Here is a 57671-nt window from a genome sequence, read left to right as displayed (position 1 = left end):
GGCCAGCAAAGCGCTGCGCAAGCCCTGGCGCAGTGGCATGAGCCAGGCCAGTGGCTGCACCGGCGTGGCCCCGTCGGCGGCGCTGTCGGCTTGTTTCTTGAGGTGTTGTTTGAGGGCTTGCGCAAAGCGTTTTTCAAGCAGCTTGGACACTTTGCCCAGCAAAACCGCTTCGCGCTCACTCAGGATGTTTTCAAAAGCCGCGTCCAGCGTGGCCAGTTGCTGCAAGGCGCTGGAACTTTTGCTCAACTGCCCCCGCACTTGCGAGCGCAAGCTGCGGATGGCGCTTTCCATCTGCCTTTGGTGCGCCGCATAAAAGCGGCGATAGGGTTCATAAGCCGTTTTGGGGTCCAAGGGCTCGTCCAGTTCGGCCGGGGGCATGTCAATGCGCGTGAGGCCCGAGCCTGTGGGGGCGCCTTGAGAGATGGATTGCACCAGCTGCAAGCGGACTTTGTCCACATGCCGCGTCAGCGCATCTGCACTCAATACCGCCATGCCTTGTGTGTGGGCCGCTTGTTCGGCGGGCGCTTGCGGGTTGAGCACGCCGTGCAAGCTGATGGCTTGACGAAAGTCCAGCCAGTCGCCCAGCTTGGGGCCGACATCACCCATGGCCACGGACGTGTCCAGCATGCCTTGCTCGGCGAGAAAGCGCATGAGTGAGGAGCGGTGCAGGTGGGCACCCACAGGGGCTGGCGTCATGGATGGGGGCGGAGCATTCCCCTCAGGAGATTGAGGGGCCGGGCTTCTTGGGGTCGATCAAGTGGGCAGGGAGGGGGTGCGAGAAGAGGTTCGGGAAGAAGTTCGGAATGGGACGGAGAATAAAAAAAGCTGCCCAAGGCAGCACCGTCGTGGAGCATTTTAACTGCTCATCTGGGGCGGTCCGTGCCATGATGGCGGGCCTGAATGGAGATGAGACATGAGTGAAAAAGACAAGGAAGCGATACCTGCAAAGCATGAGGTTCCACGGTTCAACGGACGTTTGGGGGCGCTGCTGCTGGCCCTGTCGGCCGGTCTGTGCGGCACACCTGCCCTGGCTGAACCCGACGAAGAAGCACTGGGTAAATCGCTGGGCTATCCCATCGGGCCGCGCTGGTCATCCATGGAAAACCGGGTAGGCGCCTGGTCAGCACTTGACCAAGTGCCAGGCGTTTTGACTGAAAGCGTGGCCCGAGGCCCCAGCGTCTTGCCCTTGCCACAGGCCAGCGTGCCTGCCCTGATCAAATACCGCTACCGCAACCTGGGCTATACCCTGGACGAGTACCTGGAGCGCCGTCGCATCACGGGTTTGCTGATCCTGAAAAATGGCGAAATCGTGGCCGAGCGTTACCGTTATGGCCGCCGTGAAGATGCTCGGTTCTTGTCCTTTTCCATGGCCAAAAGCGTCACCTCGATGTTGATCGGGGCCGCTGTGCAGCGGGGGCTGATCGCCTCGCTCGATGACCCGGCCGGTCAATACGCCAAAGACTTGCAGGGCAGCGCCTATGGCCAGACTCCGATCCGGCATTTGCTGCGCATGAGCTCTGGCCTGACGTTCACCGAACGCTACGACGGGCAGGACGATGTCTCAAAACTCTCGCGCAGTTTTGCCACGGGTAGCCCAACGGTTGCCAGCGTGCTGCGCTCGTTTTCAGACCGCCACAGCCCATCGGGGCAAAAATTTGTCTATGCCAGCTCCGAAACCGAAGTCCTGGGCCGCGTCCTGACGGGTGCCACGGGCCGCAGCATGGCCGAGTTGACCAGTGACTGGCTCTGGAAACCCATGGGGGCCGAACGTGATGCCTTTTGGTGCAACGGTCGGGACCGGCAAGCCGGGGCGTATTTTTGCTTCAACGCCAGCTTGCGCGACTGGGGTCGTCTGGGCGTCTTGATGGCCAAAGACGGCAAGCTGGGCGAGCAGCAAATACTGCCCGCAGACTATTTGCGCGAGGCGACCGATGTTGCGTTGCAGCCTCCCGCTTTCGCGCCCTACAAGGCCACGCCATACTTTGGCTACGGCTACCAGTTCTGGCTGCACCCCTTGAAAGAGCGCAGCTTTGCCTTCCAGGGTGTACATGGCCAATCGGTGTTTGTGCAACCGGCCACCGGCATCGTGATGGTGCAAACCGCCGTCTACGCCCAAGCCAGCGGCCACCAGGACCCAGAGCCTTATGCCGAGCGCGCTGCCTTTTGGCTCGGTGTGCTGCAGTCTCTGGGCGGTCGCACGGAGCGGTATTGAACAGCCTTGATGGATTCGGCCTTCTGAAGGCTTCAGTGCTCAAAGGTCTTGTAGGTCGGCACACGCAGAGTCCGACGTTTGCGGCTTGCGCGCGGTTCTGGTGCAAAGGTTTGAGGGCTTCACCGGGTCTATGTCGGGGTCTTTGACCACCGATCTACGGGGGCGCAATGTCCCATCGTCTTGTTCAATGCGTGGTGGCGCTGGTCTTGGGTTTGAAGTCACAAAACGCGGCCACCGCGCACTGCCCACACAGCGGTTTGCGCGCTTGGCACACATAGCGCCCATGCAGGATCAGCCAGTGGTGGGCATCGACCAGGTATTTGGCCGGGATGCGCTTGAGCAGCTTTTGCTCCACTTCCAGAGGTGTTTTGCCCGGGGCCAGCCCGGTGCGGTTGCCCAGGCGAAAAATGTGCGTGTCCACCGCCATGGTCGCTTCGCCAAAAGCAGAATTGAGCACCACATTGGCGGTTTTGCGGCCCACACCGGGCAGGGCTTCGAGGGCTTCGCGTGTGCGGGGCACCTGGCCGCCGTGTTGCTCCACCAAAATCCGGCAGGTTGCCATCAGGTGTTTGGCTTTGCTGCGGTACAGGCCAATAGTCTTGATGTAATTCTCCAGCCCCTCCAAACCCAGATCCAGAATCTTTTGGGGCGTGCCTGCCACCGGGAACAGTTTGCGCGTGGCCTTGTTCACGCCCACATCGGTGGCCTGGGCCGACAGCAGCACGGCTGCCAGCAGCTCGAACACGCTGGTGTATTCCAGCTCGGTCACGGGCATGGGGTTGGCGGCTTGCAGGGTGGCAAAGAAGGATTCGATCTGTGCGGGTTTCATGGGGGTCCAGATGTTGGCAAAATGACGGCCAAGTCAACCCGGGAAGATACACCATGCCTTTGCAATTTGCCGACCGCCTCAACAACGTCGAAACCTCTGCCATCCGCGAGCTGTTCAAGCTTTTGGGCAAGCCCGGCATCATCAGCTTTGCGGGCGGTTTCCCCGACAGCGCCCTGTTTGATGTGGACGGCATCCGCGAAGCGAGCAACGCGGCACTGAGCCAAGACCCGGGCGCAGCCCTGCAATACGGCGCCACCGAAGGCTATGGCCCGCTGCGCGATCAACTGGCTCAATTCATGCACCAAAAGGGCGCCAAGGATGTGGCAGCCGACCAGCTGATCGTGACCACAGGCAGCCAGCAGGGGCTGGATTTGATCGGCAAAACCATGATCAGCCCCGGTGACAAGGTGATCGTGGAAGGCCCCACCTTTCTGGCCACCATCCAGTGCTTCAGGTTGTACGGAGCCGAGCTCATCAGCGCCCCGGTGGACGGCCACGGCGTCAAAACCGACGAGCTGGAAAAACTGATTGCTGAGCACAAGCCGAAGTTTGTGTACCTGATCCCCACCTTTGGCAACCCGAGCGGTGCCTTGCTCAGCGCCGAGCGCCGCCAGCAGGTGCTGGAGATGGCTGTGAAGCACCAGACCCTGATCGTCGAAGACGATCCTTATGGTGATCTGTATTTTGGCGAAGCACCACCGCCCAGCTTGCTGGCTTTGAGCAGCACCGTGCCCGGCAGCCGTGAGCTGCTGGTGCATTGCGGGTCGCTGTCCAAAGTGCTGTCGCCCGGCTTGCGCGTGGGCTGGATGGTGGCCCCCGCTGATCTGCTGGCCCGCGCCACCATGTGCAAGCAGTTCAGCGATGCGCACACCAGCACCTTTGCCCAGGCCACAGCGGCGCAATACCTGTTGGCCGGTCGCATGCCTGCTACCTTGGACAAAGTGCGCGCTGTGTATGCCCAGCGCGCCCAAACCATGGGCGACGCATTGCGCCGCGAATTGGGCGATGCGGTCGAGTTTGTACAACCGCAAGGCGGCTTGTTTGTGTGGGCGCGCCTCACGGGTGCGGGCGGCAAGGTGAACGACGGCAATGTGTATGCCAAACGTGCCATCGAGCAGGGCGTGGCCTTTGTGCCGGGCACGCCGTTCTTCTGTGCCCACCCCGACCACGCCACCTTCCGCCTGAGCTTTGCCACCGTAGGCGAAGACAAGATCCTCGAAGGTGTGGCGCGTCTGGCCAAAGCCCTGTGATCACACCGTTGTTTTTGTAGGAGCCAGCCCTGCTGGTGATGTTTGCGCTCAAATCTTCGACTTCATTTGTCAACACACTGACCCATAACAACCATGAACAACGAGCTGTGCATCACTGTCAACGGTACCGAGGTCTGGCTGCAAGGGCAGGGCGATGAGGTGATCCTCATGCTGCACGGTTGGCCCGACACCCGAGCCCTTTGGGATGGCACCGTGGCTGCTTTGCAGGACCGTGCCACCTGCGCCCGCCTGACGCTGCCCGGTTTTGAGTCCGGTGCAGCATCGACCAGCCTCGACGACATGTGCCAGCTGCTGCGCCAGATCGTGGACCGCATCAGCCCTCACAAGCCCGTGACCCTGCTGCTGCATGACTGGGGCTGCATCTTTGGTTATGAATTCGCCATGCGCCACCCTGATCGTGTGGCCCGCGTGGTGGCGGTGGACGTGGGTGACCACAACTCAGGTGCCTTGTTGCGCAGTTGGAGCGCCAAGGAAAAACTGTCTGTGATGGGCTACCAGGTCTGGCTTGCCTTGGCCTGGAAGCTGGGGGGCAGCCTGGGCACCCGCATGACCCGCGCCATGGCGCGCTGGCTGCGCTGCCCCACGGACCCCGCCTCGATCACCTACAAGATGAACTACCCCTACGCCATGCAGTGGTTCGGCACGGCGGGTGGCTTCAAAGGTGCGGCGCAAATTCAGTTGCCCATGCCACTGTTGTTTGTCTATGGCGAGCGTAAACCCTTCATGTTCCATTCGGCCAAGTGGCTGGAAAAAGTCGCTGCCACGCCCGGCAGCGCAGTTCAAGGCCTGCCCTGTGGGCATTGGGTCATGATCTCGCGGCCTGAAGCCTTCCACGCCTGTGTGCGCAGCTGGCTGTGGGGCCAGGCGTGAGGGGCTGGGCATGAACCCCGAAGACCTTGTGAAACTGGTCACCATGCCCATGCCCTTTGGCAAGCACAAGGGCGTGCTGATCGCCGACTTGCCCGGCAACTACCTCAACTGGTTTGCACGCGAGGGTTTCCCCAAAGGCGAGGTGGGCCGATTGCTGCAGCTCATGCAGGAGATTGACCACAACGGTTTGAGCGATTTGCTCAAGCCCTTGCGCAGCGCCCCTCGGCCGAGCTGATCACTCCTGCCCGTACATGATGTTGATGCGGGCCACGTATTTGGACGCCCCGGCACCGACCTGACGGCCTTCGTGCACCACCGAATGGGGGCCAAAGCCGTGGCGAAAGAACAGGGCAGAGCCCTTGCGGGGCAACACATCGACCCCGCTGCCATCGGGCCTGAACAGCCGGGTGCAGCCACCGCTGACGCCGTCTTCCGGGCCATTGAGGTAAAGGATCATGGTCAGGCCAGAACGCACGCTGTCGCCCCACTGCAGCATGTCGCGGCGGTCATCGCTCAGGCTGTAGCCGGGCCATTGTCCATCCACATGGCGGTTGAAGACGTCGTTGGCGTCGTAGCGGTACATGTTCAGGCGCTGGCTGAGCAGGCCGTAAAGAGGTTGGCCGTCGATGCTGGGGGGCAGCAGATGCCGCATGCGGCTCATCAAAGGGTCGAGCAAACGGTCGTCGGCCACCCAGTGCACCGATTTGTTCATGCGCATGCCCGGGGGCGTCTGGATGCCGGGGGCTTCGTCGCGGTAGCCCAGCAGTTCGCTGGCGGTGACCAGGGCGTCGGCTTCTTCACTGGTCAGCAGGTCTGAAATTTCAAACGCCACCAGCCCCCCCAAGGCGATGTCGGTGCGAACGGGTTTGAGGCCCGTTTGTGTTTTCAGGCGCAGGGCACGCGGGCTGCTGCTGAAGGCGTGGATGGGCGTCATGGGCACGACGCCCCCCATGGGCAAGGAGCCGGGCATGTGGGCGACGGGCCAATGAGGGGGCCATTCGGCCGACCCGTCGTTGGCGTTGGCGGTGTCCTGGCTGGGAGTGTCGAATGCGGGGGATGCTGTGCAGTTCATGGGCGATGGACGGGTATGTGGTCTTTACCACTGACCGATGTTGGGCATGGACACCCAAGGCTCGGCCGGTGGCAGGGGCGCGCCGCGTTGCAGCAGCTCAATGGAAATGTGGTCGGGTGAGCGCACAAAGGCCATGTGGCCATCGCGGGGCGGACGCACGATCTGCACGCCGTGGTCTTGCAGCCGTTGGCAGGTGGCATAAATGTCGTCAACGGCATAGGCCAGGTGGCCGAAATTGCGGCCTTGTGTGTAGGACGACTCGTCCCAGTTGTGCGTCAACTCGATTTGCGCCTGGCTGTCGCCGGGGGCGGCCAGAAAAGCCAGCGTGAAGCGACCACTGGGCACATCGAATTGCCGCAGCAATTGCAGCCCCAGCGCATCCCGGTAAAAGCGCAGCGATGCGTCCAGGTCTGCGACCCGGACCATGGTGTGCAGGTATTTCATGGCTTGTGTCTACCGATCACTTGGTTTTGAGCACCCACAGGGCCAGCTTTTGGGCATCGCCTGCGGACAGTTGGCCTTGGGGTGGCATGGCCATCTGACCCCACTTGCCCTTGCTGCCTTGGCGAATGCTCTGGATCAGCTGGTCTTTGGCGTCGGCTTGGTCTGCGTATTTGGCGGCCACATCCTTGAATGCTGGTCCGACCAGGGCGCTGGCCATGGCGTGGCAGCCCGTGCAGCCGTTTTTCTTGGCCAGCGCTTCATTGGCCCAACTGTGGCTGCCCAGCAGCAAGCCAGCGCTCAAAAGCAGTGCGGTTTTCATTCAGCGCCCCAGGTTCATGAGCAGATCAGGCTGGACGATTTCGATCCAATAGCCGTCGGGGTCCTTGATGAAGGCCACGTCCTTCATCTTGCCTTGGTCAGGGCGTTTCACATAGGTCACCTGGTTTTCGTCAAACCAGGACACGGCCGCAGCCAGGTCAGGCACCGAAAAGCAGATGTGGCCAAAGCCTTGGGGCTGGGCGTTGCCGTCGTGGTATTTGAAGTCGGGGTCGTTTTCGGTGCCCCAGTTGTGGGTCAGCTCCAGGATGCCGCTCTGGCTGAAGGTCCAGGCGGTGCGCTCACCTTCGTCGCTGGGCGGGGTGTCGACGCTTTGGCGGTGCAGAAAATACAGCGAGAACTTCATCTCGGGAAAGTCCAGCTTGCGCAGCACCTGCATGCCCATGATGCGGGTGTAAAAGTCGAGGCTGACCTCAGGGTCCTTGATGCGCAGCATCGAGTGGTTGAACACAAAGCCGCGTGTCTGTTCGGGGGGGGTGGGGCTCACGCCAGGGAGGTTTTCCGTGCGAAATGTCATGGCAAAAGGATGTATGAAATAGGGGTTGGAGTCAGGGGTGGGATAGCTGACGGCTTCGCCATGCTGTACGCGTGGCGAGTCATCTGGCGAACGCTCGGATCGCCAGGTCAGTGCAGTGATGAGATGAATTACCTGCCCACTGCCGCGAGCATCTTTGGGGGGGCGATGGTCTCCCCAGAGCGTGCGGCGATGGGCAGAGCCACCGGGTTTGGCGGGTTAAGCTGCTTTTCCAGGTTCATCATCGAGCGGTGCAGGTAACGCATGCTGGTGACCCGCAAGAACGATGCAAAGTTGGGCACCTCGCCCCGGTGCGCCATGATTTCTTCGTGAAATTTGGCGATCAGGGCATTGGTGGTGCAGCCTTCTTCTTCGGCCATTTCGGCCAGGATGTCCCAGACCATGTTTTCCAGCCGGATGCTGGTCAACACGTTTTTGATGCGCACCGTGCGTGAGCGTTGCTCATACTGGATGGGGTCAGCTTTGACAAAATATTCACACATGGTGCGCTCCTGTGGCTACAGCAATCTGGGACATCTTGGGTGGCGCTTTCAGCTCAAAGCGCTTTTTCGGTCATCAATTTGGCGATCTGATCGGCTTGGCGAATGGCCAGCGTCACGATCGTCAAAGTGGGGTTTTCTGCGCCGCCAGTGGTGAATTGGCTGCCGTCGCTGACAAACAGGTTGCTGATGTCGTGCGATTGTCCCCATTTGTTGACCACGCCGTCTTCGGGTCTGGCGCTCATGCGACAAGTGCCCATGTTGTGGGTGGACGGGTAGGGTGGCGTGCGGAAAGTCTTGATGGCCCCGGCCGCGTTGTAGATGCGCTCGGCCTGTGTGAAGGCGTGGTTGCGCATGGCGATGTCGTTGTCATGGTCGTCAAAGTGGACGTTGGGCGCGTAGTTGCCGTACTGGTCCTTGACGTTCTTGTTGAGCGTGACGCGGTTGCTTTCACGGGGCATGTCTTCACCCACCAGCCACATGCCGGCCAGGTTGGTGTAGTGGTCCATCCACCAGGCAAATTCAGGGCCCCAGCCGCCGGGGTTCAAGAAGGCGGCCATGAAGGGGATGCCCAGCGACAGGGTTTCCAGCTCGTAACCGCCCACGAAACCACGGCTGGGGTTGTGTGCGGCTTCGTCGCGCACGATACCGGCCATGGTGGTGCCCCGGTACATGTGGACCGGGTTTTTGAAAGCGGCATACACCGAGCCGGTCATGTGGCGCATGTAGTTGCGGCCCACTTGGCCAGAGGAGTTGGCCAGGCCGTCCTTGAATTTGCTGGACTCCGACATCAAGAGCAGGCGAGGTGTTTCGATGGCGTTACCGGCCACGCAGACCACGCGGGCTTTCTGGCGCTGCTCTTTGCCGTCCTTGTCGAAATACACCACGCCGGTCACTTTGCCTGCGGCGTTGTGCTCGATGCGGGTGACATGCGACTGCGGGCGCAACTCAAAATTGCCCGTGGCTTCGGCGCGTGGAATCTCGGTGTAAAGCGTGGACCATTTGGCACCGCTCTTGCAACCCTGAAAGCAAAAGCCCAACTGCAGGCAGCGGCCTCGGCCATCTCGGGGCTGGCTGTTGATGGCCATGTTGCCGGTGTGCACTTCCTTGTAGCCCAGCTTGGTGGCGCCCGCGTGCATGACCTTGAAGTTGTTGTTGCCGGGCAGGCCGGGGATGCCGTTGGTGCGGGTCACGCCCATTTTGTTTTCGGCTTTGGCGTAATAGGGGGCCAGCTCGTCCAGTGTCACGGGCCAGTCCAGCAAGCTGGCACCAGCGACGTTGCCATAAACGGTTTTGGTGCGGAACTCGTGCTCTTGAAAGCGCAGTGAAGCCCCGGCCCAGTGGGTGGTGGTGCCGCCCACGGTCTTGCAGATCCAGGCGGGCAGACCGGCAAAGTCTTTGGCCACGCGCCAGGAGCCCGAAGTGGTGCGGGCGTCCAACCAGGCCAGCTGGCTGAACGACTTCCATTCGTCGTTGATGAACGATTCTTGCGATTGGCGTGCGCCCGCTTCGAGCGACACCACCTTGATGCCTTTTTGGCAAAGTTCGTTGGCCAATGTGCCGCCGCCTGCGCCTGAACCAATGATGACGACCACGGAGTCGTCATTGAAATCAAATTTAGCCATGTCAATCCTCTGTATTCGGTGTGGGGTCAATGTGGAGAGCAGCCGGGATCAGCCCATGAAGGGCGGTGGGCTGGCTTCTTTGGACGGAGCAGGTAACCATTTCAGGTCCTGAAAGCCGCGGGTGATGTAGCCGCCTTTTTCCCAGGCCGAGCCGGGGTAGCCAAACACCGCATAGGCCATGTCGTTGTCATAAAGGGAGGTGACGCACTGACCGCGCACGGTGGCAAAAAACGCTGTGCCTTCCATGCTCAGCACCAGCTCGTATTGCTGCTTGGCGCTGGCCTTGGCAAAGTTGCCGCCGGTGGATTTGTTCAGGTAGGCCACGCCGTCCTGAAGCATCTTGGCAGCGCCTGCGTCACCAGCGGCTTTGGCGTCCAGGTCTTTGGACAGCAAGGCATAGACCGCATCGGGCAGTTTTTTGTGGGGAAACAAGACCCGGCCCATGGCCATCAGGGTTTTGCCTTCGGCAGTGGAGAGCTTTTTCAGCTCCAGCGCCCAAGCGGTGGACGGGGCCAGGGCCGCGAGCATGGTGCCCGAAGCGAGGCTGCCAAACAGCAGGCCGGACCCTTTGAGGAAATCGCGGCGTGCCAAAGGCATGCTGACTTTGCGGACAACGCCGCTTTCTTCGTCGCAGCCAGCGGCTTCGACATTCTGGGTGATGGGTATGACGCGCATGAAAGTCTCCGTTGATGTGGATGTCTTTGCATGGTTTGCAAAGGACAGGTCCAGTATTTCAGCGGAGGCCAAGCAGCGGGTGATAGCTGGCTACTTACAAAGCGCCAAACCCTCAGGGTAAACGCTAGGCATCAGTCACTTGCATGACTGATTTGGGGGGTGATCAGGGCTTGACGACTTCCAGCAGGCGGTCCAGCCCGCCTTCGTGGATGGCGACCATGGCCTGTTCGCGCACCTTGGGTTTGGCGTGGTAGGCCACCGACAAACCGGCTGCGCCCATCATGGGCAGGTCGTTGGCGCCGTCACCCATGGCGATGCATTCGTGGGCCTCAATGCCCAGCAGCGAAGCCACTTCGAGCAAGGTGCGGTGTTTTTCTGCGCCGTCGCAGATGTCGCCCCAGCTTTGCATGACCAGGCCGCCCGTGAGTTCGCCATGGACGATCTCAAGCCGGTTGGAGCGGGCGAAGTCGATGTTCAGCCGTTCTTTTACGCGGTCGGCAAAGAAGGTGAAGCCGCCCGAGACCAGCAGCACCTTCATGCCCGCCTTCTGGCAAGCGGCGATCAGCTCAGGCGCGCCGGGGTTGATCTTCAGGCGCTCGGTGTAGACACGCTCCATGTCTGCCAGCGTGACGCCTTTGAGCAGGGCCAAACGGCGGCGCAAACTGTCTTTGAAGTCGGTGATCTCGCCACGCATGGCCGCCTCGGTGATGGCCGCCACCTCGGCCTTGCGGCCCACGGCATCGGCGATCTCGTCGATGCACTCGATGCTGATGAGCGTGGAGTCCATGTCAAACGCAATGAGTTTGAACTGGGACAAGGAAAGGGGTGCGGTGAAGCCTTGGATGGCGAGGCCTGGGGAGAATTCGGTAGCGGTGGTCATGCGGAAATGGATTGAAGAAACGAAAGGGTCCCAAGCCTGTGGGCTTGGTGTGCTCAGGCCTGCGCGCCCATCAAATAATCGACCTTGCCTACTTCCACTCCGTTGTGGCGCAGGATGGTGTAGGCCGTGGTGATGTGGAAATACATATTGGGCAGCATCCAGCCCATGAGGTAGTCCCGACCTGTCAGTGTGCGTGTCTTGCCCGGGCCTGCGGGAAAGGTGATGTCCTTGGCTTCGGTGCCGTCCAGCGCAGCGGCGGGCACGGTGGCGATGAAGGCCAGGGTTTTCTGGATGCGTTCTTGCAACTGGGCCAGGGTGGTTTCGGTGTCGTCGAACTTGGGCGCTTCCACACCAGACAGACGGGCCACGCCGTTTTTCACCGCATCGCAGGCGATCAACACCTGGCGGGTAAACGGGAGCATGTCAGGTGCCAGGCGGTAGGCGGTCAGCGCCGTGGGGTCGATTTTTTTGGCTTCGACAAACTGCTCGGCCTTGGCCAGGATGTGGCTCAGGTTGCTCAGCATGCGGGTGCACACGGGCAGGCTGGCGTGGGACATGGAAAGGGTCATGAAGGTCTCCGGTTGTTGTTGAAATTTCAGGCGTTGGCCACGGGCAGGGCACTCACCGGCTCGCCAATGGCATAAAAGTGGCCGCCTGCCACATGGTGCAGGCTGCGCAATTCGGGTGGGGCGTTTTCAAAGTGCCAGCGGCCTGCTGTGAAGACACGTTCGTCAGCCCAGGCGGCGATCACTTCGGCCAATATCAAATCGTGCTGCCCGGCCACATGGGCGGTGGCGGGCAACACACGGCATTCGAGTTGCGCGATGCAGCCTTGCACCAGTGGCACGCCGGTGTGCGCTGCGGCCTGGGTGCTGATCTTGCAGCGGGCCAGTTTGTCGGTGTGGTCCTTGCCGCTCATGCCGCCAGCGGCCATGACCTGGTCTTTCATGGCCACGGTGGGCACGTTGATGCTGAGCACGCCCGATGCGTCGATCAGCTCGCGGGTGAGTGTGGCCTTGTCAATGACGACCGCGATCTTGGGTGTGTCAAAGTCCAGCGGCATGGCCCAGGCGGCGGCCATCACATTGCTTTGGCCTGCATGCTGGCTGCCCACCAGCACGGTGGGGCCGTGGTTGAGCAGACGGTAAGCGTGTTTCAGTTCAACGGTTTGCATTCGGTGTTCAACGGGGTTCGGGGGAGAGCACAGAGCGCTCTTTTTGGTATTGATCGTATGACGGCAGCTTGGTCCCAGGGGCGGCGCCGCTGCCTACAGCCTTGGCCCTTTCCTGGGCACGGATTTCTTCGTACACGCCTTGCGTTGAAATCAGGCCGCAACCCGACAGGCCCCCCAGCAGTGTCAGGGCGATGAGTGTTTTGTTCATGGTTTGCGCTTGTTGAATTTTTGCCAGTACTGGAATTCGTCCGCACGGACTTCGTATTCCAGATCTTCCACGCGCATGAGCATGCGCTTTTTGGCATCGCTCACAGCGCGGTTGTAGATGCTGGGGCCAATTTCTTCCAAAACAAAGCCGAGCAAGGCACCGGCTGAAATATTGCCGATCTTTTGCTCGAAATTGGCCTCAAAGTAGCGCTCGATGCTGGCAATGGCCTGAGCGCGGTCTTCTTTGCTCAGTTCAATGGACATGGCCGAGGATCAGGCGATTTCGGCGATGAGTTCGATCTCGACGCAAGCGCCCATGGGGATTTGCGCGACGCCAAAGGCGCTGCGGGCATGCGCACCGACTTGGGGGCCAAACACCTGGCCCAGCAGCTCGCTGCAGCCGTTGGTGACCAAGTGCTGCTCGGTGAAGTCTCCGGTGGAGTTGACCAGGCTCATCACTTTGACGATGCGCTTGACCTTGTTCAGGTCGCCTACGGCGGCGTGCAGCGTGCCCATCAGGTCAATCGCCACGGCTCGCGCCGCTTGCTGGCCTTCGGCGGTGCTGATGTTTTTGCCCAGCTGGCCTGCCCAGACTTTGCCGTCTTTTTTGGCGATGTGTCCCGAGAGGAAGACCAGATTGCCGGTCTGCACAAAGGGCACATAGGCCGCAGCGGGCACAGCCACAGGGGGCAGTTCGATGTTCAGGGATTTCAGGGTGTCGTAAACGCTCATGGCAAGGGCTTCGGTGATAGGTTTTCGAAATGATTGGCCACAGGCGCAGCCAAAGACAAGTGCAGATTGTCGCTGAAGAGAGTGGCGGCGTGTTTGCACAGCGGCACTCGCAAAGTCTGTGATTTGACCTTGCGACCCGCCGTGTCCACGCGCGCCATGTTGGCCAGTCAAGAAAAGTTGGTGCCTTCGAATCCCAAGCGACAAAAACACCCGGATACACCCAACACAGCTGCTGGAATGGGCAAGCTGTAGCGACATTTTTCAGACTGCGCAACAGGGGCTGCACGCATGACAAGAGCCGCTTGGGCGTTTACAAGGTACAAAACACACGCCCACCGGAGCTGCCGCCGCTTGCGGTAGGCCCGAAGTCAGGCGCCAGCACAGCCAATTCAGGGAGGCTGCACAGGATGACCAAGCACCAAGCGCCAAGATCGAGCGCCCCAGCAGGGCCGCTGGCATGCAGTCCATGAATTGGGCCCGTCGTTTATGGCTGGGCCTCCTGGCGGGGGTCGCAGGCTTGGCACTGCAACTGCAGCAGGTGGCGCTGTGGCCAACGCAGGCCTATTGGTGGGCTTTGGCGGCTGCTTGTCTGGGCGCGGCAGGCCTGGCTGCCCGGTGGGGCGGGGCCAGGGATGGGCGCAGAACCACGCTGTGGGCTGCTGCACGCATGGGGGGCCTGGTGCTGGCCTGTGGCTTGTTCTCGTTTGCGGTCACCGGTTTGCATGCGTCCATTCAGGTCGGGCAAATGGACAGCGCGCTGGAAGGCCAGGACCTGGATGTGGTGGGCGTGGTCAAGGCCATGCCGCAAAGGCAGGACTTGGGCTGGCGATTTCGCTTTCAGGTGGAAAGTGCCAAGCGGGCGGGCAAGCCGGTGTCTGTGCCTGAACAGATCTATCTGGGCTGGTATGGGCAGGAGGGCAGCGACAGTGGATGGCGCCTGACGGCCTTGCCCGAGCCGGTGCAAGCCGGTGAGCGCTGGCGGCTGCGGGTGCGCCTGAAGGCACCGCACGGCCACATGAATCCTCGCGGTTTTGACTACGAGCTGTGGCTGTTCGAGCAGGGTGTAGGGGCCACGGGCTATGTGCGCACGGGCGTGCGCGACCCATTGCCCCAGCGCTTGGCCCAAACCTGGGCGCATCCGGTGGAGTGGTGGCGGCAAACGGTGCGAGACCGCTTGCTGGCCCGCTTGGCGCCCTGGGGCGACGGTGCCGGCGCCGGACCGAATTTGGCGGGCATCGTCGCGGCCCTGGTCACCGGCGATCAGGCCGCCATTGACCGCAGTGACTGGGACGTCTTTCGGGCCACGGGCGTGGCCCACCTCATGAGCATTTCTGGCCTGCATGTGACCATGTTCGCCTGGTTGGCGACGCTGGGGGTGGGGTGGTGTTGGCGCATGTCGGCCTTGTGGGGTTTTCAGGGGGCCTTGCGTTGGCCTGCCGCCCATGTGGGGGCCTGGTCCGGCTTGGCCTTGGCGGCTTTGTATGCCGTCTTCAGTGGCTGGGGCGTGCCTGCGCAACGCACGCTGTGGATGTTGACCGTGGTGGTTGTGCTGCGGGTGTCGGCGCGGCAATGGCCGTTGGCCCTGATTTGGTTGTTGGCCGGGGCCGTGGTGTTGGTGATTGATCCCTGGGCTTTTTTGCAGGCGGGGTTTTGGTTGAGCTTTGTGGCAGTGGGTGTGCTGCTGGCCAGTTCGGGGCAGGGGCCGATCAAGGCGAGTCAGGCCATGAGCAGCCCATTCATGCCTGACCGCCCGGATGCAGCCAATCGCGGCGCCAAGGCGATGCGCTTGGGGATGGGCTTGGGATCGCTGCACCTGAAGGGTGCTGGTGTTGAGGGCCTGTTCAAGACCTGGATCAGCGGCCCTTTGGGGGGGCGTGTGCTGGGCTTGTTGCGTGAGCAAGCGGTGGTCACCTTGGCCTTGGCACCCTTGACTTTGTTGTTCTTCGGTCAGTTGTCACTGGTGGGGCTTTTGGCCAATTTGGTGGCCATCCCCTGGGTGACCCTGGTGGTCACGCCCTTGGCACTGCTGGGGATGATTTGGTCGGAGGCCTGGGTTTGGGCAGCCTTGTGTTTGCAGCCCTTGGCCGCCTGGCTGTCCTGGCTGGCGTCCTGGCCGCTGGCCAGCCTGAACACCGCCATGCCGCCCGTGGGCTTGGCGCTGCTGGCGCTGGTGGGGGTTGTGTGTTGGGTCTTGCCTGCACCACGGGCCATGAAGGTGCTCAGCTTGCCGCTGCTCTGGCCAGTGCTGTTTTGGTCGCATCCCCGGCCGCCCCCGGGCACGTTTGAGCTGCTGGCTGCCGACGTGGGGCAGGGCAACGCCGTGCTGGTGCGCACGGCCGGGCACAGCTTGCTGTACGACGCAGGCCCCCGTTATTCAGCCGAAAGCGACGCAGGCCACCGCGTGCTGGTGCCGCTGTTGGCGCAGATGGGTGAACGGCTGGACCGCCTGCTGCTGAGCCACCGCGACAGCGACCACACCGGCGGCGGCGCAGCCGTGTTGGCCATGCAACCGCAGGCCGATTTGTGGACCTCGCTCGAAGACGATCACCCCTTGCACCGCCAGCGCAGCCCCTGGACACGTTGCCAGGCGGGTCAGTCATGGGTCTGGGATGGCGTGCGCTTTGAAGTGCTGCATCCTGCTTCGGAGTTGCCCTCGGATTCACCAGAAGCTGGATCGGTCGTGGCGGATCGGCCGAGCGCACCCCAGCTCAAGCCCAATGCCGTGAGTTGTGTGCTGCGCATCTCGGACCAGCATGCGTCTGCCTTGCTGGCAGGCGACATCGAAGCGCCGCAAGAGGCGCAACTCGTGCAGGCGGGTTTGTCCCGTGTGGATGTGTTGTTGGTGCCGCACCACGGCAGCAAAACCTCGTCAAGTTTGCCATTTTTGCAGGCCTTGCAACCCCGGCTGGCACTGGTGCAAGCCGGTTACCGCAACCGCTTTGGCCATCCAGCCGCCCCTGTTTTGGCGCGCTACGAGGAGCTGAACATTCCCGTGCTGAACAGCGCGCATTGCGGCGCCGCCACCTGGCGCAGCCAAACGCCTGATCGATGGGTGTGCGAACGCGAACGAGCCCGCCGCTATTGGCACCACGCGCCACCCTGAGCGCCGCTTATTGATCCGGCACGCTGAAGTTTGAGATGGGTGAGACATGTCAGTTATTGATCCGGCCCTTTGAAGCCTGCAGGGTGACTTCAACCTTGCACCTTGTGGGAGCTAGCCCTGCTGGCGATCGGACGCTTGTGGACCACAGGCTTTTCGCTTGCAAGGCAAGCTCCCACAAAATCCTCCCAACGGGCAACACACGGCTCGGACTTCATCGGGCCGAATCTATATGAGGTGGGTACTCGCAGAGTCCGACATGATGGGTTTGGGCACAGGCCCATGTCGGGGTCTTCGACCGCCGACAACATCTTTGAGTATTGAAAACTTCACAGGGCCGAATCAATGGTCAACAGCAGATACGCACTCGTCTTTTGGGATCACCGACTTGAAAACGTTCCGGCGGCGCGCTTGCAGGTCGGCACTCGAAGCGTACGGGGAGCGTCGGATCAGGCCAGCGTCAAGACCACCGGTGCGTGGTCGCTGGGCCGTTCGTTTTTGCGTGGCGCCCGGTCGATCACGCAGGCTGTGGCTCGGGTCTTGAGGGCTTCAGAGATCAGGATGTGGTCAATCCGCAGGCCCCGGTTGCGGCGGAAGGCGAATTCGCGGTAATCCCACCAGCTGTAGCTTTTTTCAGGCTGGTCGAAGAGGCGCAAACTGTCGGTCAGGCCCAGCCCGATCAGGGCTTGAAGCTTTTCTCGCTCGGCATCGGTGCAATGGATCGTGTCCTTCAGGCCGACCGGGTCCCACATGTCGCGTTCGTCAAACGTGATGTTGTAGTCACCCAGCAGCACCAAGTTCGGGTGTTTTTGCATCTCGCTGCCCACCCAATCGCGCAGTGCATCCAGCCAGCGCATCTTGTAGACAAATTTGTCGCTGTCGGGCGCCTGGCCGTTCGGAAAATACGCACCAATCACCCGCAAAATGCCGCCCGCGCCATCGGGATAGGTGGCGGCGATCACGCGCGACATGTCGTCTTCAAAGCCGGGGATGTTTTTCACCACATCCGCGCCTTCAGCCCGGGAAATCAGGGCCACGCCGTTGTAGGTTTTTTGACCAAACCACTGCGCCTGGTAACCCGCTTCGGCAAAAGCCGCAGCGGGAAACTTGTCGTCTGTGAGTTTGAGTTCCTGCAAAGCCAGGACATCGGTGGGGTTGGCGGCCAGCCAGTCCAGCACTTGGGGCAGGCGCACCGACAGCGAGTTCACATTCCAGGTGGCAATTTTCATAGCTTGAGTGTGTGTAGGTAGGTGACGAAGGCATAGTCCATGCCGTTGGCTGCGGTGTGTGCTTTGCGTTGCACCTCGCGCCAGTCCGTGCCCAGATTGGGGGCGAAGGCGTCGCCTTCGTAATCGCGTTCAATTTCGGTGACGACGGCGCTGCTGGCGAGCGGCTCGGCTTGGCGGTAGATCTCGGCGCCGCCCATGATCCAGGCGTCGGACACATCGCCGCACAGTTGCATGGCCTCTTCGATCGAGCCGGCCCGCAAGGCACCTTCGGCTTGCCAGTCGTTTTGGCGGGTGACGACGATGTTCAGGCGGCCGGGCAGGGGTCGAAAGCGTGCAGGCAGCGAGTCCCATGTCTTGCGCCCCATGATGACGGGCTGGCCGAGCGTGACGCGCTTGAAGTGCGCCAGGTCTTCGGGCAGATGCCAGGGCATCTGATTGTCCTTGCCGATCACGCCATTGCGGGCGCGGGCGTAAATGAGGTGGAGTTTCATGTGGGGTGTCTTAATGAAATGTCGTCTTGCGCTTGACCTGTCCCATCCAATGCACTGGATGGCCACGCCGCTGCGCTTCTCGCCATGACGGGCACGATAACCGTCATGGCGAGCGAAGCGCGGCAATCCATGTCTCTTTGGGGTTCAAACAGCCACGGGCGCTTTGATGGCCGGATGGCACTCGTAGCCCAGGACCTCGAAATCTTCGAATTCGTAGTCAAAGATCGAGGCCGGCTTGCGCAAGATGCGCAGCGTGGGGTAAGCCATGGGCGAACGGCTCAGCTGCAACTCGACCTGCTCGTGGTGGTTACTGTAAATGTGGCAGTCGCCCCCTGTCCAGATGAAGTCGCCCACGTCCATGTCGCATTGCTGCGCGATCATGTGGGTCAGCAGCGCATAGCTGGCGATGTTGAAGGGCACGCCTAAAAAGATGTCGGCGCTGCGCTGATACAGCTGGCAGCTGAGTTGGGGCTTGTCGCCCGCCTTTTGCGGAGGCGCCACATAAAACTGGAAGAACGCATGACAAGGCATGAGTGCCATCTGGTCGAGTTCGGCCACGTTCCAGGCGCTCACGATGATGCGGCGGCTGTCGGGGTTGTTTTTGAGGGTGTTCATGACCTGCTGTATCTGGTCAATGTGGCCGCCGCCCGGCGTCGGCCAGTTGCGCCACTGCACACCATAAACGGGGCCGAGCGAGCCGTCTTCGCGTGCCCATTCGTCCCAGATGGTACAGCCGCGTTCTTGCAGCCATTTCACATTGCTGTCGCCGCGCAAAAACCACAGCAACTCCACGATGATGGCCCGCAAAAACACCTTCTTGGTGGTCACCAAAGGGAAGCCCTCGTTCAGGTCAAAACGCATCTGGTGGCCAAACACGCTGCGTGTGCCGGTGCCGGTGCGGTCGCCTTTTTGCACACCTGTCGTGTAGACAAGGCGCATGAAGTCTTCGTATTGGCTGCGTATGGGGCGGGGGGCATTGTGTGCGGGGGCTGCGGTGCTCATGGGGCGTCAGTTTACGGCATTGGGCCAAGAGACTTGCAGGCCATGGGCGACCCATGCTGCCGACCATGATAGATGATTACCTTATTTGGAAATGACTATTTAGTCGTTTGAGTTTTAAAGACTGGCTTTCAGAATCCACCCATCGTCAAAAAGACGAAGCCATTTTGAAAGCTGCGCCATGAAAACCAAACACCCATTTTTTCACCTGATCGCCTCTGCCGCCTTGACCCTGGCTGCTGTGTCTGCGCACGCTCAAGCCGTTTCTCTTCTCAACGTGTCTTACGACCCCACGCGCGAGTTGTACGTCGAGTTCAACCAGGCCTTTGCCAAACACTGGAATGCCAAGACCGGTCAGGATGTGAGCTTCAAGCAGTCGCACGGTGGCTCGGGCAAGCAGGCCCGCTCCATCATCGACGGCCTGGACGCCGATGTGGCCACCTTGGCCCTGGCCGGTGACACGGATGCCCTGCACGACAACGGCAAGCTGATCCCCAAAGACTGGCAAAAACGCCTGCCGCACAACAGTTCGCCCTACGCCTCGACCATCGTGCTGGTGGTGCGCGAGGGCAACCCCAAGGCTATCCGTGACTGGGACGATCTGGTCAAGCCCGGTGTCAAAGTCATCACGCCCAACCCCAAGACCTCGGGCGGTGCCCGCTGGAACTATCTGGCCGCCTGGGAGTTCGCCAAGCGCAAATTCGGCAACGAGGCCAAAGCCAAAGAGTTTGTGAAAAAGCTCTACGAGAACGTGCCCGTGCTGGACACCGGCGCCCGAGGTTCGACCATCACCTTTGCCCAGCGCGCCCAGGGCGATGTGCTGATCGCCTGGGAAAACGAAGCCTACCTGCTGGAAAAAGAGTTCTCGGCCAAGTTCGACGTGGTCTATCCCTCGCTGTCCATCCTGGCCGAGCCTGCGGTGACCGTGGTGGACAAGAACGTGGACAAGAAAGGCACCCGTGCTGTGGCGCAGGCGTATCTGGAATACCTGTACTCGGACCAAGGCCAGGACATTGCGGGCAAGAACTTCTACCGCCCCATCTCGCCCAAGGCCCAAGCCAAATACGCCAAGCAGTTCCCCAAGCTGAATTTGGTCACCATCGATCAGGCTTTCGGCGGCTGGTCGCAGGCGGGCAAAGTGCACTTTGCCGATGGCGGCAGCTTTGATCAGATCTACACCAAGAACTGATTCCGCTCACCGCAGTGGATGGTCTTTCATATGGTTATACATATAAGTAAACAATAAAACGGTAGTTTGAGTTTTATGAGTCTGTCCAGACAATCACATCCATTCAAAAACATCTCGCCATGTCTTCTCAACCCACCATCGTCAACATGCCCGGTTGGATTTGCAAACACAAGCCGCCAAGTGCATTCAGGGCCCTTTGCTGGTGGCCCCGGCCACATCCACATCGAGGTGGGCATTGGCGAATGGCCTCTGGGCTTGGCCCTGCTGCAATCTTTGACCGACCTGCTCTCTTGGAGCGCGGCCCCTGAATTTCAATTGGAATCCGCATGAAAAAACTCACACACACTGCCTTGGCCGCCACATTGGCTTTTTCTGGACTTGCCGCCAGTGCGCAAACCTTGCTCAATGCCTCTTATGACGTAGCACGCGAGTTCTACAAAGACTACAACGCAGTCTTTATTGCCAACTACAAAAAGACCACCGGCAAAGACATCAAGATCGACCAGGCCCACGGTGGCTCGAGCGCCCAAGCGCGAGCCGTCAACGACGGTCTGGACGCCGATGTGGTGACCATGAACACCACCACCGATGTGGACTTTCTGGCGGGCACCGGCGTGGTGGCCAAGGACTGGCAAAAGCGTTTCCCGAATAACGCCTCGCCCACCACATCGACCATGTTGTTCCTCACGCGTAACGGCAACCCCAAAAACATCAAGGACTGGGACGACCTGACCCGCCCCGGCATCCAGGTGATCGTGGTCAACCCCAAGACCGGTGGCAACGGCCGCATGGCCTATTTGGCGGCATGGGGCTATGCCAAGAAGAAGGGCGCCAGCGATGCACAAGCCGCCGAGTTCGTGGGCAAGCTCTACAAAAACGTGCCGGTGCTGGCCAAAGGTGGGCGCGATGCCACCACCATCTTTTTGCAGCGCAACATCGGGGATGTGCTGGTGACCTTTGAGTCCGAAGTGGTCTCGGTGGACCGCGAATTTGGCGCGGGCAAGGTCGATGCGATTCACCCGTCCATCAGCATCGTGGCCGAAAACCCGGTGGCGGTGGTGGAGCGCACCGTGGCCAAGAAAGGCACGGGTGCTGTGGCCAAGGCCTACCTGGATTACCTGTACTCTGAAGAGGCCCAAGAAATCGCGGCCAAACATGCGCTGCGTCCACGTTCGCAGGCCGTGCTCAGAAGGCACGCCAACACCTTCAAGCCTTTGCAGCTGTTCACGGTGGACGAAGTGTTTGGCTCTTTTGCCGAAGCGCAGCGGGTGCACTTCAACGACGGCGGTCAGTTCGACAAGATTTACACCGTCAAATAAGTTCTCGCCATGACCGCATTGCCCATCGCGGCACCTGCCAAGCGGCGGGTGCCAGCCAGGGTGTTGCCCGGGTTCAACCTGACCCTGGGCTTCACCATCTTTTACCTGTGCTTGATCGTGCTGATCCCACTGTCGGCACTGGTCTTCAAAACCTTCACCCTGAGCTGGGAGCAGTTCTGGGTCGCGGTGACGAGTCCGCGCGTGATGGCGTCTTACCGGTTGACCTTTGGCGCATCGCTGATTGCGGCGCTGGTCAATGTGGTGTTTGGTTTGCTGGTGGCCTGGGTGCTGGTGCGTTATGACTTTTTTGGCAAAAAGATTGTGGACGCGCTGGTGGACTTACCCTTTGCGCTGCCCACCGCGGTGGCGGGCATTTCGCTCACAGCGCTGCTGGCGGGCAATGGCTGGATTGGCCAGTACCTGGAGCCTTGGGGCCTTCAGCTGGCCTTCAACCCCAACGGGGTGGTGATCGCGTTGATCTTCATTGGCTTGCCCTTTGTGGTGCGCACGGTGCAGCCGGTGCTCGAAGACACCGAAAAAGAACTCGAAGAAGCGGCCACTTGCCTAGGCGCAACACGCTGGCAGACATTCAGCAGGGTGATTTTTCCGAGCATTGCGCCTGCACTTTTGACGGGCTTTGCCATGGCTTTTGCGCGGGCCATCGGTGAGTACGGCTCGGTCATTTTCATTGCGGGCAACATGCCCATGGTCTCCGAGATCACGCCGCTCATCATCATTGGCAAGCTGGAGCAATACGACTACGCAGGTGCCACCGCTGTGGCCTTGGTGATGCTGGTCATCTCGTTCATGTTGCTGTTGGTCATCAACGGCCTGCAAACCTGGCAACGCCGCCGTTCGGGAACTTCGTCATGAGTCAGACCCTCACCGCCAACAAGGTCCAGGCGGGCACCACCGAAGCCCGCTGGATACGCCGCGGCCTGATTGGGCTGGCGCTGCTGTTCATGTTTTTGTTTTTGGTCTTGCCATTGGCAGCGGTGTTCACCGAAGCCCTGCGCAAGGGTCTCGATGCTTATCTGGAGGCGCTCAAAGAGCCTGATGCCTGGTCGGCGATTCGCTTGACGCTGATCGTCGCGGCTGTGGCTGTGCCGCTCAATTTGGTGTTTGGCATGGCGGCGGCCTGGGCCATTGCCAAGTACGAGTTCAAGGGCAAGTCGCTGTTGACCACGCTGGTGGACTTGCCGTTTTCGGTGTCGCCCGTGGTGGCGGGCCTGGTCTATGTGCTGGTGTTTGGGGCCCATGGCTGGTTCGGCCCTTGGCTGCAAGCCAACGACATCAAGATCGTGTTTGCGGTACCGGGCATCATCTTGGCCACGGTGTTTGTCACCTTTCCCTTCATTGCGCGCGAGTTGATTCCGCTCATGCAAGCGCAAGGCAGCGAAGAAGAGCAAGCGGCCATCGTCTTGGGTGCCACGGGGTGGCAAACCTTTTGGCGGGTCACCTTGCCCAACATCAAATGGGGCCTGCTGTATGGCGTCATTTTGTGCAACGCACGCGCCATGGGCGAGTTCGGTGCGGTGTCGGTGGTGTCGGGCCACATCCGGGGGCAAACCAACACCATGCCTTTGCATGTGGAGATCCTCTACAACGAATACCAGTCGGTGGCCGCTTTTGCCGTGGCCTCGCTGCTGGCTTTGCTGGCGCTGGTCACCCTGGCCATCAAGTCCTTCATCGAGTGGCGTCATGCGAAGGAATTGAAAGCCGCAGCCGAAATTCCAGCTGAACGTCCCCATTCACAGAGCTTGTCATGACTTTGTAGGAGCCCACCCCGTGGGCGATCTTGAGTGGACCATGAAGGTCTGCATCGCCCACAGGGTGGGCCCCTACAGCAACAGCCATCCTTTACAGAACACAGCTTAAGCACACCATGAGCATCGAAATCCGCAACGTCCACAAACAGTTTGGTGACTTCAGGGCCCTGAACAACGTCAGCCTTGACATCGAGTCGGGCGAACTCGTCGCCTTGCTGGGGCCATCGGGCTGCGGCAAAACCACGCTGCTGCGCATCATTGCGGGCTTGGAAACCGCCGACCAGGGCACTATTGCCTTCAGCGGAGAAGACACCACACACGTGCATGTGCGCGAGAGACAGGTGGGCTTTGTGTTCCAGCACTACGCGCTGTTTCGCCACATGACGGTGTTCGAAAACGTGGCCTTTGGCCTGCGCGTCAAGCCTCGCAGCGAACGTCCGAGTGAAAGCGAAATCAAACGCAAGGTGCATGAACTTTTGGGCTTGGTGCAACTCGATTGGCTGGCCGACCGCTACCCCTCGCAGTTGTCGGGCGGTCAACGCCAGCGCATTGCGCTGGCCCGTGCGCTGGCCGTCGAGCCCAAGGTGTTGCTGCTGGACGAGCCCTTTGGCGCGCTGGACGCGAAAGTGCGCAAGGAGCTGCGCCGCTGGTTGCGCCGCCTGCATGACGAGCTGCATGTGACCAGCATCTTTGTGACGCATGACCAGGAAGAAGCCCTGGAGGTGGCCGACCGCGTGGTGTTGATGAACAAGGGCAACATCGAACAAATTGGTTCGCCCCAACAGGTGTGGGACCACCCGACCAGCCCCTTTGTGTATGGCTTTTTGGGGGATGTGAACCTGTTCCATGGCCGCGCCCACGAAGGCGAGATGCTGATTGGCGCCGACCAACATGCCATCCGCCTGGAAAGCCCGGAACACGGCCAAGTGCAAGACGCCAAGGCCTTTGCCTATGTGCGCCCGCATGACCTGGATGTGACGCGTTACACAGCGGGCACCGCCCACACCGGCATCGTGGCCAAGCTCAGCCGCGCCATCGTGGTCGGGCCTGTGGCACGGCTGGAACTCGACCCCGTGGAAGCGGGCATGTTTGGCAAGGACGCGGTGATCGAGGCGCAGCTGTCGGCATCGCAGTACCGCCAGCAAGACTTCAAAGAAGGCGAGACGCTGGTTTTGACACCGCGCAAAGCACGGGTGTTTGTGGATGGCTAAATAACGGCCTGAGCCGTGACGCCAGCGCCCATGAAGCGCAGCGGATGGCAGCCTTTATTGATCCGGCCCTGTGAAGTTTTCAATGCTCAAAGATGTTGTAGGTCGGCGGTCGAAGACCCCGACATGGGCCTGTGCCAAAACCCATCATGTCGGACTCCGCGAGTGCCGACCTGCGAGATGACATTTATCAGACATTTCAAACGTCAGCGTGCCGGCTCAACAAGCCTCAGGGCAGGGGCAGGACGCGCCCCGGGTTGAGCAAATTCTGCGGGTCCAGCGCCTGCTTGACGGCCCGCATCATGGCCAGCGCCGTGGGGTCTTTGTAGAGCGGCAGTTTGCCCGCTTTGAGTTCGCCCACGCCGTGCTCGGCGCTGATGGAGCCGTCAAAGCGTTTGACCTGGTCAAACACCAGCGTGTTGACCTTGTCTTCGTTCTCGCGCAGAAAGGCTTTGCCGTCCACGCCCTCGGGCGCCTGCACGTTGTAGTGCAGGTTGCCGTCGCCCAGGTGCCCGAAGTCGACCATGCGCACGCCGGGCACTTCGCGGGCCAGCAGGGCGTCGGTCTCGGCCACAAAGTCCGGGATGCGCGAGACCGGGATGCTGATGTCGTGTTTGATGTTGAGGCCCTCTTGCGCTTGGGCCAAAGTGATGGTCTCCCGGATGTGCCACAGGCCTTTGGCTTGGCTCAGGTTTTCGGCCACCACGGCGTCGCTCACGCAGCCGCTGTCCATGGCCGCTTCGAGCAGGCCTTCAAATTGGCTGCGAGCATGCTGTTCGTTTTCGCTGTCGGAGTTTTCCAGCAGCACACACCAGGGGGTGTCCTGCCACAGCGGCACACGCAGTTGCGGGTAGTGTTTGTCCACCAAGCTCAGCGCAAACTGGCCCATGACCTCAAACCCCGTCAGGCCCGGGCCCAGGCGCTGGTGGGCCAGGCCCAGCAGTTGCACGGCTGCTTCCATGCTCGGCACGGCGGCCCAGGCGGTCAGCTGTGCGGCGGGTTGGGGATAAAGCTTCATGGTGGCGGCGGTGATGATGCCCAGCGTGCCTTCGCTGCCGATCATCAGGTTGCGCAGGTCATAACCCGTGTTGTCTTTGCGCAGGCCGCTCAAGCCGTGCCAGATGTCGCCTTGCGCGGTGACGACTTCCAGGCCCAGGCACAGCTCGCGGGTGTTGCCATAGCGCACCACCTGTGTACCGCCTGCGTTGGTGCCCAGATTCCCGCCAATGGTGCAGCTGCCTTCGGCACCCAGGCTCAGGGGGAACAGAAAGCCTGCGTTTTCTGCGGCGGCCTGCAGGTTTTGCAGCACGCAACCGGCTTCCACCGTGATGGTGAGGTTGGCCGGGTCGACGGCCCGCACGGCGTTCATGCGCGTCAGGCTCAGCAAGATTTGCGTGCCGGAGTTGTCGGGCACGCCGCCCACCACCAGGCCGGTGTTGCCGCCTTGCGGCACGATGGCTGTGCCCGTTGCGGCGCAGGCTTTGACCACGGCGGCCACTTCAGCTGTGTTGCCCGGACGCACCACCGCCAAGGCCCGGCCGGTCACGCGTTTGCGCCAGTCTTGTTCCCAAGGGCTCAAGTCAGTGGCAGGGGCATCGTGGGTGAGCACATTGGCAGGGCCGCAAATGTGGCGCAGTTGGTCGAGCAAAAGAGGTGTCATGGCGGTGTTGTCTCAATGGCCAAAATGCAGTCTGGATGTTGGCGGCAAGCCTGTTCAATCGCGGGGGACGGGTACAAAGTTACCAGTGGCCTTGGCCGCTTTGAAGCGGATGCGCACATGCAAGGCGCAGGCCACAAACAAGGTGATGCACAGCAGGGTTTGAATGCCCGCCAGAGCATTCGCAGGCCAGGCGTCACCCCAGGCACGCACCACGCCTTCAATGAAGTAAAGCCATACCAGCATGCTGACCCAGCGGTAGGTGTACATGCGGTTTTTGAGCAGGCCCGCCAGCGGAATGCACAGCGGCAAGACCTTGATGGCCCACCAGGAGCCGCCCGGGCGCAAGGGCGCCAGCCAAAGCTCCCAAGCCAAGCCCAGAAGAATGAGGCCGAGCAGGCTGCTCACGGCCATCCAGCGGGTGAAATCGACGCCAGCGGGGTTGTTTTCTGTGTTGGTGTTCATTGCGGTGGCATCATACCGGGCATGCCTTCCTCTTTGTCCAATCTCTCATTAAGAGCCCATGCCGCCCTTTGGTGGCAAGAGCTGTTGGTTTTCCCATGGCGTCAGATGGCCAGCGTTCTGGCCGAACGCTTTCGCGATGCCCGCCTGGGCGTGAGCGCCAGCTCGCTCACCTTCACCACCGTGCTGGCTTTGGTGCCCTTGTTTGCGGTGGGCCTGGCCGTATTTGCGGCGTTTCCGGTGTTTGGCAAGTTCCAGGACACGATTCAGCGCTGGCTGATCGAGAGCCTGGTGCCCGAGAGCATTGCCCGCCAGGTGCTGAGCTATTTGACGCAGTTTTCGCGCAAAGCCAGCCGCCTGGGGTCGGTGGGTTTGGTGGCCGTGTTGATGTCGGCCGTGTTTTTGATGGTCACGATCGAGCGCACCTTGGGCCAGATTTGGGGCTTGCAGCGGCAGCGGCCTTTCGCGCAACGGGTCTTGTTGTATTGGTCTGCCATCACCTTGGGGCCTTTGTTTTTGGGGGCCAGCCTGGCCATCACCTCGTATGTGGTCACCGCCTCGCGGGATGTGGTGGATGCCTTGCCGGGTTCCATCCGGTGGTTGCTCGACAGTTTTGAGTTTTTGCTGCTCACGGCCTGCGTGAGTGGTTTGTATTTTTATGTGCCCTACACCCGCGTGCGCTGGCGCCATGCCATCACGGCGGGGTTTTTGGTGGCGGGGGCCTTGGAGTTGGCCAAAAAAGGCATGGCCATTTACCTGCTGCAGGTGCCCACCTATTCGCTGATTTACGGCGCATTTGCTGCGCTGCCCATTTTGTTGGTCTGGATTTACGTGACCTGGCTGCTGGTGCTGCTGGGCGCGGTGCTGGCCGCCAGCTTACCCGAGTTGGGCCGTCAATCCTGGCGCAAACCAGAGGGCGCGGGCTGGTCCTTCAGACTGGCGCTCGAGGTCTTGGCCGAGTTGAACGCTGCCAAGGCGTCAGAGCTGCGGGGTTTGAGCACCGATGAGCTGGCCGTGCGTCTGCGGGTGGAGACGCGTGAACTGCGGCAGGTGCTGGAAGTCTTGCAAAACCTGGATTGGGTGGGCCGCCTGACCGAGCAAAACGACTTGGTCCAAGCCCGGCAAGTCTTGTTGATTGACCCTGCCCAAGTGCGTGTAGGGCCCTTGGCCGACCGGCTTTTGGTGTCGCGGACCGGTGAGGAAGATCCGGTTTGGTCGCAGTCTGGGCTCGATCGGATTGAGGTGGCACAGCTGTTGCCCAAACCTAACGCCTGATGCCTTCATGACGCTTTCGTCCTACCCGGCTTGACCGGGTATCCATCACCAACGAAGGCATGGACCCCCGATCAGGACGAGGCGGTCAAATCTTCAAAAACTCACTCGCCCGCGCCACATGTCGCGGTACATCACCCAGTCGCCCATGAAGCTGTAGAGCGGGCGCTTGAAGCTGGCGGGTTTGTTTTTCTCGAACACAAAATGCCCGATCCAGGCGCAGCCGTAACCACACAGCAGGGCATACAAAAAGTACTGCGGTTTGCCGGTCACGGCCAACATGGCCAGACACATCAGGCTCAGCGTACTGCCCACAAAATGCATGCGGCGGCAAGTGCGGTCGCTGTGCTCGCTCAAATAGAAGGGGTAGAACTCGGCAAAACTGGCGTGCCGGGGCGCAGGTGTTTCAGCGGGGTTCATGGTGTGTCTCCTGGGGTGTCATGGGATTGAAAACGGCGCGTGCAAAAAGCCGCGAAACCGGGCCCGGCCACCACGCACAGGTGCTTGCGTGAGTTGGTAATCGGGGAAGCGCTGTAAAAACCGCCCGATGGCCACGCGGCCTTCCAAACGTGCCAGGCTCAGGCCCGCGCACTGGTGCACCCCAAAGCCAAAAGCCAGGTGCTTGTTGCCGGTGCGGCGCAGGTCAAGCTGTTCGGGGTTCTCGTACACCGCAGGGTCGCGGTTGGCTGCGCCAATGCACAGCGTGACCAGTGCGCCTGCGGGCAAGTCGACGCCGTTGACCTGTGTGGCCTGAACCGCGCGGCGGTTGCTCAGTTGGTTGGACGATTCGAAGCGCAAAAATTCGTCGACGGCCAGGCCCATTACCAGTTCCCGTTCTTCGTCACCGGCCGCTTGTTTCAGGTCGGCTTTGAGTTGTTCTCGCTGCTTGGGCCATTCCTGCAGGCTGATGAGCGCGTTGCCAATCAGGTTGGTGGTGGTCTCGTGCCCGGCGTTGAGCAGGAACACGCAGTTTTGCAGCAGCTCGACTTCGCTGAGGGCTTCGCCATTTTCCTCACCCTGGATCAAGCGGGTCAGCACGTCGTGCTCCGGGTCGCCTGGATGCAATCGGCGATCCGCCACCAACTGGCGCAGATAGGCCAGAAACTCGCTCACGCTGCGGTGGCCCAGCGCTTCCTGCTCAGGGCTCAGGGCGGGCTCCAGCGCCCCCAAAATGGCCAGCGACCAGCCGCGCAGTGGTTCGCGCTCGGCGTGCGGCACGCCCAGCAGGTTGCCGATGATCTCGACCGGAATGGCCGAGGCAAAGTCTTCAATCAGGTCGCCGCCGCCCTTCGCCTCGATCTTGTCCAGCAGGCTGTCCACCAGCAGCACCAGGCCAGGCTCCATGGCTTCAATCGCGCGACGTGTGAGCGCCCCCATGATCAGGCGGCGCACCCGGGTGTGCAGAGGCGCGTCGTTGAAGACCAGGCTGCTGGTGTGGTGCTCGAACAGCGGGGAGACACCGCTTGCTGTGGCGTAGGGCGGCTGGTTGAAAGGCGCGTGGTTGTATTTGGGACCGAACTCGACTTGCTTGTCAGAGCTGAAGACCTTGGCGTCGCGGTACACCGCCACCAGATCGGCGTGGCGCGTGAGGAAATACGAGCCATCGGGCATGCGCTTGAAGGGCTCGGACTCGCGCAGCGCGGCGTAGACCGGGTACGGGTTGTCCAGAAAGTCGCGCGGCAAGGACCGCAAGTCAAGGCTTTGGGCCATCTCGCGGGCCCTCTCAGCCGACAAGGGCGGGGTGATGTGGGCAGTCAATGTGTTCATCTTGTTGGAGCGCACCCCTGTGTGCGAGTGGCCGTCCAGCTCATGGTTTCAAAAAATCCTTGAGCGCCTGCAACACGCCCTCGGGTGCTTCGGTCATGAGCGAATGGCCGGCGGGCAGCTTCACCACTTTGGGCTCCTTGCACTGGTCGATCAGGCTTTGCGCCGCTTTGGGTGGTGTCATCTGGTCGGCGTTGCCCAGTACAAACAGGGTGGGGCAGGCCACTTGAGGCATGGCTGCTTCTGCGCCACGGTAATCGTCGCAGGCCTTGAAGCCGGTGTGGAACACATTGACCTGCGTGTTGCTGGCCAGCACCCGGCGCATCAGCGCCTTGCTGCCGCCATACAGCCAAGTACCGGGGCCCAAGGCCGATGGCGGTGGGGCGAGCGTGGAGTGCGAGAAGCTGTTGACCATGTCAATGGCTTTGAAGGGGGCGCTGACCGACAGCTCGAGCAGGGCGGGCGACACGCGCATCGGGTAGGCCGTGCCCACCATCACCAGGTGGCTCACGCGCCCGGGTTGGGCTTGCGCGTCGCGTGCCGAAGCTTCTAGGGCGATGAGGGAGCCAAAACTGTGGCCGATCAGCGCGGCTTTTTCTATCTTCAGCGCATCGAGCAGCGCGATGACGGTGTCGGCCGCTTCTTCCACGCTTTGCGGTGGGGTGCCTTCGCTTTTGCAGTGCCCGGGCAGGTCAATGGCCAGCACGTTCCAGCCGTGGTGGGCCATGTAGCGGGTTTGCAAGATCCAGACGCTGTGGTCGTTGAGCACGCCGTGGATGAACACGGCGGTGGGCTGCGCGGGGTTGAAGGGCTTGCCGCCAGTGTAGGCATAGAGGTCGTGGCCTTGAACGGAGATTTTCATGGTCAGGCTCCTGCTTTCTCGGCCGCTTTGAGGGCTTTTTTCAGGTCGTCGATCAGGTCAGCCGGGTCTTCCAGACCAATCGACAGCCGGATGGTGCCGGGGCCGATGCCGCCAGCGGCCAGGGCCTCGTCCGTCATGCGGAAATGCGTGGTGCTGGCCGGGTGGATCACCAGGCTGCGGCAGTCGCCCACATTGGCCAGGTGGCTGAAGACCTTGAGGGTTTCGATGAACTTTTGACCTTGGGCGCGCGAGCCCCGGATGTCGAAGCTGAACACCGAGCCTGCGCCGCGTGGCAACAGTTTTTGCGCCAAAGCGTGCGAGGGGTGGCTCTCCAGCAAGGGGTGGCCCACGCGGCTGACCAGCGGGTGCGCGGTCAAAAACTCGACCACTTTGGCCGTGTTCTCCATGTGGCGGGCCATGCGCAGCGGCAGGGTTTCGATGCCTTGCAAAATCAGCCAGGCGGTGTGCGGGCTCATGCAGGCGCCAAAGTCGCGCAGACCCTCGCGCCGGGCCCGCAGCAAGAAGGCACCCACGGTGCTTTCTTCGCTGAACACCATGTTGTGAAAGCCTTTATAGGCTTGGCTCAGCTCGGCAAACTTGCCCGATTTGTCCCAGTCAAAACTGCCGCCATCGACCACCAAGCCGCCCACCACCGTGCCGTGGCCGGCCAAAAATTTGGTGGCCGAGTGGTAGATCAGATCAGCTCCGTGGTCAAAAGGCTTGATGAGCCAGGGCGAGGTGAGGGTGGAGTCGACCAGCAGCGGCACGCCCGCCTCGTGCGCAATGGCGCTTACCGCTTCGATGTCCAGCACGTCCATGCCGGGGTTGCCCACGGTTTCGCCAAAAAAGAGTTTGGTGTCGGGCTGCACGGCGGCGCGCCACTCGTCCAAGTCGCCGGGTTTGACAAAGGTGGTGCGGATGCCAAAGCGGCTCAGGGTGTAGTGCAGCAAGTTGTGTGAGCCGCCGTACAAAGCACTCGACGCCACAATGTGTGAGCCCGCGCCCATGAGGGTGGCAATGGCCAGGTGCAAGGCCGCTTGTCCGCTGGAAGTGGTGATGGCCCCGATGCCGCCCTCCAAAGCCGAAATGCGCTGCTCCAGCACCGCGTTGGTGGGGTTGCTGATGCGGCTGTAAACGTGGCCGGGGCGCTCCAAGTTGAACAGCGCTGCCGCTTGGTCTGACGACTCGAAAACAAAGGAGGTGGTCAAGTGGATGGGCACGGCCCGTGCTCCGGTGGTCGGGTCGGGGGCTGCGCCTGCGTGCAGGGCCAAAGTGTCAAAACCGGGATCGCTGTAACCAGCCATGGGAGTCTCCGAAAAAAGAAAGCGTTTGACCCGCTTTGGGGCTGTCGGTCAGGGTTCATTGTGGGCTATATTGGAAACCAATTAACACTGCACTCGACCCTAAGGAGACACACCATGCAAGTCAACGACATCCTGCGCGTCAAAGGTGGCACGCTGTTCACCGTGCACCCCGATGAACCCCTGTCCCGCGCCATGAACGACATGGCCGAAAAAGACATCGGTTCACTGGTGGTCATGGCCCAAGGCGATCTGGTGGGCATGCTGACTTTTCGTGAAGTGATTCAACAAATCGTCAAGAACGGCGGTCATGTGGGCCACACCACCGTGCGCGAGGCCATGGATGCCCAACCGCTGACCTGCACGGGTGAGACCGACCTCGACAATGTGCGCCGCATGATGCTGGAGCACCATGCGCGCTACATGCCCGTCATGGACAACCGTGTGCTGATGGGTGTGATCAGTTTTTACGACGTGGCCAAAGCGGTGGTGGACAGCCAGAACTTCGAAAACAAGATGCTCAAGGCCTATATCCGCGACTGGCCAGCACAAGAGGATGCAGAGTCCGACGTCAAGCTTTGATCGGGGTATTGGGCGCGTACTGAGCGCGCCAATGGTCCGTCCAATGCGCCAGTGAGGCGTCTATATCCGTGACATCTGCCCGCACGGGCAAATTCAGGGCTGACGCGGCCTGCCTCAGGGCATGCAGTGGGTCTTGCAAATCCAGCGCCTGAGCACCGTTTTGTTTGCTGAGTTTTTCGCCGTTGGCGCCCAGCACCAAGGCGGTGTGCAGGTATTGCGGCGTGGGCAAATTCAAGGCTTTTTGCAGCAGCATTTGCCGCGCCGTGTTGTCGGCCAGGTCTTCCCCACGCACCACATGGCTGATGCCTTGCGCGGCATCGTCCACCACCACGGCCAGTTGGTAGGCCCACAAACCATCGGCGCGGCGCAGCACGAAGTCGCCCACAGCCTCCAACACATCTTGTTCCTGCCATCCGAGTCTGCGGTCGTGCCATGAGGTAATGCGAGGAAGATTTAATGCAGCCTGAACCGCCTGCACGTTCAGTCGCCATGCCCGGGCGGTTTTGCCACCCAGGCCGCTGCGACAGGTGCCGGCGTACACCGCTGCGTGGTGGCGCAGCAGGGATCGTGTTTGCGCCAATTCAATGTCTTTGCGTGAGCACCCGCAGGGATAAGCCCAGCCTCGGGCGATCAAGGTGTCCAGCGCAGTTTGGTAGGCCTGGCCGCGCTGGCTTTGCCAAAGCACGGGGCCATCGGGCACCAAGTGGCAAAGCGCCAGCTGCTGCAAGATGGCCAGGTCTGTACCGGGCACGCAGCGCGGCGTGTCCACATCTTCCATCCGAACGCGCCACTGGCCTTGATGGGTGCGTGCATCCAGCCAGCTGGCCAAAGCGGCCACCAAGGAGCCCGCATGCAGCATGCCGGTAGGCGAGGGGGCAAAGCGCCCGATGTAGCCTGGCCAGTCCTGCGCAGGGGATGGGCCAAGCCCTTGCCACTCCATGGGGGGTCAGCGCTTTTTGAGCACCGACAGGGCCAACTCCAGGCCCGACACGAAAGCGTCTTCGACCCGGTGGCCCGTGCACCAGTCGCCACACACACCGATGCCCTGATCTTTGAACCACAAATGACTCTGTCCCAGAGGCTGCGAGGTCTTGGCGTACAGCCACCGGTGCACTTCGGCATGTGCAGGCGTAGCGCGGATGCCGGTGATCTCTGCAAAAGCCTTGAGCAGCTTACCGGTGATGCGCTCGGGTGTGTCGTTGACATGCTCGGCCGACCAGGGGGCGCTGGCTTGCACGGTCCAGCGCTCGATGCGCTCGCGACCGGGCTTGGACGATTCACGCGCCATCCAGGCGATGCGGTGGTGCGTGCTGCGTGCTGCGTTCCATTGGGGTCCGAGGGTGATCAGGCCGGGTTGGACGGCTTGGGGGTAGGCGAGCATCAGCGTCCAGCAAGGATCTACCCGGACATCTTTCAAGGGGGTCGCCTGGTCGTTCAGCCCAGAGCTTTGCAGCAAGGTCATGGCTTGTGCTGGCGGGATGGCCAGGACCACGCGGTCAAAGCCTCCAAATACATGCTGGCTGCCGTCTTCACCTTCTGTGTGCAGTTGCCAATTGTTTTTCTTGAAAGGGTCAGCACTGATGTGTGTCACCCGGGTTTGCAGCTGCACATTGCCGTCTTCCAGCAGCGGAGCCGCCCAGGCCTTGACCAGGCCATTCATGCCTGGCGTGGCCACCCAGTGGCGCTCGCCGCCGGGCAAGCCCGCTTCGATGACGCGACCATTGGGGTCCAGCACGCGCACGGCATTGGCACTCCAGGGTTTGCATAGACCCGGCACGGTGCCCAAAGCCAGCTCGAAACGCGGGTCACGCACGGTGAAATACTGCGCACCATGGTCAAAACTGCCAAAGGCACTGGCCCTTGTGGCCATGCGTCCGCCCACCCCCCGACTTTTTTCAAACAAGGTGACGCTGTGTCCAGCTTGGCGCAGGGTGCGTGCGCAAACCACGCCGGCCATGCCGACACCAATGATGGCGATGTTGTGATGCATAGAGTGACCTTTTGTCTCAGAGGAATGACTCTCTCCTTATACAACATGTCAGCACAAGATAAAATTCAGACTTTAAAGTTCATTAAAATGCTGAATATGTTAAATAAATCAATTTTTTATGATATTTAATGAATTTTTATGAATATTAATTGATTTTGTTTTCTAATCTGATGAATATAAAATAATTAAGCTATAAACTCCCATCACAGTTGTCTTTCGTGCCATTTCATTTTTCAATTTTGAGGGTCAACTTATGTCATGCTCAATGCCTATTGAGCCACCTTCGGAGTATGAGAGTGTTTCATTTTTTGGTGATTTTTGGTTTTTTCGTGGGTTTAATGCCGGTCGGTTTGGCCAGTGCGCAAACCCCGTCGGTCAGCTTGCCGCCCACCGTGGTGCTTTCTTCGAGTTCGTCACTTGGCGAGCAAGAGGAAAACCGCCAGATTCCCGCCGCGGTCGTGAATTACGTGCAAATGGCACTTCAGCGTCACCCAGAGCTCTTGCAAGCCGAAGCACAAAGCCGTGCCCAAGAAGAGCAGTTCAAAGAAGCCAAGGCGCAATTCAAGCCGCGTGTGGTGGTGGGCGGCAATACGGGTCAAGAAAGTCAGCGCCTGAACGCCGCGAATGTGTCCAACTCTTACAAGCAAGCCCAAGCCTATCTGCGCATGACCATGCCCTTGCTGGACCAGGGTTTGGAGGCTCAGGCCGAGCAAAGACGCCAATCTTCCATTGGTGCGGACTGGAAGCTGGTCGATAAACGTGAAGAGTTGATGCTGCGCACCTTGGAGGCTTATGTGGAAATCCTCAGGGCGTCGCAGTTGCTGGTTTTGGCACAAGACAATTTGTCCATGCATCGGGGTTATGTCAAACAGGTCAAAGGCATTGCCAAGCTGGATTTGGGGCGAGCAGCTGATTTGCCCGCTGCCATGAGTCGCGCATCTTTGGCCGAGTCGGTCATGACCTCGCGTTTGATGCGATTGGAGCAGGCTCGTCTGGAGTTTCAAAGCTTGACCGGTTTGCCCAAGGTACACGATTTACCTGAACTGCGTGTATTGACCCCTGCTGCAAGTTTGGAAGAGGCCTACCAAAAAGCCTTGAATGCCAGTCCTGCCTTGCAGGTGGCACGTGCCGATGTGGAGCAAGCGCAGCAAGGGATTGCCTTGGCCAAAGCCCCTTATCGCCCCCGTGTGAATCTGGACGCCACGGGCAAAACCGGGCGCGATTTCAACGGCATTCATGGCAAGCAATCTGATCTTTATCTGGGCGTTCAAGCCGAGTGGACGGTGTGGGCAGGAGGCGCCGCTGCACATGCCTTGAATGCCGCCACATCCACGCAGATGGCCACGCGATTTGCGTTTGAAAAAGCCCGTGATGAGTTGCAGCAACGCGTGGGTTCTGCCTGGTACGAATTTTTGGCCCACACCCAGTCCTTGGCGTCATTTGATGAATACGTCAACCACGCGCAGGAGATGGTCTACGCCAACCGCAAGCAATTCAGGATCGGGCGTCGCAACTTGCTGGACGTTCTCAATGCTGAAAATGAATTGTTCACTGCCAAGTCCAACAAAATGTCATCCGAAATGGACCAGATCAAGGCATCTTTTCGCTTGATGGGCTTACAGGGTCTTCTTCCCACGGTGTTGCAGTTGTGAGTGAATTGACGATGCTTTCGGGTCTACATTTGGATGGGGCGGGTCGATGAGCTTGCAGCCTTCTGTGTTTGAGGCGCTCAGTCATTTGGCACTGCGTTTGGGACAGCGTGTTTCTGCACGCGAGCTGATGGCGCAAACGGCCGAATTTGGCGACGAAGACCTGAGTTTGCTGGCCGCAGCAAAAACCCTGGAAAGTCATGGCCTGGATGTTCAGATAGCGGCTTTGAAGCCCGCTGAATACGACAGTCGTTTGGGGCCGGTGGTGATTGGGTTGGCAGGTGGTTGGGCTGCCGTTTTGCTCAGCCGCAAAGGCGATGCCTGTGAAGTGATTGCCCCCCACCTGAATGACAGCCTGAACGCTGGCCAGACTCAGTGGGTGCCGGTGCAGCAATTGGCAACCGAAAGTGCAGGCTGGAGTTTGCACGCGCGCATTCGCCAAGATTCAACGCTTGAACATCCGTCAGCCCCTCAAAATGGACAGCCACAAGGGGACATCCCACCGTCCGGCACGCATTGGTTCTGGAGTGTGTTTCGCACCTTGCGAGGTTTTTATCTGGACAGCACCTTGGCCGCGATGCTGATCAATTTGCTGGCATTGGCCACTTCTATGTTCTCGATGAATGTGTATGACCGCGTCATTCCCAATGCGGCCTTGCATTCGCTGTGGGTGCTGGCCTTGGGGGTCACGCTGGCGGGCCTGCTTGAATTAGGGCTGCGCACCATGCGGGGTTATCTGGTGGATGTGGCCGGTAAAAAGGCCGATTTGCTCTTGTCCTCACGCATTTTCAAACAGGCCCTGAATTTGCGGGCTCAAGACCGTCCGGTTTCAAGCGGTCAATTTGCAGGCCAGTTGCGCGAATTTGAATCGGTGCGTGACTTTGTCAGCTCAACCACCTTGGTCACCTTGAGCGATGTGCCCTTCGTCATCGTGTTTTTATGCGTCATTGGCTTTTTCGGTGGTCCCCTGGTGTGGGTGCCCATCGTCGGGGCGGTGTTGGTGTTTTTGGCCGGTTGGGCCTCGCAATGGCCGATTCGTGAATCCATTGCGCGCTACCAATATGAAAGCGCTCAAAAACTCGGCTTCATGGTTGAAACCCTGGAACGGCTGGAACAAATTCGCGCCATGGGCGCCGAGCCCCGCATGCAAAGCCGCTGGGAACGCATCAGCGCCACCACCGCCCGCAGCGCCATGACCAGCCGCTGGGTGTCGGCCATCACCTTGAATTTCACCCAATTTGTGCAACAAGCGTGCAACACCGCCTTGATCGTTTGGGGTGTTTACCTGATTTTGGAAGGTCGCCTGACAGCCGGTGGCTTGATCGGTTGCACCATCCTGGCGGGGCGGGCTCTGGGGCCTTTGGCACAAGTGGCGGGTTTGCTCACCCGCTATCAGCATGCCGTTGGGGCCTTCAAAACCCTGGACCGCATCATGCGTTTGCCGGGCCAATACGAGCCCCAGCGTAGCTACATGGGCCTGCACAAATCCACGGGGCATTTGCAAGTGCGCCAACTCCAATTCAGCTACCCCTATACCGAACGCCCTGTGCTGCAGATCCAAAATCTGGACTTGGCCCCTGGCGAGCATGTGGCCTTGATGGGGCCTGTGGGCAGCGGCAAATCCACACTGCTCAAGATGCTGGCCTGTTTGTATCCGCCCACCCAGGGGCAGGTCTTGCTCGATGGTCTGGACATGGCCCACATCTCGCCCGCTGATTTGCGCGCTCAACTGGCCTGGGTCAGTCAGGATGCGGTCTTGTTTCGGGGCAGTTTGCGCGACAACTTGCTCATGGCCGCGCCCCATGTGTCCGACGCACGCTTGCAGCATGTCTTGCAGCTCACAGGCATCCAGCCTTGGGTGGCTGTGCATCCACAGGGTTTGGACATGCCTTTGGGCGAGGCTGGTGCGGCCCTGTCTGGCGGTCAGCGGCAGATGGTGGCATTGGCCCGTGCCTTGCTGGCCAACTGCCCGGTGGTCTTGCTCGACGAGCCCACCAGCGCATTCGATGCTGCCAGCGAGCAGCGTTTGCTGAACAATCTTCAGACCGAGTTGGCCGGTAAAACCGTGGTCATTGCCACACACCGCCCCGGACCCCTGAGTCTGGTGACGCGCCTGGTCTTGCTCGACAGCGGTCAGGTTTTGGCCGATGGCCCCAAAGAGGCTGTGCTGCAGGCGGTGCAAGAAGGCCGCGTCAAGCGCGCCATTGGGAGGACTGCATGAGTGCACCCCGTTCTGTTGTCGCTGGCGCTGCGTCTGGCCTGCCCACACCGGCATCGTCCGCCAAGTCTTTGCAAGAGCGCCAGGCGCTGACGCAAAAAATCCTGCGCCTGCGTGAAAAAAACCAGCTGCAGGCCGATCTGGATCTGCTGGACGATGTGTACGCCGCTTCCTTGCGTGAGCGTCAACCCCTGTTGCGCGCAGGCCTTTACGCCACGGCCGTGGTCTTGCTGGTGTTCATGCTGTGGGCGGGCTGGGCGCAGCTCGAAGAAGTCACCACCGGCATGGGCAAAGTCATTCCCACCAGCCGCGAACAAGTCATTCAGAGCCTGGAATCGGGTGTTCTGGCTGAGCTGCTGGTGGCCGAAGGCGATACGGTCGAGGTCGATCAGCCCTTGCTGCGCATTGACGATGCGCGCCAAGGCGCCACAGTGCGTGAAGGGCAGTCCAAGATCGACGCCTTGCAGGCCGCAGCTGTGCGTTTGCGTGCCGAGGCCCAGGGGGGCAGCCCGGTTTTTCCGGCCGACTTGCTGCGCCGAGCCCCGGAATTGACGCGCAATGAACGTGACACCTTTGAGGCCAGACGCCGCAGCCTGGACAGCAGCATTGCATCGCAGCAACAAACCCTGAAGCTGGCCACCGAAGAGTTGCGCATCACCGAGCCCATGGCCGCCAGCGGCTATGTGTCCGATCTCGAAGTGCTGCGCATCAAGCGCACCATCTCCGAGACCAAAGGCCGGTTGAGCGAATTGGCGGGCAAATTCAAGGCCGATGCGGCCACCGAGCTGGCGCGTGTCGAGGCCGAAATGGGCTCGCAGCGTCAGGGCCTCACGGGCAAGGAAGACAACTTCCGCCGCACCATCTTGCGAGCACCCAAACGCGGCGTGGTCAAAAACATCCGCATCAACACCCTGGGCGGCGTCATCCAGATGGGGCAGGACCTGCTGGAAATTGTGCCCATGGACGACAAGCTGCTGATAGAGACCCGCATCCGCCCCTCAGACATCGCGTTTTTGCGCCCTGGCATGGAGGCGGTGGTCAAAATCACGGCCTATGATTCCAGCGTGTACGGCTGGCTCAATGCCCGGCTGGTGCAAATCAGCCCCGACACCCTGCGCGATGAGGTGCGTCGAGAAGAAACCTATTACCGCGTCTTGGTTCGCACCGACAGCGCGAGTTTGAAAACGCCGGACGGCAAAAATTTGCCGATCATTCCGGGCATGTTGGCCCAAGTGGATATCAAGACCGGACAAAAATCGGTTCTGACCTATCTGTTCAAGCCTGTCATGCGCGCCCGAGAAGCGCTCAGAGAACGGTGAATGCCATGAAAAAAACCTCGACTTCCAGCTCAATTTTGCCCACTCACCGCATGCAAAGGCAGACTTTCAATCCTGGCGTGTTGTGCGCTGCCATGGCCTTGGCTTTGCACTCGCCGGTGTGGGCGCAGGCCAGTGCCGCCACATCCGACGCCGAGATTGAACGCCAGCGCCAAGCTACACAAAGCCTGGTTGATCAAGTCACTGCTGATCAGGACAAGCCCATGGACCGGGCCAACACCCTGGGGCAAGAATTGCCTGCATCACTTCAGAACCGTTACAAGCCCTGGAAAGACGCGGTGCGCGCCAAAGCGCCCGTGGATACAGCGGCCAAGACGGGCCTTGCCTTGCCCACTTTGCCCAAGCCCGAACAAGCCCTGGTGCTGCGCCGACCGGTCGAGGTCTCGGCCAAAGTCAATCTGTCGACGCCGGACTTTTCTCGCCAGAGCCTGACGTTTGCCCAATTGACGGGCAAGGCCGAAATCGACCTGCCCGAGCCAGAAGGGGGGTTGGGTACTTCCGTGGTGACTCGCAAAACCACCGAATTTCAGCGAGTGGCTTTTTCTTTGCCCGACTTGCTGTTGGCCGGTCTGGAGTTCAGCCCCGAGCTGACGGCGGTCAAGGCCCGCCAGGAAAGCTCACGTCAGCGCGTCGCCAAAAGTCGTGCTGATTTGTTGCCCTCTTTTTCAGCGCGTTACGCCAAGGGCAATGAAAACAGCACCACGGCCACCTTGAACAACAGCGGACACGATTACAAAAACACGTCCTTGCGTGTGACCCAGCCACTGGTCAATTACCCGGCTTGGCAAACCTGGCAGGCCAGCGGACTGACGCTGGACGCGGCCATGCTGCGCAGCGCTTCGATGGAGCAGGAAGTTGCCCTGAACCTGGTCAAAGCCGTGATCAACCTCACGACCAGTCGCATCACGCTGAATTTCTCAGACGAGTTGTTGAGCAATTTGTCGAGCATCCTTAACTACCAAGACCAGCGTTCGCAATCGGGGGCCAGCAGCCAGGCCGAGCTCGAACGTGCCCGTTCACGGGTCCTGGCGGCGCGCCAGGCCCGGCTGGAGCAGCAGGCCAGTTACAAAGGCGGTTTGCTCGAATTGGAGCGGCTGTTGGGTTTTTCACCGCAACTGCTGAACCTGCCCTTTTTGAGCCAACTGCCTGCCTTGCCCCGAACGCAAGCCGAAATCCGGGACAAGGCCTTGAAAGCCAATGCCGAGCTGACGGCACTGCGTGCCGAAGTGGAAGCTCAAAAGGCCCAGGTGCGCGCCCAATACGGCCGTGCAGCGCCCACGGTGCTGGCCAGTCTGGAAGATGACCGCGCCACCAACAACGGGGGCGTGATGGGCTCGCGCCAGGACACCCGTGCGCTGGTGGTGGTCAACTGGGCGCTGTCTTTGGGGGGCAAGGAGTATTTTGCCGGCAAGGAAGCATCGGCAGACTTGTCCGAGTTGCAAAGCAAGCTGGCACAAAATGAGCAGCGTCTGGCGCAAAACGTGGACACCGATTTCGCCTTGCTCCAGGCAGCCACTTTGCGCATCAGCTTGGGGCAGCAAGAGCAAGAGGCGGCACGCCGTGTGACCGAAGCCGTGCGCGAACAACTCAAGGTGGGGCGCATTTCTTCGTTGCTGGAAGCCCTTGATGCCAGCCAGAGCCTGTATGACGCCCGACTGAAACTGACGCAAGCCTTGGGGCAGCAAATGCTGGCCCAGGCGCAACTGCTCAAAAGCATGGGGCAACTCAGTACCCTGCGTGAGCAGGCCCGCATCCAGTTGAAGTGATTTTTGATTTTTCTTTTCCAATAAAAAGGCTAACCCATGGCTGGCTCCTCCGATTCGAACGACGCATCCGATATTTTTTGGCCCGGTTATGTGGACGCCATCTCGAACCTGGCGATCAATTTGCTGTTCGTGATCGCGGTGATGTGCATCGTGATCCTGAGCTTTGTGTTGGAAGAAACCACCAAGGGCACACCGCGCGAAGGTACCGTGCCGCAAGATGTGCAATACGTCAACGACAACCCCAACACGCATGCCGCGCGGTTGCAAGAGCTGCAAATGGAAAATGCCAAACTCAAGGAAAGCTTGGAGGCATTGCAAAAAAGCACAACCACGACTTCCAGCAGCACGGCAGCCCCCAGCACGTCCGCCGCACCCAGCATGGCCAAAACTGATCAGTCAAGCAAAGCAGAACAGCCAGCCAAAACAGAAAGCAGCACTACGGCCAACAATGTGCCCAACAACGCCCCCAAGATGGAAGTGGTTCAAGCCAGGCAGGAAGTGGTGAAAGAGGCCAAAGGTGAATCCAGCGTCAACACAGTGGGGGCGGGCTTGATCGTCAACTTTGATCCCAAAGTGGTCACGCTGTCCAACGAAGAGTCCAAGAGCGTCGTGACGCGCTTGAACAGCTTTGGGCCGATCAAAACCACCCGCTGGCAAATCACCGTCATCACGCCCAAGGGCTTCAGCGAATCCTCTCGCTTGGGGTACTACCGCGCAGTGGCCGTGCGCAATGTCCTGATTCAGGCCGGAACGCCCGGTGATTTGATCCAGATGCGGGTGATGGAAAGTGTCCAAGCCGGTGCAGACAGCGCCCGCGTCACCGTCAATGTGGCCCCTTGAATGCACAGAGCCTGACGCATGAAACTCCGCAAACTTTGGCAGCAACTGCACCAGCCTCCGAGTGAAGCTGCATTGCGTTTGTCGCTGTCAGAACGCCACGAACGCCGCTGGTTACTCAGTTTGGCCTTGTTCTTGCTGCTCTTGCTGATCTGGGCGGCCTGGGCGCCCGTGGACAGGGTGGTGCGCGCAGAAGGCCGCATCATCCCCTCCACGCGGGCGCAACTGGTGCAGCACCTCGAAGGCGGCATCGTGCGCGACATCCGGGTCCGGGAAGGTCAAAACGTCAAGGCAGGCGACATTTTGTTGAGCTTGTCCGGCACACAGGTCAATACCGATGTGGAGCAGGGGCGAAACCGCATCGTGACCCTCAAGTCCCAACAAGCGCGACTCAAGGCCGAAGCCACGGGCGCTGCTTTGCCTGAATTTCCAGCTGATGTGCCCGACGCACAAAAAGACCTGGAGCGTGCAGCGTTTCGCGAACGCGCAGAAAAGATCCGCGCCGAGCAGGGTGCTTTGCGCCAGCAAATCAACCAGCGCCAATCCGAGTTGAGCGAAGCGCAAAACCGGCTGAAAAACATGGCCACCGAAGTCGATGTGGCCCGCAAGCAATTGGCCGTGGTCGAAGGGCTGTACCGAAAGGGTGCTGCATCCCAGCTGGAATGGTTGGACGCCCAGGGACGCTTGCAGCGCCTGAGCACCACGCAAGGCGACATCACCAGCTCCATTCCCCGGCTGCAGGCGGCCATCGAAGAACAATCGTCCCGATTGAACGAATCGACAGCCCGCTTTCGCGCAGAAGCGCGTGCCGAGCTGGCCCAAATCAGCGCTGAAATCCAGCGCTTTGAGCTCAATATGAGCAACGACAGCGACCGCCAGGCCCGTAACGACGTGCGCGCCCCGGTGGCCGGTTTTGTGAACAAACTCAATTTCAACACCTTGGGTGGCGTGATTCGTCCCGGCGAAGTGGTGCTGGAAATCACCCCCAGCGAAGGCCCCTTGGCCGTAGAAGCCCGTGTGCGGCCGGACGATCGGGCGCGGCTGCGGGCAGGCCTGCCCACCCGCGTGCTGATTGGGGCCTATGACTACGCCATTTACGGCGCTTTGGAGGGCCAAGTGACTGAAGTCAGTGCCGACACCTTGGCCGACGAAAACGGGCAGCGTTATTACCGCGTGTTGATTCAGACGGGGCAGGCCAAAGGTGCTTTGGCCGAGCAGGTCATCTTGCCCGGCATGACCGCGCGCGCCGACATCGTGGCCGGTCAACGCAGTGTGCTCAGTTATGTGGTGTCGCCCTTGATGCGCTTTGCCACGCAGGCGCTGAGAGAGCCGTCCTGAAGGCGACCCGCCCCCGAGCATTTTTAAGTTTTTACTTCCAACAATTACTCAAGCAACCGAGGTCTCCATGAAACGACTCAAACCCTATTACTTTTTTGTTGGCCTGCCGATTTTGCTGGTCCTGCTGGGCTTTGTCTTCTTTTATCAAGAGGTGGCAGGCACCATGCGGGGCAATCCGCACCCTCAGATCAACTACCTGATCTTCTTGCTCATGGCGCTGGGCGCGGGCATGATGCTGCACGCCGTGCACCGCATGAATCGCGAGGGCGCATTCATTCAGAAGTTTTTCCGACAAGCGCGCGACGGCGCATCGCAAGAAACACTGCGTGAGATGGTGTTGGGTGAACGCTATGACGTCAGCACCGTGCTGGAGTTCCTGGCGGAAACGCAAAATGCGCCCATCAGTGATGTGCAGCATGCCGCGCTGGAGTCAGAGGTGCACCGCTTCGAATCGCGTCAGAACATGCGCCTGTATTTGCCGCAGTTTCTGTCGGGCGCCATGGTGGGCTTGGGCTTGTTGGGTACCTTCATTGGCCTGCTGGGCGCGCTGGAAGAAATCGGCAAGCTGATCTCTGCCTTCACCATGGTGGAGTCAGGCAATGCCGCCGCTGCAGTGCGCACCTTGGTGGATCGCTTGAGTTCGCCGATGAAATCCATGGGGGTGGCCTTCAGTGCATCTTTGTTCGGCGTGCTGGGCTCGCTCATCATGAGCGTGCTCATGGTGGGGGTAAAGCGTTGCTCCAGTGAACTGGTGGCGGCCATGCACTCGCGCCTGGTGTACCTGACCGACTTCACCACACACGCGGCCCCAGAAAACAAGCAAGACCAGCTGACCGCCAGTCTGAATGTGGTGGCTGAGCAGTCACCCATCTTGAAAGCGCTGACGGTGGCCTTGGAGCAGTCCGAGCGCCGGGTGCGCGATCTGATCACCTCGCTGGGCACACTGTCGGCACGCATTGAGCGCAACGAAGTTCAGCTTTGGGCTGAACTGAGCGAAGGCTTCAAACAAAACCAGCAAGGCCAAAATGCCATGCTCGACAACCTGAACCTGACGGTGCAGGCCGTGCGCGAAATCGCCCGCGAAGTGACCCCTGCGGCCTACCGCGAAAACGCAGTTGTTGCGGCCTTGGTGACCCAGCAAAATCGTCTGGAATCGGTCTTGCAGGTCATGGAGTCCAGCTATGGTCAGTTCAACAAATCCCTGACCCAGCAAAGTGAAGTGTTGCTGCGTCAAGAGCAATCGGGGCAGGAGTTGGTGCAATTGCGTCAGGCCATGGCCGACCAGCAGCGCGGCATCCAGCAAGCGCTCAATGCACTGGGCAGCAGTTTTGTCAGCCTGGACAGCGTGATCCGCGAGCACCAGGAACTCATGGTGCACCAGCGCACGACAGATGATGTGCACAGCTCGCAACTGGCATCGGCTTTGCGCGAAGAAGGCGAGATCCTCAATCGCCTGATTGGCCGAATCGAAGCTTTGCAGCATGAACAAGGTGCGCAGCAAGAGCGCCATCTGAGCTTGCTGGTGCAAGAGCTGCGGCAGCAGCCAGTGACGACCAGCAATCCATCGGGTGCCAGCAGCTGAAGGCTGCCTGCCAGGTTCGCGACGACTGCTTGAAATTTGACTCTCAGGGAAAAACAAATGGACACCCCACTCACACCCCATGCCCCCATGTTGCCGATACTTTTGGCACAAGCGAGCACGCCAGGCCCTGTGACAGATGGCGCCGTGGTCAGCGATGCGCCTGCGTCCACAGCTGTGAGCGTCCAACAAGGGCCGCGCAATGTGAAGGTGGTCGAGAGCAAAGAAGTTGACGGCACCAGCAGCTTTGAGGTGGCTGTCACGAGCAGTCAGGTCAAATCCGTGCAGGTGCTTGATCTGGACATGCTGCTGCTGCTGGACAACGGTGACGGCATCTTGCTGCGTGAAGGGGCTTTTTTGGCGACCACCAACGCCATTCAAAAAGTCATCTTCAGCAATGGCAAGCAAATGCCTGTCTCCGAATTGCTTCAGCAAGTGGGGGTCATGAAACCCTCAGAGGCCGCCAGTTTTCGGATCAGCTCCACAGAGCTCACATTGGTCAACAACGAGCCACGAGGTGGACAAGGCCTGAACTTGGGCAAGGGCGACGACGACACGCAAAAGGGGCCAGCGGTCGAGGAAGTGACGCAGCTGCTGCAGTCCTTGCAAAACGCCAAGTTGTCGGACTCCCCGGTCGCCGAACAGCCCATCATCCCCCTGAAACTCGCGGACAACCTGGCCGACCCTGTGGTGCTGCGCCCCGCCTCCTCGCCCGGCACCGAGTTCACCACCAACAACCAAAGCACCTCCAACCTGACGGCTTTGAAAATCCCCAGCCTGACGGGGGCCGTGGACCCCAAAGTCAGCGGTGTTGAAACGGCGGACAGCACCAAAACCTTTGCGGCCACCACCTTCGACAAGATGGTGGGCATGCAGCAGTTGGCGGTCAAAGTGCAGGCCAATGCCACATCAGTGGCACCCCCTGCTGCAAACACCAATCCGGACAGGGCCTCGGCCTTGTTGAATCTGGACGCGCCCAGCAACGCCACCAGTTTGAAAGTGCAGCTCAGCACGTTTGGGTCAGCGGCCGCAGCAGAGTTGCCTGAGCGCATGGGTTTCACGCTCAATGGTCAGGACATCAACAACGCTGCAACCGTTGTTGTGCCCTTGTCCACTGCAAACCAGAAATTGCAATTGCCCGTGACCTGGAAGCTGGCCGAGGGTGAGGTGTCCAAAGTCACATTCCAGATGCTGGTGCAATATCTGGATGCCACGGGCAAGACCATCAGTGGTGTTGACCAAACCCTGACCTTTCAATACCAAAGCATCAACGAGGTCAACCAGATTTATGAGCTGGACGGCAATGGCAACCCCATTCTTCAGCTGCCCGCCAATGGTTTCAACTACAACATCACGGGTCGGGATGCCGACGACAACATCCAGGCCTGGTTTGGCAATGACATTGTGCGTGGCCAAGGTGGCAATGACGTGGTCGATGGCGGCGCGGGTCATGACAGTCTGTATGGTGAGGCAGGCAATGACAGCTTGATCGGCGGCACAGGCAACGACCTGCTGGATGGTGGTGAAGGCAATGACTTCTTGAATGCAGGCGAAGGCGTCAATCTGCTCATGGGCGGCACAGGCGATGACACCCTCAACAGCGGCGCAGCCAGTGACACCTTGGACGGTGGTGCTGGCAATGACCTCTTGAATGCAGGCGAAGGCGTCAATCTGCTCACAGGCGGTGCAGGCGATGACACCCTCAACAGCGGCGCAGCCCATGACACCTTGGACGGTGGTGCCGGCAATGACCTGCTCAATGCAGGTGGCGGTGACAACTCACTGGTGGGGGGAGGCGGCAATGACAGCTTGAGCGCAGGCAGCGGCAACGACAAACTTGCGGGCGGCGAAGGCAACGACTCGCTCAATGCCGGTGATGGTCAGAACACCCTTTGGGGCGGTGCGGGTGATGACACCATGAATGCCGGCTCAGGCCACGACACCCTGACGGGTGACGAAGGCCATGATGTGCTCAATGCGGGTGGCGGTGACAACTCGCTGGTGGGCGGGGTCGGCAACGACACCTTGAGCGCAGGCAACGGCAACGACCTGCTCGAAGGTGGCGAGGACAATGACCTGCTCAATGCCGGTGATGGCCAGAACACGCTGCTGGGCGGCTCGGGCGATGACACCTTGATGTCTGGCGCAGGCCATGATCTGCTGATCGGCGGCGCAGGTGCTGACGTGATGGACGCTGGGGGGGGCAACAACACGGTGTCGTTTGCACTGGCGCAAGACGCGGTCATCGTCAATTTGGCTTTGGGCGCTGGTCAGGCAGGCGAAGCCTCGGGCGACACCTACACCCGTATTCAAAACGTGGTGGGTTCAAATTTTCATGACCAATTGTTGGGTGATGCACAAAACAACCTGATGTTGGGCGGCCAAGGCAACGACACCTTGGCCGGCGGCGGGGGGCTGGACACCCTCGTGGGTGGGCTTGCACTCGATGCTCTGGATTTGCTGCCCGCAGAAGAAAACACCGTGTCGTATGAAACGGCCCTTCAAAATGTCCTTGTCTCATTAACCGATTCAAACCAGAACGCAGGCGCTGCAGCAGGCAACGTCCTGATCGGGATTGCGCACTTGCTGGGCGGACAGTTCAATGATCAACTGACAGGCGACACGCAGTCCAACCGCCTGACAGGGGGCGCCGGTCACGACACCTTGATGGGTCTGGTCGGCCAAGACACCCTGGACGGTGGGGATGGCAACGACGTGCTGCAAGGCGGTGTCGGAGATGATGCCTTGGTGGGCGGCGCTGGCCATGACCTGTTGGATGGCGGTGACGGGAAAGACCAGCTGTTTGGCGACGCAGGCGATGACACGCTCATCGGAGGTGTGGGCGCCGACCTGTTGTCGGGGGGCGATGGTTTGGACATCGCCTCTTACCAAACCGCACTGGGCTCAGTCACTGTCAACCTGGCTGAGGCCAGTTTGAATGCGGGCGATGATGGCCGAGGCGACACTTTGATCAGCATTGAAGGGGTCATTGGCTCTCAATTCGATGACCAACTGACGGGCAATGAGCTGGTCAACAAACTCTACGGTCGTGAGGGCAACGACATCCTGACGGGTGGCGCTGGCGCAGACACTTTGAGCGGTGGCGAAGGCGTCGATACGGCCGCCTATCTGGGGGCTGCCTCAGGGGTCAGAGCCAGTTTGACACAGCCCAGTTCCAACACTGGTGATGCTCAGGGCGATGTCCTGATCAGCATTGAAAACCTGACGGGTTCTGCGTTTGCCGACACTCTGGAAGGCAATGTCGGCGCGAACGTGCTGTCTGGCAGCAGGGGGGACGACGTTCTGATCGGCCGTGGCGGTGGCGACCTCTACTTCGGTGGCGATGGCAGTGACACAGCCGATTACTCCGACGCCCTGGACAAGGTGGTGATCAATCTGGCCAACCAGGAAAACAATGCCGGTGCGGCTGCTGGCGACCAATTGGAGTCCATCGAGCGCGTGGTGGGTAGCCGATACAACGACGAGTTGACGGGGGATGCGGGTGACAACGCCTTGGCGGGCGGTGAGGGCAGCGACACGCTCAATGGCGGCGCGGGCCAGGACGCACTGGATGGCGGTGATGGCATAGACACGGCCACCTATGCCTTTGCCACAGCCAAGGTAGAAGTCAGCCTGTTAACGGGGGGGACGGCGGGCGATGCCCAAGGCGACACCTTCAACAACATCGAAAACCTGGTCGGCACCAACTTTGAAGACAAGCTCGAAGGCAATGCGGCCAACAACGTCATTTCAGGCAATGCAGGTGGTGACACCCTGGTGGGCGGTGGTGGCAGCGATGTGTTTTATGGCGGCGAGGGTGATGACGTCATGCGCAACACCGGCAACGGGTTGAACCAGTATTTTGGTGGCAGCGCCGAGTCCGACAGCGGCGTGGATGTCGTCACCTATGAGGGCATCAATACGCCGGTGCGGGTGAGTCTGTCCACAGGCGGCACCAACAACGCCACCGCAGGTCAACAAGGCAGTACCGAGACCTTTTCAGGCATTGAAAACCTGATCGGTGGTACCGGCAATGACTGGCTCGAAGGCGATTTGAAAAGCAATCAACTGACCGGCGGCTCGGGCGACGACAGCCTGTATGGCATGGCAGGTTCCGACATCTTGCTGGGCGGCAGTGGCAACGACTTCTTGGTGGGCGGGGCGGGCAACGACCTGCTCAACGGAGGCGATGGCTCAGACACGGTCAGTTATCAAAATTCAGACAAAGCCCTGACCATTGACATGGCCAGAACTGAGCGTGGCGCCGGTGGCTTGACAGATGCTGTGGGCGATGCGTTTGCGTCCATCGAAGTCTTCGTGGGCAGTCAATTCAGTGACACCTTTTTAGCCTCAACCGCCAGCACCTGGATTCGAGGGGGTGACACAGGGGCCACCCGCGTGACCGATACCGTGGATTACAGCGCGTCTGAAATCTCAGGCGACAGTTTGGGCGTGGATGTGGATTTGGCGCGTGACAACCAAACCAGTGCCACCGTGACTGTGGACGGTGGACGTGGCGTGGGCGGCGGCGCCTGGGAAGGCGGCATGGCCAAAGGCGACAGCTACGACAGCATCGAAAACATCATCGGCACCAAAGGCCATGATGTGCTTGCAGGCGACGCACAAGCCAACAAGCTCGAAGGCGGGCTGGGCAACGACACACTGATCGGGCGCGGGGGGCATGACACGCTCGATGGTGGTGAGGGCATCAACACCTTGAACTATGCCGAGAGAACCAGCCATTTGCTGGTGAATTTGGGCGTGGTCGATGGCAACGGCTTTGTCACCGTCACCCTGGCCACAGGGGCCAACGCAGAAGTGGACCTGATCAAAAACATCCAGAACCTGGTGGGTGGCACCGGCAACGACAGCTTGTCCGGCAGCGCGGCAGACAACTGGCTCAGCGGGGGAGCCGGCAACGACAGCTTGATGGGATTGGGGGGGGCAGACACATTGGATGGCGATACGGGCAACGATCTGCTCAATGGTGGTGATGGCAACGATTCGCTGATGGGGGGCGCAGGCCTTGACACCCTGATCGGTGGTGCCGGTGCTGACACCTTGATCGGCGGCACGGCCACTGACGGCTCGGACACCTTGAATGTGGCCAGTTATGAGACGGCGACTGTGGGCGTGACGGCTTCCTTGATCGCGCCCTCATCCAATACGGGTGATGCGCAGGGGGACGTGTACCAGTCCATCTCGGGCTTGAGGGGGTCTGCATTCAACGATCTGCTCACAGGCGACGCGCAGGACAACACCCTCGACGGTGGTTCTGGCAACGATGAGCTCGATGGCCGCGCGGGCAACGACATCTTGGTAGGCGGTGCCGGCAACGACACCTTCATGGGCGGCGAGGGCGCCGACTTGATGGACGGCGGTGTGTCGGACACCACGGTCCCATCCGTGGATGTGGTCACCTATGCCAACTACACCGGTGCCACGGGCTTGATCATTGATTTGTCCAACTTGTTGGTGGGTCAAGGCCAGGGCACTGATTGGGCCAAGGGCGATGTGTTTTCCAACATCCAAAAAGTCATTGGCACGGCCAAAGACGACACTTTCTGGGCAGGCAGCTCGCCCATGGCCATTGATGGGGGTTCTGACACGCAATCTGGCAGCAACACGGTGAGTTTTGAAGCCTCCACCAGCGCGGGTGTGTCGGCTTCTTTGATGGCAACGCCTGGCATCACGCTGACCGGCTGGGCCGCCAACAAAACTTACACAAACATCCAGAATTTGACGGGCACAACGCTGGCCGACGTTCTGGAGGGTGATGCCCATAACAACGTGCTGAGCGGTGGGGCAGGCGATGATGTCTTCAAGGGCACATTGGGGAATGACACCTTGATCGGTGGTACAGGCAATGACACGGCAGATTTCTCCAGCGTCACCTCGGCCCTGAACATGAGTTTGGTCAATGGCACGGTGACAGGCTCAGGCATCAACACCAGCTTGCAAAGCATCGAATGGCTGGTGGGCGGCAGCGCAGCTGATACCTTGGTCGGCGCAGCGGGCAACGACATCCTGACCGGGGCCGGGGGCGCTGACAGCTATGTGGGCGGCGATGGCACAGACTTTGTCAACTATGAGCGCACTGGCTTGACGCAGGGATTGACCATTCGCATGGACACCGTCGCTGGTGCCACCAGTGATGCGGTGGGCGACACTTATGCCGCCGACATCGAAGGCGTGATCGGAACCCGCTTTGCCGACAACTTGTATGGCCGTTCCACCGATGAAATATTGCAAGGTGGCGCAGGCGATGACACGCTGTATGGCAGTTTGGGTGCCGATACGCTGGAAGGCAATTCCGGCACCAACACGGCGGACTACAGCGCCTCCACGGCGGTCAACATTGATGTGTCGGACAGTAGCGCCGAGCAAGGTGGTTTTGCCCAAGGGGATCAGTTGTCCAACATCCAGAGCATCGTGGGCAGCGCTTTTGGGGACGCCATGAAGGCGGGTGCCACGGCCATGCAGTTTGATGGACGTGGCGGCAACGACACCTTGATCGGTGGTGCTGGCGCAGACCGGCTCGATGGTGGTGATGGTGATGACAGCCTGACGGGCAACGCTGGCAATGACATCTTGTTGGCGGGCAAGGGGGTCGATACCCTCAGTGGCGGTGATGGCAACGATGTGTTGAATTTCTCAGATAAGAATTTGACAGCGGACCAGGGCTCAGGCGGGGCTGGCGATGACACTTTCATTTTAGGCAGCAGCACGGGCGGCAGTTTTGTGATGGATGGTGGTGCGGGCACTGACACCCTGAAGCTGCTGGACATTGGCAACACTTGGTCCTTGGACACGACCACCATCGTGGACAACAAATTTATCGGGTTTGAAAAACTGGACCTCAGTGGCAATGGCAACCAAAACTTGACATTGACCGCTCAAGGTATCAAGGCTTTGGTTGATCCAGGAAATAGCCCTCTGAACTTGACCTTGATTTTGGACGACGGCGACACCTACAGTCCAGGGGGCGACAACACTTTGGCTCAGGGTGCAGGGAGTTTCAACTTGACTGGCGGCGGTATCACTGCGCATGTGAACATCGTGTATGTCACCTGAAATCGTCATACCCCGCTTGACCATGCCCGCCGCATTCACTTCCCAGCAAGCCTGCCGTTGGCTGGAGCAAGAAGCGCAGCGCCAGGGCGCATCGTCTGCATCGCGCTGGGCCGAGCTGCTGCAAGACTGGCTGGACCAAGGCGCCGCGCAAGAAGGCATGAGCTGGACCGCCTTGCGCCAAAGCATGGCCGAGTCCGGCTTGCAGTTGCGTGTGGTGCCGCAAGGCCTGCCTGTGGATGCGTTGACAGAAGGCTTTTGGCTCTGGCCCCTGGCCGCCGGGCAGTGGTCGGTCTGCCGGGTGGATGCGGCGGGGCAGGCGCATGATCCCCAAAACACCTTGCAGCCGGGCGCGGCAGTGGCAGCCAAGTCAGCCATGCCCGGTCCGGCGTTCTTTATCCAGTCGGTGGGCTTGCCGCACCAGCGCGACGGCCACCGCAGCTATTGGCAATGGGTGGCCCAAATTCTGCAAGGGCGCCTGCAAGGCCTGGTGTTGTCGAGCCTGCTGATCAATTTGGGCGTGATCAGCTTGCCGCTGTTTTCCATGCTGGTGTACGACAAGGTCATGCACAACGGCATTTTTGAAACCTTGTGGGCCCTGGCCATCGGCGTGTTGTTGGCATTGGCACTGGAGGTGATGCTGCGCTGGCTGCGTGCCCGCCAGGTCGAGCGCCTGGCCCAGGTGCTGGACCAGCGTGTGGATGCGGTGCTGTTCCAGTCCCTGCTTCAGCCTGGTGGACGTGCGGGCAGTCAGCCGGGCATGACGGCACGCTTTGTTTCGCTTTACCGCGATTTGTACAGTGCACGCGATTTTTTCTCGGCCCACTATTTGCTGGCCTTAGCCGATCTGCCCTTCATCTTCATCCTTTGGGCGGTGATTGGCTGGATCGCCTGGCCACTGCTTTTGATGCTCATGGTCTGGACGGCCGTTTATGTGGTCTTGGGCACCTGGATCAAGAACCGATCCAAGCACATTGGCAGCCATGCCAGCCAGTTGCAGACCGGCAAATTCGCCTTGCTGGCCGATGCACTGTCATCACTGGACGCTTTGCGCACCAGCCATGTAGGGCAGCGCTTTCAGGCCCGTTTTGCCAGCCTGTCGCAAGACCACGCCGATTTTCAGGCCTTGCAGCGCCACGAGATGACGCGCCAGATGCTGCTGAGCCAGGCGGTCTATATTGGCTGCTCGGTGAGCTTGCTGGTGCTGGGGGCTTATTTGGTGTTTGACCAGTTCATCACCCAGGGCGCCATGGTGGCCGTGGGCATGCTGGCCGGGCGCACCCTGGCTTTGGTGGGCCAGGCCCTGCTGACGCTGGGCCGCTGGCGCGAGCTGCAAGATGCGCTGGCCGCGCTCAATCCGTTTTTGCATGCACCATCGCCCGATGCCGAGCCCGTGACCGACGCGCCTGCGCGAGCGGTCGAGGGGGACATCAAGCTCTTGCAGGTGGGCCATGGCTATGGCGGCCAAGGCCAAGGGCAGGCGCTCAAAGACATCACCCTGCACATCGGTGCCGCCGAGCGCGTGGCTTTGCTGGGCCGTCCGGGTTCGGGCAAGTCCACCTTGGCCAGAGTCCTGGCCCGCGCCATTGACCCGACGGCGGGAGAGGTGCGGGTGGACGATGTGGCGCTGGCGGCATACCCGCTGCACAGCCGCGCCAGCTGGCTGAGCTTCAAACCGCAAGAAGCCACCTTGGTGGCGGGCACGTTAGAAAGCAACATCCTGGCCGGTCTGGCCTTGACCGCCAGCCCCGAGCAGCGTCTGCAGGCCTTCAAGCGTGGCTTGTACCTGTCGGGCCTGGATGTCGACCTGGGCAACGGCAGCTTGAGCCTGAGCCAAGCCGTGGAAGAGTACGGCAGCAACCTGTCGGGCGGCCAGCGCCAAAAGGTGGCACTGGCACGTGCTTTGGCCGTGGACGCAAAAGTCTTGATCCTGGACGAGCCGACCAATGGCCTGGACCCGGAATCCGAAAAATTGCTGGTGCAGCGCCTGGCGCAGCTCAAGGGCACGACCTTGATTTTGGTCACGCACAGTGCGCGGGCCTTGGCCCTGTGTCCCCGCGTGGTGGCGCTGGACCGTGGCCGCGTGGTGGCCGATGGGGCCACGCGTGAATTGGTCAAAGTGGACCCCGTGCCCGGCGTTTGACGCCCGGGTCTGAAGAAAAAAATTGGGAGTTTTTCCATGAATACCGTCACCCTGCGTGTGCCCCACATCACCCAAGCCCTGGAGCGCGGGCAAGTGCTGGCTTTGCAAGACGTGCTGCGCCTGGAGCGCGCAGGCAATGACCTGCTGGCCTGGGTGCAACAGGTGGACGGCTCGGTGCAATTGCTTCGCTTGCAGGGCTTTTATGAGGTGGGGCGTGATGCGGTGGTGGAGGTGACTGATGCCAATGCCTCTGCCGACAAGGTGTTGCGCGTGACGGCGGACACGACGGTGCCGCCTACGGTGCTGGATGAACAATCGGCCTCAGGCCCCTCACCGCAAGAGGTGGAGGAAGGGCATGGCGATCTGTTGTGGCTGCAGTTGCTGGCCCCCGATGGGCTGGCCCAGGATGCGCTTTGGGGCGATCTGTTTGGCGCTCTTGACGCACACCGGAATGTGCTGGCGGGTGTTTATAAGCCCGTTGCACAGCAAGAGGCGCTGCTCAAGTCCTCTGATGTGTTGGATGCAACAGCGCGCGATGTGATTGACCTGACCGCGCCTTCCTTGACCTTGATCGCGCCGCCACAGCTGCAGGACGGGACGGTGAATGTGGGTGATGCATCGGCAGGCATCGAACTGCGGGGGCAAACAGAGCCGAATCTGAGTGTCACGGTGACGCTGCAACAAGGCTCGCAAGTGTGGACCTTTCAGACCTCCGCGAATGGGCAAGGCGCCTGGGCCTTGAGCCTGAGCGCTTCAGATTGGGCCCGCTTGCAAGATGGCCCCGCGACCCTGAGCGCCCGCACCCAGGATGGGGTAGGCAATGCGGCATGGGCCACTTTGCCCGGCTTTGAGGTGCATTTGACCCCCCCCGCCGCGCCCACGGCAGTGATGGAAAAAACCGGCACCAGTGCCGTGCAGACGAAGGACAGCACGCCAGGCTTCTCAGGCACAGGCCCTGCGGGGGGCAAGGTGCGCTGGGTGCTAGATGCCAACAAAGACGGCCAGATCGATGCCCTTGAAAGCGTGTTTGAGGTGGACGTTGGGGCCAACGGCCGGTACAGCGCCACCCTGGCCAACTTGCCTGCGGATGGCTCCTACCAATGGTTGCTGCAAAGCGTGGACACCTACGGCAATGTCTCGGCCACCACCACCACGGTGGCGCTGACGCTGGACACGGCGCCCCCTCTGCTGAGCCTGAACAGCCCGGCGGCGCTGGATGACCAGCTGATCTCTGCGGCCGATGCCGCCGCTGGCACCCTGTTCAGCGGCAGGGCAGAGCCGAATCTGGCCGTGACGCTCACCCTCACCCAAGGCGCAAATGCCTGGACATTCCAAACCCAGGCCAATGCACAAGGCGACTGGACTTACTCCCTGAGTCAAGCCGACTGGGCCAGGCTGCAAGCAGGCACAGCCACCTTGAGCGCCCGCAGCCAAGACGGTGCGGGCAACGTGGGACAAGCCAGTCTGACTGAATTTGACGTGCGCATCACACCCCCCGCCGCGCCCACGGCGGTGATGGACAAAACCGGCACCAGTGCCGTGCAGACGAACGACAGCACGCCGGGCTTCACAGGCACAGGCCCAGCGGGCGGCCAAGTGCGCTGGGTGCTGGACGACAACCGCAACGGTGTGGTCGACGGCAATGAAAGTGCCAAGGTGTTTGAAGTGAGCGTGGGTGCCAACGGTCAATACAGCACCCAACTCCCGGAGTTGCCTGAAGACGGCCCCTACCAATGGGTGCTGCACAGCGTGGACATCTACGGCAACGTCTCGACCACCACCACCACGGTGGCGCTGGAACTGGACAGGCAAGCCCCTGTGCTGACCCTGAATGAAGTCACAGCCGATGACAAGATCGGGTATCAGGAGTTTGTAGCCCCCACGGGCATTGTGTTGTCCGGCACGGGCGAAGCCAAAGGGTCGGTGGTGCTGAGCCTGTCGCAAGGCAGCGTCAGCACCGCCCTCGAGCCTGTGCAGGTGGATGGCTCAGGCCGCTGGTCGGTCACGGTGAGCAAGGCGCAGTGGGCGGCATTCAGCACCGGGCAGGTGGTGGTGGGCGTGGCCCACACGGACGTTGCAGGCAATGTGGCCACAGCAATTGCTCACAGCGTGCCCATTCGGACCACCGCTGTGGCTCCCGTGAGCAGCATTGCGCTGGCCGACAACCAGGACACCGGGCGCGACGCCACGGATGGCGTGACCTCGATGTCTGCGCCCCAAATCAAGGTGTCCGCTGCCCCCAACAGCTGGGTGCGTTTGCTGCGCGATGCCAACACCGACGGCATTTTGCAAGCCGGTGATGCGATCTTGGCCGAGTTGCGGACCGATGCCTCAGGTCAGGTGTTGTGGACGCCCAGCTCAGCGTTGAGCGAGGGGGTGCAACACATTCTGGCCTTGGGCTGGGACCCACAGACGGGCAGTTATTCCAATGTGGACCCCGCCACCGGTCAGGTGTCACAGACCCTGCCCCGCTTGGTGCTGGCCATCGACACGCAAGCACCGGGGTCGCCACAGGTCAATGCAGTGGCCGTTGACAACATCATCATCCTGGCGGAAAGCCTGACAGACCAGCCCATCAGCGGCACTGCAGAAGCATCGGCCGATGTGACGCTCACCTGGAGCCGGGGTTTGAACCCGGTCACCGTGCGTGCTGACAGGGACGGCAAATGGCAATACACCCTGACGCCCGCTTTGATGAAGGCTTTGGGCGGCGGCGAGGTGACCCTGACCGTGAGCCAGACCGATCTGGCAGGCAACGTGGGCACTGGGACGGGCTCGGTGCTGATCAATGTGGACACGACGGATTTGCCAGCCCCTTACGCACTGGCCCTGGCCGCAGGGCTGGATACGGGTCGCAGTCCCACAGACCATGTGACCCAAACCCAGGCGCTCACGGTGACGGGGCGCAGCGGGGTGGGCGATGCCATTGATGTGTTCAATGATGTCAACAACAACGGGGTGATGGACGCCGGCGAAAAACTGGCCAGCACCACGGCCGATGGCCAAGGTCTTTTCAGCGTGAGTCATACCTTTTCGGTGGATGGCAGTTTCAAGCTGCGAGCCATCGCAAAAGAAAGCTCCGGCAAAGAAAGTGGTGCCAGCCAGGCCTTGAATGTGACGGTGGACACCCAGGTCAACCCGGTGACCGAGCTCAAGGTGTCTGACAACGACCGGATCAATCTGGCCAAACAAAGCAGT

49 protein-coding genes (2 of these 49 running past the window's edge) are annotated in these 57671 nt (G+C 60.6%); 23 read left to right on the top strand and 26 right to left on the bottom strand.

The window, feature by feature from the left end:
* Positions 1–696, bottom strand: the 5' portion of a protein-coding gene (locus AMM33_RS05835) for a DUF3348 family protein (protein WP_090139434.1). Its footprint begins 66 nt before the window's first position; only the first 696 of its 762 coding nucleotides appear in the window; it begins with the start codon at positions 694–696; the stop codon falls past the left edge of the window.
* Positions 697–913: 217 nt separating this feature from the next.
* On the opposite strand from AMM33_RS05835, the gene AMM33_RS05825 reads away from it, so the two are divergent.
* Positions 914–2212 carry a serine hydrolase domain-containing protein gene (locus AMM33_RS05825; protein ID WP_090139431.1) on the top strand — a complete coding sequence of 433 codons (1299 nt, stop codon included), beginning with the start codon at positions 914–916 and terminating at the stop codon, positions 2210–2212.
* A 184-nt stretch (positions 2213–2396) separates the two neighbouring features.
* Here the strand turns inward: AMM33_RS05825 and nth are convergent, their stop codons facing one another.
* On the bottom strand, positions 2397–3041 hold the full coding sequence (gene nth / locus AMM33_RS05820) for an endonuclease III (protein WP_090139430.1): 645 nt from the start codon (positions 3039–3041) through the stop codon (positions 2397–2399).
* Positions 3042–3094: 53 nt separating this feature from the next.
* On the opposite strand from nth, the gene AMM33_RS05815 reads away from it, so the two are divergent.
* The 3 genes from AMM33_RS05815 to AMM33_RS05805 all read left to right on the top strand — a co-directional run bounded on the left by AMM33_RS05815 (position 3095) and on the right by AMM33_RS05805 (position 5417).
* A complete protein-coding gene (locus AMM33_RS05815) occupies positions 3095–4291 on the top strand; it encodes an aminotransferase-like domain-containing protein (RefSeq protein WP_090139429.1) in 1197 nt (398 codons plus the stop codon).
* Positions 4292–4384: 93 nt separating this feature from the next.
* Positions 4385–5182, top strand: a complete 798-nt coding sequence (locus AMM33_RS05810) for an alpha/beta fold hydrolase (RefSeq protein ID WP_090139428.1) — start codon at positions 4385–4387, stop codon at positions 5180–5182.
* Between the two features lie 10 nt (positions 5183–5192).
* Complete coding sequence (locus AMM33_RS05805; RefSeq protein ID WP_090139427.1) at positions 5193–5417, top strand: DUF3820 family protein; 225 nt, start codon at positions 5193–5195, stop codon at positions 5415–5417.
* Here AMM33_RS05805 and AMM33_RS05800 read toward each other — a convergent pair whose 3' ends face one another.
* The 13 genes from AMM33_RS05800 to AMM33_RS05740 all read right to left on the bottom strand — a co-directional run bounded on the left by AMM33_RS05800 (position 5418) and on the right by AMM33_RS05740 (position 13341).
* Complete coding sequence (locus AMM33_RS05800) at positions 5418–6254, bottom strand: 2OG-Fe(II) oxygenase (protein WP_090139426.1); 837 nt, start codon at positions 6252–6254, stop codon at positions 5418–5420.
* 24 nt (positions 6255–6278) lie between these two features.
* On the bottom strand, positions 6279–6698 hold the full coding sequence (gene gloA / locus AMM33_RS05795) for a lactoylglutathione lyase (RefSeq protein WP_090139425.1): 420 nt from the start codon (positions 6696–6698) through the stop codon (positions 6279–6281).
* 16 nt (positions 6699–6714) lie between these two features.
* Positions 6715–7017 carry a c-type cytochrome gene (locus tag AMM33_RS05790; RefSeq protein ID WP_090139424.1) on the bottom strand — a complete coding sequence of 101 codons (303 nt, stop codon included), beginning with the start codon at positions 7015–7017 and terminating at the stop codon, positions 6715–6717.
* A complete protein-coding gene (gene gloA / locus AMM33_RS05785) occupies positions 7018–7551 on the bottom strand; it encodes a lactoylglutathione lyase (protein WP_090139423.1) in 534 nt (177 codons plus the stop codon). It abuts the gene before it with no gap.
* 128 nt (positions 7552–7679) lie between these two features.
* Positions 7680–8051 carry a ribbon-helix-helix domain-containing protein gene (locus AMM33_RS05780; protein WP_089960812.1) on the bottom strand — a complete coding sequence of 124 codons (372 nt, stop codon included), beginning with the start codon at positions 8049–8051 and terminating at the stop codon, positions 7680–7682.
* Between the two features lie 53 nt (positions 8052–8104).
* On the bottom strand, positions 8105–9673 hold the full coding sequence (locus AMM33_RS05775; RefSeq protein WP_090139422.1) for a GMC family oxidoreductase: 1569 nt from the start codon (positions 9671–9673) through the stop codon (positions 8105–8107).
* A 48-nt stretch (positions 9674–9721) separates the two neighbouring features.
* Positions 9722–10348, bottom strand: a complete 627-nt coding sequence (locus AMM33_RS05770; RefSeq protein ID WP_090139421.1) for a twin-arginine translocation signal domain-containing protein — start codon at positions 10346–10348, stop codon at positions 9722–9724.
* Positions 10349–10511: 163 nt separating this feature from the next.
* Entirely contained in the window at positions 10512–11228 is a 717-nt protein-coding gene (serB, locus tag AMM33_RS05765; protein WP_090139420.1) for a phosphoserine phosphatase SerB, read from the bottom strand.
* Positions 11229–11281: 53 nt separating this feature from the next.
* Entirely contained in the window at positions 11282–11797 is a 516-nt protein-coding gene (locus AMM33_RS05760; RefSeq protein WP_090139419.1) for a DUF1993 domain-containing protein, read from the bottom strand.
* Positions 11798–11823: 26 nt separating this feature from the next.
* Positions 11824–12402: a flavin reductase family protein gene (locus AMM33_RS05755; RefSeq protein ID WP_090139418.1), complete on the bottom strand. Its 579-nt coding sequence runs from the start codon at positions 12400–12402 to the stop codon at positions 11824–11826.
* Positions 12403–12409: 7 nt separating this feature from the next.
* Complete coding sequence (locus tag AMM33_RS05750; protein ID WP_090139417.1) at positions 12410–12610, bottom strand: hypothetical protein; 201 nt, start codon at positions 12608–12610, stop codon at positions 12410–12412.
* The gene (locus tag AMM33_RS05745) at positions 12607–12873 is read right to left on the bottom strand and encodes a DUF2164 domain-containing protein (protein WP_090139416.1); all 267 of its coding nucleotides are present in this window, start codon (positions 12871–12873) and stop codon (positions 12607–12609) included. The genes AMM33_RS05750 and AMM33_RS05745 overlap by 4 nt, the downstream gene beginning before the upstream one ends.
* Positions 12874–12882: 9 nt before the next feature.
* Entirely contained in the window at positions 12883–13341 is a 459-nt protein-coding gene (locus AMM33_RS05740; protein ID WP_090139415.1) for a RidA family protein, read from the bottom strand.
* 457 nt (positions 13342–13798) lie between these two features.
* Between AMM33_RS05740 and AMM33_RS05735 the strand changes: the two genes are divergently transcribed.
* Complete coding sequence (locus AMM33_RS05735) at positions 13799–16444, top strand: DNA internalization-related competence protein ComEC/Rec2 (RefSeq protein WP_090139414.1); 2646 nt, start codon at positions 13799–13801, stop codon at positions 16442–16444.
* A 446-nt stretch (positions 16445–16890) separates the two neighbouring features.
* Here the strand turns inward: AMM33_RS05735 and xth are convergent, their stop codons facing one another.
* From xth to AMM33_RS05720, 3 genes are all read right to left on the bottom strand, one after another.
* Positions 16891–17670 carry an exodeoxyribonuclease III gene (gene xth / locus AMM33_RS05730; protein WP_090139413.1) on the bottom strand — a complete coding sequence of 260 codons (780 nt, stop codon included), beginning with the start codon at positions 17668–17670 and terminating at the stop codon, positions 16891–16893.
* Entirely contained in the window at positions 17667–18161 is a 495-nt protein-coding gene (locus tag AMM33_RS05725) for a dihydrofolate reductase (protein WP_090139412.1), read from the bottom strand. Before AMM33_RS05725 ends, xth begins: the two co-directional genes overlap by 4 nt.
* A 144-nt stretch (positions 18162–18305) precedes the next feature.
* Positions 18306–19163 carry a thymidylate synthase gene (locus AMM33_RS05720; RefSeq protein ID WP_090139411.1) on the bottom strand — a complete coding sequence of 286 codons (858 nt, stop codon included), beginning with the start codon at positions 19161–19163 and terminating at the stop codon, positions 18306–18308.
* 178 nt (positions 19164–19341) lie between these two features.
* Between AMM33_RS05720 and AMM33_RS05715 the strand changes: the two genes are divergently transcribed.
* The 6 genes from AMM33_RS05715 (at position 19342) to AMM33_RS05690 (ending at position 24648) form a co-directional block, all read left to right on the top strand.
* Positions 19342–20349 (top strand): sulfate ABC transporter substrate-binding protein, encoded by a 1008-nt coding sequence (locus AMM33_RS05715; protein ID WP_090139410.1) that lies wholly within the window; start codon positions 19342–19344, stop codon positions 20347–20349.
* A gap of 180 nt (positions 20350–20529) precedes the next feature.
* Positions 20530–20679, top strand: a complete 150-nt coding sequence (locus tag AMM33_RS05710; RefSeq protein WP_228767972.1) for a hypothetical protein — start codon at positions 20530–20532, stop codon at positions 20677–20679.
* A complete protein-coding gene (locus tag AMM33_RS05705) occupies positions 20676–21668 on the top strand; it encodes a sulfate ABC transporter substrate-binding protein (RefSeq protein WP_090139409.1) in 993 nt (330 codons plus the stop codon). Before AMM33_RS05710 ends, AMM33_RS05705 begins: the two co-directional genes overlap by 4 nt.
* Before the next feature lie 9 nt (positions 21669–21677).
* Positions 21678–22541, top strand: coding sequence for a sulfate ABC transporter permease subunit CysT (gene cysT / locus AMM33_RS05700; protein WP_090139408.1), 864 nt, complete (start codon positions 21678–21680; stop codon positions 22539–22541).
* A complete protein-coding gene (gene cysW / locus AMM33_RS05695; protein ID WP_090139407.1) occupies positions 22538–23437 on the top strand; it encodes a sulfate ABC transporter permease subunit CysW in 900 nt (299 codons plus the stop codon). The genes cysT and cysW overlap by 4 nt, the downstream gene beginning before the upstream one ends.
* Positions 23438–23553: 116 nt before the next feature.
* On the top strand, positions 23554–24648 hold the full coding sequence (locus AMM33_RS05690; protein ID WP_090139406.1) for a sulfate/molybdate ABC transporter ATP-binding protein: 1095 nt from the start codon (positions 23554–23556) through the stop codon (positions 24646–24648).
* Positions 24649–24874: 226 nt separating this feature from the next.
* Here the strand turns inward: AMM33_RS05690 and AMM33_RS05685 are convergent, their stop codons facing one another.
* Both AMM33_RS05685 and AMM33_RS05680 read right to left on the bottom strand, forming a co-directional pair.
* Positions 24875–26305, bottom strand: coding sequence for an FAD-binding oxidoreductase (locus AMM33_RS05685; RefSeq protein WP_090139405.1), 1431 nt, complete (start codon positions 26303–26305; stop codon positions 24875–24877).
* Between the two features lie 54 nt (positions 26306–26359).
* Positions 26360–26767, bottom strand: coding sequence for a DUF2069 domain-containing protein (locus tag AMM33_RS05680; RefSeq protein WP_090139404.1), 408 nt, complete (start codon positions 26765–26767; stop codon positions 26360–26362).
* A gap of 21 nt (positions 26768–26788) precedes the next feature.
* Here AMM33_RS05680 and AMM33_RS05675 point away from each other — a divergent pair, with 21 nt between their 5' ends.
* Positions 26789–28039 (top strand): YihY family inner membrane protein, encoded by a 1251-nt coding sequence (locus AMM33_RS05675; RefSeq protein WP_090139403.1) that lies wholly within the window; start codon positions 26789–26791, stop codon positions 28037–28039.
* A 93-nt stretch (positions 28040–28132) separates the two neighbouring features.
* Here the strand turns inward: AMM33_RS05675 and AMM33_RS05670 are convergent, their stop codons facing one another.
* The 4 genes from AMM33_RS05670 to AMM33_RS05655 are packed head-to-tail and all read right to left on the bottom strand — an operon-like array spanning position 28133 to position 31966.
* Positions 28133–28456: an Mpo1-like protein gene (locus AMM33_RS05670; RefSeq protein ID WP_090139402.1), complete on the bottom strand. Its 324-nt coding sequence runs from the start codon at positions 28454–28456 to the stop codon at positions 28133–28135.
* 18 nt (positions 28457–28474) lie between these two features.
* Positions 28475–29803 (bottom strand): cytochrome P450, encoded by a 1329-nt coding sequence (locus AMM33_RS05665; protein WP_090139575.1) that lies wholly within the window; start codon positions 29801–29803, stop codon positions 28475–28477.
* Positions 29804–29843: 40 nt separating this feature from the next.
* Positions 29844–30662, bottom strand: coding sequence for an alpha/beta fold hydrolase (locus tag AMM33_RS05660; RefSeq protein ID WP_090139401.1), 819 nt, complete (start codon positions 30660–30662; stop codon positions 29844–29846).
* A 2-nt stretch (positions 30663–30664) separates the two neighbouring features.
* Positions 30665–31966: an O-acetylhomoserine aminocarboxypropyltransferase gene (locus AMM33_RS05655; RefSeq protein ID WP_090139400.1), complete on the bottom strand. Its 1302-nt coding sequence runs from the start codon at positions 31964–31966 to the stop codon at positions 30665–30667.
* 114 nt (positions 31967–32080) lie between these two features.
* Here AMM33_RS05655 and AMM33_RS05650 point away from each other — a divergent pair, with 114 nt between their 5' ends.
* Complete coding sequence (locus AMM33_RS05650; protein WP_090139399.1) at positions 32081–32545, top strand: CBS domain-containing protein; 465 nt, start codon at positions 32081–32083, stop codon at positions 32543–32545.
* On the opposite strand, the gene gluQRS is transcribed toward AMM33_RS05650, so the two are convergent.
* Both gluQRS and AMM33_RS05640 read right to left on the bottom strand, forming a co-directional pair.
* Positions 32535–33485: a tRNA glutamyl-Q(34) synthetase GluQRS gene (gluQRS, locus tag AMM33_RS05645; RefSeq protein ID WP_090139398.1), complete on the bottom strand. Its 951-nt coding sequence runs from the start codon at positions 33483–33485 to the stop codon at positions 32535–32537. The genes AMM33_RS05650 and gluQRS overlap by 11 nt on opposite strands.
* A 6-nt stretch (positions 33486–33491) precedes the next feature.
* Positions 33492–34535, bottom strand: a complete 1044-nt coding sequence (locus AMM33_RS05640) for an NAD(P)/FAD-dependent oxidoreductase (protein ID WP_194945262.1) — start codon at positions 34533–34535, stop codon at positions 33492–33494.
* Positions 34536–34831: 296 nt separating this feature from the next.
* Here AMM33_RS05640 and AMM33_RS05635 point away from each other — a divergent pair, with 296 nt between their 5' ends.
* The 10 genes from AMM33_RS05635 to AMM33_RS05590 all read left to right on the top strand — a co-directional run.
* Positions 34832–36187 (top strand): TolC family protein, encoded by a 1356-nt coding sequence (locus tag AMM33_RS05635; protein ID WP_194945261.1) that lies wholly within the window; start codon positions 34832–34834, stop codon positions 36185–36187.
* A 46-nt stretch (positions 36188–36233) separates the two neighbouring features.
* Complete coding sequence (locus AMM33_RS05630) at positions 36234–38405, top strand: type I secretion system permease/ATPase (RefSeq protein WP_090139396.1); 2172 nt, start codon at positions 36234–36236, stop codon at positions 38403–38405.
* Positions 38402–39721: a putative HlyD family type I secretion protein gene (locus AMM33_RS05625; protein ID WP_090139395.1), complete on the top strand. Its 1320-nt coding sequence runs from the start codon at positions 38402–38404 to the stop codon at positions 39719–39721. Before AMM33_RS05630 ends, AMM33_RS05625 begins: the two co-directional genes overlap by 4 nt.
* Before the next feature lie 50 nt (positions 39722–39771).
* On the top strand, positions 39772–41505 hold the full coding sequence (locus AMM33_RS05620) for a TolC family protein (protein ID WP_228767971.1): 1734 nt from the start codon (positions 39772–39774) through the stop codon (positions 41503–41505).
* Positions 41506–41541: 36 nt separating this feature from the next.
* Positions 41542–42345 (top strand): hypothetical protein, encoded by an 804-nt coding sequence (locus tag AMM33_RS05615; RefSeq protein ID WP_090139393.1) that lies wholly within the window; start codon positions 41542–41544, stop codon positions 42343–42345.
* Positions 42346–42363: 18 nt separating this feature from the next.
* Positions 42364–43680, top strand: coding sequence for an HlyD family type I secretion periplasmic adaptor subunit (locus AMM33_RS05610; protein ID WP_090139392.1), 1317 nt, complete (start codon positions 42364–42366; stop codon positions 43678–43680).
* 67 nt (positions 43681–43747) lie between these two features.
* A complete protein-coding gene (locus AMM33_RS05605; protein ID WP_090139391.1) occupies positions 43748–45262 on the top strand; it encodes a coiled-coil domain-containing protein in 1515 nt (504 codons plus the stop codon).
* Positions 45263–45319: 57 nt separating this feature from the next.
* Positions 45320–52333, top strand: a complete 7014-nt coding sequence (locus AMM33_RS21790) for a hypothetical protein (protein ID WP_194945260.1) — start codon at positions 45320–45322, stop codon at positions 52331–52333.
* Between the two features lie 22 nt (positions 52334–52355).
* Positions 52356–54473, top strand: a complete 2118-nt coding sequence (locus AMM33_RS05595) for a peptidase domain-containing ABC transporter (RefSeq protein WP_194945259.1) — start codon at positions 52356–52358, stop codon at positions 54471–54473.
* Positions 54474–54509: 36 nt separating this feature from the next.
* Positions 54510–57671: the 5' end (the start) of an Ig-like domain-containing protein gene (locus AMM33_RS05590; protein ID WP_090139389.1), read on the top strand. It continues 10194 nt past the right edge of the window; 3162 of the gene's 13356 nt are visible here — the first part of the coding sequence; its start codon is at positions 54510–54512; its stop codon lies off the right edge, out of view.

It is taken from the genome of Limnohabitans sp. DM1 (genome assembly GCF_001269385.1).
GTDB lineage: Bacteria > Pseudomonadota > Gammaproteobacteria > Burkholderiales > Burkholderiaceae_C > Limnohabitans_A.
Note: the sequence above shows the minus strand (reverse complement) of the source record. Positions and strands in the feature narration are given on the sequence as shown.

Coding starts and splice junctions, on each gene's coding strand:
- AMM33_RS05825 (WP_090139431.1), top strand. CDS start 914: ATGAGTGAAAAAGACAAGGAAGCGATACCTGCAAAGCATGAGGTTCCA.
- nth (WP_090139430.1), bottom strand. CDS start 3,041: ATGAAACCCGCACAGATCGAATCCTTCTTTGCCACCCTGCAAGCCGCC.
- AMM33_RS05815 (WP_090139429.1), top strand. CDS start 3,095: ATGCCTTTGCAATTTGCCGACCGCCTCAACAACGTCGAAACCTCTGCC.
- AMM33_RS05810 (WP_090139428.1), top strand. CDS start 4,385: ATGAACAACGAGCTGTGCATCACTGTCAACGGTACCGAGGTCTGGCTG.
- AMM33_RS05805 (WP_090139427.1), top strand. CDS start 5,193: ATGAACCCCGAAGACCTTGTGAAACTGGTCACCATGCCCATGCCCTTT.
- AMM33_RS05800 (WP_090139426.1), bottom strand. CDS start 6,254: ATGAACTGCACAGCATCCCCCGCATTCGACACTCCCAGCCAGGACACC.
- gloA (WP_090139425.1), bottom strand. CDS start 6,698: ATGAAATACCTGCACACCATGGTCCGGGTCGCAGACCTGGACGCATCG.
- AMM33_RS05790 (WP_090139424.1), bottom strand. CDS start 7,017: ATGAAAACCGCACTGCTTTTGAGCGCTGGCTTGCTGCTGGGCAGCCAC.
- gloA (WP_090139423.1), bottom strand. CDS start 7,551: ATGACATTTCGCACGGAAAACCTCCCTGGCGTGAGCCCCACCCCCCCC.
- AMM33_RS05780 (WP_089960812.1), bottom strand. CDS start 8,051: ATGTGTGAATATTTTGTCAAAGCTGACCCCATCCAGTATGAGCAACGC.
- AMM33_RS05775 (WP_090139422.1), bottom strand. CDS start 9,673: ATGGCTAAATTTGATTTCAATGACGACTCCGTGGTCGTCATCATTGGT.
- AMM33_RS05770 (WP_090139421.1), bottom strand. CDS start 10,348: ATGCGCGTCATACCCATCACCCAGAATGTCGAAGCCGCTGGCTGCGAC.
- serB (WP_090139420.1), bottom strand. CDS start 11,228: ATGACCACCGCTACCGAATTCTCCCCAGGCCTCGCCATCCAAGGCTTC.
- AMM33_RS05760 (WP_090139419.1), bottom strand. CDS start 11,797: ATGACCCTTTCCATGTCCCACGCCAGCCTGCCCGTGTGCACCCGCATG.
- AMM33_RS05755 (WP_090139418.1), bottom strand. CDS start 12,402: ATGCAAACCGTTGAACTGAAACACGCTTACCGTCTGCTCAACCACGGC.
- AMM33_RS05750 (WP_090139417.1), bottom strand. CDS start 12,610: ATGAACAAAACACTCATCGCCCTGACACTGCTGGGGGGCCTGTCGGGT.
- AMM33_RS05745 (WP_090139416.1), bottom strand. CDS start 12,873: ATGTCCATTGAACTGAGCAAAGAAGACCGCGCTCAGGCCATTGCCAGC.
- AMM33_RS05740 (WP_090139415.1), bottom strand. CDS start 13,341: ATGAGCGTTTACGACACCCTGAAATCCCTGAACATCGAACTGCCCCCT.
- AMM33_RS05735 (WP_090139414.1), top strand. CDS start 13,799: ATGCAGTCCATGAATTGGGCCCGTCGTTTATGGCTGGGCCTCCTGGCG.
- xth (WP_090139413.1), bottom strand. CDS start 17,670: ATGAAAATTGCCACCTGGAATGTGAACTCGCTGTCGGTGCGCCTGCCC.
- AMM33_RS05725 (WP_090139412.1), bottom strand. CDS start 18,161: ATGAAACTCCACCTCATTTACGCCCGCGCCCGCAATGGCGTGATCGGC.
- AMM33_RS05720 (WP_090139411.1), bottom strand. CDS start 19,163: ATGAGCACCGCAGCCCCCGCACACAATGCCCCCCGCCCCATACGCAGC.
- AMM33_RS05715 (WP_090139410.1), top strand. CDS start 19,342: ATGAAAACCAAACACCCATTTTTTCACCTGATCGCCTCTGCCGCCTTG.
- AMM33_RS05705 (WP_090139409.1), top strand. CDS start 20,676: ATGAAAAAACTCACACACACTGCCTTGGCCGCCACATTGGCTTTTTCT.
- cysT (WP_090139408.1), top strand. CDS start 21,678: ATGACCGCATTGCCCATCGCGGCACCTGCCAAGCGGCGGGTGCCAGCC.
- cysW (WP_090139407.1), top strand. CDS start 22,538: ATGAGTCAGACCCTCACCGCCAACAAGGTCCAGGCGGGCACCACCGAA.
- AMM33_RS05690 (WP_090139406.1), top strand. CDS start 23,554: ATGAGCATCGAAATCCGCAACGTCCACAAACAGTTTGGTGACTTCAGG.
- AMM33_RS05685 (WP_090139405.1), bottom strand. CDS start 26,305: ATGACACCTCTTTTGCTCGACCAACTGCGCCACATTTGCGGCCCTGCC.
- AMM33_RS05680 (WP_090139404.1), bottom strand. CDS start 26,767: ATGAACACCAACACAGAAAACAACCCCGCTGGCGTCGATTTCACCCGC.
- AMM33_RS05675 (WP_090139403.1), top strand. CDS start 26,789: ATGCCTTCCTCTTTGTCCAATCTCTCATTAAGAGCCCATGCCGCCCTT.
- AMM33_RS05670 (WP_090139402.1), bottom strand. CDS start 28,456: ATGAACCCCGCTGAAACACCTGCGCCCCGGCACGCCAGTTTTGCCGAG.
- AMM33_RS05665 (WP_090139575.1), bottom strand. CDS start 29,803: ATGAACACATTGACTGCCCACATCACCCCGCCCTTGTCGGCTGAGAGG.
- AMM33_RS05660 (WP_090139401.1), bottom strand. CDS start 30,662: ATGAAAATCTCCGTTCAAGGCCACGACCTCTATGCCTACACTGGCGGC.
- AMM33_RS05655 (WP_090139400.1), bottom strand. CDS start 31,966: ATGGCTGGTTACAGCGATCCCGGTTTTGACACTTTGGCCCTGCACGCA.
- AMM33_RS05650 (WP_090139399.1), top strand. CDS start 32,081: ATGCAAGTCAACGACATCCTGCGCGTCAAAGGTGGCACGCTGTTCACC.
- gluQRS (WP_090139398.1), bottom strand. CDS start 33,485: ATGGAGTGGCAAGGGCTTGGCCCATCCCCTGCGCAGGACTGGCCAGGC.
- AMM33_RS05640 (WP_194945262.1), bottom strand. CDS start 34,535: ATGCATCACAACATCGCCATCATTGGTGTCGGCATGGCCGGCGTGGTT.
- AMM33_RS05630 (WP_090139396.1), top strand. CDS start 36,234: ATGAGCTTGCAGCCTTCTGTGTTTGAGGCGCTCAGTCATTTGGCACTG.
- AMM33_RS05625 (WP_090139395.1), top strand. CDS start 38,402: ATGAGTGCACCCCGTTCTGTTGTCGCTGGCGCTGCGTCTGGCCTGCCC.
- AMM33_RS05620 (WP_228767971.1), top strand. CDS start 39,772: ATGCAAAGGCAGACTTTCAATCCTGGCGTGTTGTGCGCTGCCATGGCC.
- AMM33_RS05615 (WP_090139393.1), top strand. CDS start 41,542: ATGGCTGGCTCCTCCGATTCGAACGACGCATCCGATATTTTTTGGCCC.
- AMM33_RS05610 (WP_090139392.1), top strand. CDS start 42,364: ATGAAACTCCGCAAACTTTGGCAGCAACTGCACCAGCCTCCGAGTGAA.
- AMM33_RS05605 (WP_090139391.1), top strand. CDS start 43,748: ATGAAACGACTCAAACCCTATTACTTTTTTGTTGGCCTGCCGATTTTG.
- AMM33_RS21790 (WP_194945260.1), top strand. CDS start 45,320: ATGGACACCCCACTCACACCCCATGCCCCCATGTTGCCGATACTTTTG.
- AMM33_RS05595 (WP_194945259.1), top strand. CDS start 52,356: ATGCCCGCCGCATTCACTTCCCAGCAAGCCTGCCGTTGGCTGGAGCAA.